General features: G+C 56.6%; 67 protein-coding genes and 3 pseudogenes (1 of these 70 cut by a window edge). 54 read left to right on the top strand and 16 right to left on the bottom strand.

Features of this window, described 5'->3' with window-relative positions; genetic code table 11:
- From J5X93_RS26485 to J5X93_RS26440, 10 genes are all read left to right on the top strand, one after another.
- On the top strand, positions 1-286 hold the 3' portion of the coding sequence (locus J5X93_RS26485) for a hypothetical protein (protein WP_039614366.1). Its footprint begins 245 nt before the window's first position; only the last 286 of its 531 coding nucleotides appear in the window; its start codon lies off the left edge, out of view; its stop codon occupies positions 284-286.
- A gap of 227 nt (positions 287-513) precedes the next feature.
- The gene (locus J5X93_RS26480) at positions 514-768 is read left to right on the top strand and encodes a glutathione S-transferase family protein (RefSeq protein WP_250035043.1); all 255 of its coding nucleotides are present in this window, start codon (positions 514-516) and stop codon (positions 766-768) included.
- A gap of 163 nt (positions 769-931) precedes the next feature.
- Positions 932-2,461 carry a replicative DNA helicase gene (dnaB, locus tag J5X93_RS26475; RefSeq protein WP_039614364.1) on the top strand — a complete coding sequence of 510 codons (1,530 nt, stop codon included), beginning with the start codon at positions 932-934 and terminating at the stop codon, positions 2,459-2,461.
- A gap of 58 nt (positions 2,462-2,519) precedes the next feature.
- Entirely contained in the window at positions 2,520-3,917 is a 1,398-nt protein-coding gene (dnaB, locus tag J5X93_RS26470; RefSeq protein WP_004575970.1) for a replicative DNA helicase, read from the top strand.
- A 115-nt stretch (positions 3,918-4,032) separates the two neighbouring features.
- Positions 4,033-4,287: a hypothetical protein gene (locus tag J5X93_RS26465; protein WP_023662165.1), complete on the top strand. Its 255-nt coding sequence runs from the start codon at positions 4,033-4,035 to the stop codon at positions 4,285-4,287.
- 366 nt (positions 4,288-4,653) lie between these two features.
- The gene (locus J5X93_RS26460; protein WP_023662164.1) at positions 4,654-4,797 is read left to right on the top strand and encodes a hypothetical protein; all 144 of its coding nucleotides are present in this window, start codon (positions 4,654-4,656) and stop codon (positions 4,795-4,797) included.
- A 286-nt stretch (positions 4,798-5,083) separates the two neighbouring features.
- Entirely contained in the window at positions 5,084-5,281 is a 198-nt protein-coding gene (locus J5X93_RS26455; protein WP_152619909.1) for a hypothetical protein, read from the top strand.
- Between the two features lie 310 nt (positions 5,282-5,591).
- A complete protein-coding gene (locus J5X93_RS26450) occupies positions 5,592-5,933 on the top strand; it encodes a hypothetical protein (RefSeq protein WP_054902295.1) in 342 nt (113 codons plus the stop codon).
- A gap of 22 nt (positions 5,934-5,955) precedes the next feature.
- Positions 5,956-6,186 carry a hypothetical protein gene (locus tag J5X93_RS26445; RefSeq protein ID WP_054902294.1) on the top strand — a complete coding sequence of 77 codons (231 nt, stop codon included), beginning with the start codon at positions 5,956-5,958 and terminating at the stop codon, positions 6,184-6,186.
- Between the two features lie 141 nt (positions 6,187-6,327).
- The gene (locus J5X93_RS26440) at positions 6,328-6,546 is read left to right on the top strand and encodes a hypothetical protein (protein ID WP_023662161.1); all 219 of its coding nucleotides are present in this window, start codon (positions 6,328-6,330) and stop codon (positions 6,544-6,546) included.
- A gap of 367 nt (positions 6,547-6,913) precedes the next feature.
- On the opposite strand, the gene J5X93_RS26435 is transcribed toward J5X93_RS26440, so the two are convergent.
- Positions 6,914-8,460 (bottom strand): IS3 family transposase gene (locus tag J5X93_RS26435; RefSeq protein WP_250034213.1). Its coding sequence is split into 2 segments (ribosomal slippage): positions 6,914-7,974 and positions 7,974-8,460, totalling 1,548 coding nucleotides; the frame shifts between segments, so codons are not numbered across the junction.
- A gap of 123 nt (positions 8,461-8,583) precedes the next feature.
- Between J5X93_RS26435 and J5X93_RS26430 the strand changes: the two genes are divergently transcribed.
- From J5X93_RS26430 to J5X93_RS26340, 19 genes are all read left to right on the top strand, one after another.
- The gene (locus J5X93_RS26430; RefSeq protein WP_063977588.1) at positions 8,584-8,781 is read left to right on the top strand and encodes a hypothetical protein; all 198 of its coding nucleotides are present in this window, start codon (positions 8,584-8,586) and stop codon (positions 8,779-8,781) included.
- A gap of 19 nt (positions 8,782-8,800) precedes the next feature.
- Positions 8,801-8,992, top strand: coding sequence for a hypothetical protein (locus tag J5X93_RS26425; RefSeq protein ID WP_128637239.1), 192 nt, complete (start codon positions 8,801-8,803; stop codon positions 8,990-8,992).
- Between the two features lie 19 nt (positions 8,993-9,011).
- Complete coding sequence (locus tag J5X93_RS26420; protein ID WP_023662157.1) at positions 9,012-9,278, top strand: hypothetical protein; 267 nt, start codon at positions 9,012-9,014, stop codon at positions 9,276-9,278.
- A 12-nt stretch (positions 9,279-9,290) separates the two neighbouring features.
- Positions 9,291-9,542 (top strand): hypothetical protein, encoded by a 252-nt coding sequence (locus tag J5X93_RS26415; RefSeq protein ID WP_023662156.1) that lies wholly within the window; start codon positions 9,291-9,293, stop codon positions 9,540-9,542.
- An 88-nt stretch (positions 9,543-9,630) separates the two neighbouring features.
- Positions 9,631-9,894: a hypothetical protein gene (locus J5X93_RS26410; protein ID WP_172688331.1), complete on the top strand. Its 264-nt coding sequence runs from the start codon at positions 9,631-9,633 to the stop codon at positions 9,892-9,894.
- 309 nt (positions 9,895-10,203) lie between these two features.
- Entirely contained in the window at positions 10,204-10,440 is a 237-nt protein-coding gene (locus tag J5X93_RS26405) for a hypothetical protein (protein ID WP_039614361.1), read from the top strand.
- Positions 10,441-10,533: 93 nt separating this feature from the next.
- Positions 10,534-11,043, top strand: a complete 510-nt coding sequence (locus J5X93_RS26400) for a hypothetical protein (RefSeq protein WP_039614360.1) — start codon at positions 10,534-10,536, stop codon at positions 11,041-11,043.
- Between the two features lie 371 nt (positions 11,044-11,414).
- Complete coding sequence (locus J5X93_RS26395; protein WP_023662032.1) at positions 11,415-11,732, top strand: hypothetical protein; 318 nt, start codon at positions 11,415-11,417, stop codon at positions 11,730-11,732.
- Between the two features lie 57 nt (positions 11,733-11,789).
- A complete protein-coding gene (locus J5X93_RS26390; protein WP_023383640.1) occupies positions 11,790-12,011 on the top strand; it encodes a hypothetical protein in 222 nt (73 codons plus the stop codon).
- Between the two features lie 156 nt (positions 12,012-12,167).
- Positions 12,168-12,503, top strand: a complete 336-nt coding sequence (locus tag J5X93_RS26385) for a hypothetical protein (protein ID WP_128637215.1) — start codon at positions 12,168-12,170, stop codon at positions 12,501-12,503.
- Between the two features lie 32 nt (positions 12,504-12,535).
- Positions 12,536-12,964: a phage protein NinX family protein gene (locus J5X93_RS26380; protein WP_232860027.1), complete on the top strand. Its 429-nt coding sequence runs from the start codon at positions 12,536-12,538 to the stop codon at positions 12,962-12,964.
- A gap of 53 nt (positions 12,965-13,017) precedes the next feature.
- A complete protein-coding gene (locus J5X93_RS28675; protein WP_237043896.1) occupies positions 13,018-13,701 on the top strand; it encodes a phiTE_072 family protein in 684 nt (227 codons plus the stop codon).
- Positions 13,698-13,877 (top strand): hypothetical protein, encoded by a 180-nt coding sequence (locus J5X93_RS26370; protein WP_250035047.1) that lies wholly within the window; start codon positions 13,698-13,700, stop codon positions 13,875-13,877. The genes J5X93_RS28675 and J5X93_RS26370 overlap by 4 nt, the downstream gene beginning before the upstream one ends.
- 174 nt (positions 13,878-14,051) lie before the next feature.
- Positions 14,052-14,765, top strand: a complete 714-nt coding sequence (locus J5X93_RS26365; protein ID WP_250035056.1) for a hypothetical protein — start codon at positions 14,052-14,054, stop codon at positions 14,763-14,765.
- A 38-nt stretch (positions 14,766-14,803) separates the two neighbouring features.
- On the top strand, positions 14,804-15,346 hold the full coding sequence (locus J5X93_RS26360; RefSeq protein WP_155738441.1) for a hypothetical protein: 543 nt from the start codon (positions 14,804-14,806) through the stop codon (positions 15,344-15,346).
- Between the two features lie 2 nt (positions 15,347-15,348).
- Positions 15,349-15,576, top strand: a complete 228-nt coding sequence (locus J5X93_RS26355) for a hypothetical protein (protein WP_128637219.1) — start codon at positions 15,349-15,351, stop codon at positions 15,574-15,576.
- On the top strand, positions 15,573-15,770 hold the full coding sequence (locus J5X93_RS26350; protein WP_039614351.1) for a hypothetical protein: 198 nt from the start codon (positions 15,573-15,575) through the stop codon (positions 15,768-15,770). The genes J5X93_RS26355 and J5X93_RS26350 overlap by 4 nt, the downstream gene beginning before the upstream one ends.
- An 8-nt stretch (positions 15,771-15,778) precedes the next feature.
- On the top strand, positions 15,779-16,165 hold the full coding sequence (locus tag J5X93_RS26345; RefSeq protein ID WP_023662039.1) for a hypothetical protein: 387 nt from the start codon (positions 15,779-15,781) through the stop codon (positions 16,163-16,165).
- 407 nt (positions 16,166-16,572) lie between these two features.
- Positions 16,573-17,091: a hypothetical protein gene (locus J5X93_RS26340; RefSeq protein ID WP_039614350.1), complete on the top strand. Its 519-nt coding sequence runs from the start codon at positions 16,573-16,575 to the stop codon at positions 17,089-17,091.
- Between the two features lie 74 nt (positions 17,092-17,165).
- On the opposite strand, the gene J5X93_RS26335 is transcribed toward J5X93_RS26340, so the two are convergent.
- On the bottom strand, positions 17,166-17,738 hold the full coding sequence (locus tag J5X93_RS26335; RefSeq protein WP_023662041.1) for a hypothetical protein: 573 nt from the start codon (positions 17,736-17,738) through the stop codon (positions 17,166-17,168).
- Positions 17,739-18,004: 266 nt separating this feature from the next.
- Here J5X93_RS26335 and J5X93_RS26330 point away from each other — a divergent pair, with 266 nt between their 5' ends.
- Positions 18,005-18,748 (top strand): hypothetical protein, encoded by a 744-nt coding sequence (locus J5X93_RS26330; protein WP_023662042.1) that lies wholly within the window; start codon positions 18,005-18,007, stop codon positions 18,746-18,748.
- Positions 18,749-19,069: 321 nt separating this feature from the next.
- A complete protein-coding gene (locus J5X93_RS26325) occupies positions 19,070-19,444 on the top strand; it encodes a hypothetical protein (protein WP_250035059.1) in 375 nt (124 codons plus the stop codon).
- Between the two features lie 1,206 nt (positions 19,445-20,650).
- Here the strand turns inward: J5X93_RS26325 and istB (J5X93_RS26320) are convergent.
- From istB (J5X93_RS26320) to J5X93_RS26305, 4 genes are all read right to left on the bottom strand, one after another.
- Complete coding sequence (gene istB, locus J5X93_RS26320; RefSeq protein ID WP_250034212.1) at positions 20,651-21,406, bottom strand: IS21-like element helper ATPase IstB; 756 nt, start codon at positions 21,404-21,406, stop codon at positions 20,651-20,653.
- A gap of 17 nt (positions 21,407-21,423) precedes the next feature.
- A complete protein-coding gene (gene istA, locus J5X93_RS26315; protein WP_218816148.1) occupies positions 21,424-22,938 on the bottom strand; it encodes an IS21 family transposase in 1,515 nt (504 codons plus the stop codon).
- Positions 22,939-23,546: 608 nt separating this feature from the next.
- On the bottom strand, positions 23,547-23,972 hold the full coding sequence (locus J5X93_RS26310; protein ID WP_039614349.1) for a hypothetical protein: 426 nt from the start codon (positions 23,970-23,972) through the stop codon (positions 23,547-23,549).
- Between the two features lie 227 nt (positions 23,973-24,199).
- On the bottom strand, positions 24,200-24,529 hold the full coding sequence (locus tag J5X93_RS26305) for a DUF6388 family protein (RefSeq protein WP_023662045.1): 330 nt from the start codon (positions 24,527-24,529) through the stop codon (positions 24,200-24,202).
- Positions 24,530-24,807: 278 nt separating this feature from the next.
- Between J5X93_RS26305 and J5X93_RS26300 the strand changes: the two genes are divergently transcribed.
- The 3 genes from J5X93_RS26300 to J5X93_RS26290 all read left to right on the top strand — a co-directional run bounded on the left by J5X93_RS26300 (position 24,808) and on the right by J5X93_RS26290 (position 26,029).
- Positions 24,808-25,038 (top strand): hypothetical protein, encoded by a 231-nt coding sequence (locus J5X93_RS26300; protein ID WP_023662046.1) that lies wholly within the window; start codon positions 24,808-24,810, stop codon positions 25,036-25,038.
- Positions 25,039-25,128: 90 nt separating this feature from the next.
- Complete coding sequence (locus tag J5X93_RS26295) at positions 25,129-25,599, top strand: hypothetical protein (RefSeq protein ID WP_023662047.1); 471 nt, start codon at positions 25,129-25,131, stop codon at positions 25,597-25,599.
- 178 nt (positions 25,600-25,777) lie between these two features.
- Positions 25,778-26,029, top strand: coding sequence for a hypothetical protein (locus J5X93_RS26290; protein ID WP_023662048.1), 252 nt, complete (start codon positions 25,778-25,780; stop codon positions 26,027-26,029).
- Between the two features lie 135 nt (positions 26,030-26,164).
- Here J5X93_RS26290 and J5X93_RS26285 read toward each other — a convergent pair whose 3' ends face one another.
- A complete protein-coding gene (locus J5X93_RS26285; RefSeq protein ID WP_023662049.1) occupies positions 26,165-26,446 on the bottom strand; it encodes a hypothetical protein in 282 nt (93 codons plus the stop codon).
- Between the two features lie 374 nt (positions 26,447-26,820).
- Here J5X93_RS26285 and J5X93_RS26280 point away from each other — a divergent pair, with 374 nt between their 5' ends.
- Positions 26,821-27,105, top strand: coding sequence for a hypothetical protein (locus tag J5X93_RS26280; RefSeq protein ID WP_004577594.1), 285 nt, complete (start codon positions 26,821-26,823; stop codon positions 27,103-27,105).
- 194 nt (positions 27,106-27,299) lie between these two features.
- On the opposite strand, the gene J5X93_RS26275 is transcribed toward J5X93_RS26280, so the two are convergent.
- From J5X93_RS26275 to J5X93_RS26265, 3 genes are all read right to left on the bottom strand, one after another.
- The gene (locus J5X93_RS26275) at positions 27,300-27,482 is read right to left on the bottom strand and encodes a hypothetical protein (protein WP_004577593.1); all 183 of its coding nucleotides are present in this window, start codon (positions 27,480-27,482) and stop codon (positions 27,300-27,302) included.
- Positions 27,483-27,520: 38 nt separating this feature from the next.
- Complete coding sequence (locus J5X93_RS26270; RefSeq protein WP_023662050.1) at positions 27,521-27,706, bottom strand: hypothetical protein; 186 nt, start codon at positions 27,704-27,706, stop codon at positions 27,521-27,523.
- 128 nt (positions 27,707-27,834) lie between these two features.
- Positions 27,835-28,479 carry a hypothetical protein gene (locus J5X93_RS26265; RefSeq protein ID WP_039614347.1) on the bottom strand — a complete coding sequence of 215 codons (645 nt, stop codon included), beginning with the start codon at positions 28,477-28,479 and terminating at the stop codon, positions 27,835-27,837.
- A gap of 139 nt (positions 28,480-28,618) precedes the next feature.
- Between J5X93_RS26265 and J5X93_RS26260 the strand changes: the two genes are divergently transcribed.
- Positions 28,619-28,891, top strand: coding sequence for a hypothetical protein (locus J5X93_RS26260; protein ID WP_023662056.1), 273 nt, complete (start codon positions 28,619-28,621; stop codon positions 28,889-28,891).
- Positions 28,892-29,099: 208 nt separating this feature from the next.
- Here the strand turns inward: J5X93_RS26260 and J5X93_RS26255 are convergent.
- Positions 29,100-30,646, bottom strand: a protein-coding gene (locus J5X93_RS26255; RefSeq protein ID WP_250034213.1) for an IS3 family transposase whose coding sequence is annotated in 2 segments (ribosomal slippage) — positions 29,100-30,160 and positions 30,160-30,646 — 1,548 coding nt in all. Because the reading frame shifts where the segments join, the coding sequence is not laid out codon by codon here.
- Positions 30,647-30,811: 165 nt separating this feature from the next.
- On the opposite strand from J5X93_RS26255, the gene J5X93_RS26250 reads away from it, so the two are divergent.
- The 10 genes from J5X93_RS26250 to J5X93_RS26205 all read left to right on the top strand — a co-directional run bounded on the left by J5X93_RS26250 (position 30,812) and on the right by J5X93_RS26205 (position 38,625).
- Entirely contained in the window at positions 30,812-31,111 is a 300-nt protein-coding gene (locus tag J5X93_RS26250) for a hypothetical protein (RefSeq protein ID WP_023662057.1), read from the top strand.
- A 341-nt stretch (positions 31,112-31,452) separates the two neighbouring features.
- The gene (locus tag J5X93_RS26245) at positions 31,453-31,857 is read left to right on the top strand and encodes a hypothetical protein (protein ID WP_004577588.1); all 405 of its coding nucleotides are present in this window, start codon (positions 31,453-31,455) and stop codon (positions 31,855-31,857) included.
- A gap of 611 nt (positions 31,858-32,468) precedes the next feature.
- Complete coding sequence (locus J5X93_RS28395; protein ID WP_023662058.1) at positions 32,469-33,344, top strand: SprT family zinc-dependent metalloprotease; 876 nt, start codon at positions 32,469-32,471, stop codon at positions 33,342-33,344.
- Positions 33,345-33,403: 59 nt separating this feature from the next.
- Complete coding sequence (locus tag J5X93_RS26235; RefSeq protein ID WP_023662059.1) at positions 33,404-33,904, top strand: hypothetical protein; 501 nt, start codon at positions 33,404-33,406, stop codon at positions 33,902-33,904.
- 111 nt (positions 33,905-34,015) lie between these two features.
- Entirely contained in the window at positions 34,016-34,522 is a 507-nt protein-coding gene (locus J5X93_RS26230) for a hypothetical protein (protein WP_023662060.1), read from the top strand.
- Positions 34,523-34,772: 250 nt separating this feature from the next.
- On the top strand, positions 34,773-35,177 hold the full coding sequence (locus tag J5X93_RS26225; protein WP_004577583.1) for a TraR/DksA family transcriptional regulator: 405 nt from the start codon (positions 34,773-34,775) through the stop codon (positions 35,175-35,177).
- A 50-nt stretch (positions 35,178-35,227) separates the two neighbouring features.
- Complete coding sequence (locus J5X93_RS26220) at positions 35,228-35,548, top strand: Arc family DNA-binding protein (RefSeq protein WP_023662061.1); 321 nt, start codon at positions 35,228-35,230, stop codon at positions 35,546-35,548.
- Between the two features lie 12 nt (positions 35,549-35,560).
- Positions 35,561-36,349 (top strand): hypothetical protein, encoded by a 789-nt coding sequence (locus J5X93_RS26215; RefSeq protein WP_023662062.1) that lies wholly within the window; start codon positions 35,561-35,563, stop codon positions 36,347-36,349.
- A gap of 113 nt (positions 36,350-36,462) precedes the next feature.
- Positions 36,463-37,383, top strand: coding sequence for a recombination-associated protein RdgC (gene rdgC, locus J5X93_RS26210; protein WP_031324887.1), 921 nt, complete (start codon positions 36,463-36,465; stop codon positions 37,381-37,383).
- Positions 37,384-37,551: 168 nt separating this feature from the next.
- A complete protein-coding gene (locus J5X93_RS26205; RefSeq protein ID WP_250035193.1) occupies positions 37,552-38,625 on the top strand; it encodes a DNA cytosine methyltransferase in 1,074 nt (357 codons plus the stop codon).
- On the opposite strand, the gene J5X93_RS26200 is transcribed toward J5X93_RS26205, so the two are convergent.
- The gene (locus J5X93_RS26200; protein ID WP_011920678.1) at positions 38,603-39,904 is read right to left on the bottom strand and encodes an ISL3-like element IS1411 family transposase; all 1,302 of its coding nucleotides are present in this window, start codon (positions 39,902-39,904) and stop codon (positions 38,603-38,605) included. The genes J5X93_RS26205 and J5X93_RS26200 overlap by 23 nt on opposite strands.
- Before the next feature lie 106 nt (positions 39,905-40,010).
- Between J5X93_RS26200 and J5X93_RS26195 the strand changes: the two are divergent.
- Positions 40,011-40,097, top strand: a pseudogene (locus tag J5X93_RS26195) (hypothetical protein); the annotation flags it as partial.
- 13 nt (positions 40,098-40,110) lie between these two features.
- On the opposite strand, the gene J5X93_RS26190 reads toward J5X93_RS26195, so the two are convergent.
- Entirely contained in the window at positions 40,111-41,412 is a 1,302-nt protein-coding gene (locus tag J5X93_RS26190; RefSeq protein ID WP_011920678.1) for an ISL3-like element IS1411 family transposase, read from the bottom strand.
- 309 nt (positions 41,413-41,721) lie between these two features.
- Here J5X93_RS26190 and J5X93_RS26185 point away from each other — a divergent pair, with 309 nt between their 5' ends.
- Both J5X93_RS26185 and J5X93_RS26180 read left to right on the top strand, forming a co-directional pair.
- Positions 41,722-41,898 carry a hypothetical protein gene (locus tag J5X93_RS26185; protein WP_220383107.1) on the top strand — a complete coding sequence of 59 codons (177 nt, stop codon included), beginning with the start codon at positions 41,722-41,724 and terminating at the stop codon, positions 41,896-41,898.
- A 324-nt stretch (positions 41,899-42,222) separates the two neighbouring features.
- On the top strand, positions 42,223-43,041 hold the full coding sequence (locus J5X93_RS26180) for a hypothetical protein (protein WP_100413066.1): 819 nt from the start codon (positions 42,223-42,225) through the stop codon (positions 43,039-43,041).
- A 30-nt stretch (positions 43,042-43,071) separates the two neighbouring features.
- On the opposite strand, the gene J5X93_RS26175 is transcribed toward J5X93_RS26180, so the two are convergent.
- Positions 43,072-43,815 carry an abortive infection family protein gene (locus J5X93_RS26175; protein WP_100413065.1) on the bottom strand — a complete coding sequence of 248 codons (744 nt, stop codon included), beginning with the start codon at positions 43,813-43,815 and terminating at the stop codon, positions 43,072-43,074.
- 207 nt (positions 43,816-44,022) lie between these two features.
- On the opposite strand from J5X93_RS26175, the gene J5X93_RS26170 reads away from it, so the two are divergent.
- The 4 genes and pseudogenes from J5X93_RS26170 to J5X93_RS26155 all read left to right on the top strand — a co-directional run bounded on the left by J5X93_RS26170 (position 44,023) and on the right by J5X93_RS26155 (position 49,387).
- Positions 44,023-45,609, top strand: coding sequence for a site-specific DNA-methyltransferase (locus J5X93_RS26170; RefSeq protein ID WP_100413064.1), 1,587 nt, complete (start codon positions 44,023-44,025; stop codon positions 45,607-45,609).
- 11 nt (positions 45,610-45,620) lie between these two features.
- Positions 45,621-48,254: a DEAD/DEAH box helicase gene (locus J5X93_RS26165; protein WP_100413063.1), complete on the top strand. Its 2,634-nt coding sequence runs from the start codon at positions 45,621-45,623 to the stop codon at positions 48,252-48,254.
- 17 nt (positions 48,255-48,271) lie between these two features.
- A pseudogene (locus J5X93_RS26160) lies at positions 48,272-48,484 on the top strand (TIR domain-containing protein); the annotation flags it as partial.
- Between the two features lie 543 nt (positions 48,485-49,027).
- Positions 49,028-49,387, top strand: coding sequence for a histone-like nucleoid-structuring protein, MvaT/MvaU family (locus tag J5X93_RS26155; RefSeq protein WP_100413061.1), 360 nt, complete (start codon positions 49,028-49,030; stop codon positions 49,385-49,387).
- A gap of 132 nt (positions 49,388-49,519) precedes the next feature.
- On the opposite strand, the gene istB (J5X93_RS26150) is transcribed toward J5X93_RS26155, so the two are convergent.
- Together istB (J5X93_RS26150) and istA (J5X93_RS26145) are read right to left on the bottom strand one after the other, a co-directional pair.
- Positions 49,520-50,275, bottom strand: a complete 756-nt coding sequence (gene istB / locus J5X93_RS26150; protein ID WP_250034212.1) for an IS21-like element helper ATPase IstB — start codon at positions 50,273-50,275, stop codon at positions 49,520-49,522.
- Positions 50,276-50,292: 17 nt separating this feature from the next.
- On the bottom strand, positions 50,293-51,807 hold the full coding sequence (gene istA / locus J5X93_RS26145) for an IS21 family transposase (RefSeq protein WP_218816148.1): 1,515 nt from the start codon (positions 51,805-51,807) through the stop codon (positions 50,293-50,295).
- Between the two features lie 869 nt (positions 51,808-52,676).
- Here istA (J5X93_RS26145) and J5X93_RS26140 point away from each other — a divergent pair.
- Positions 52,677-52,919 (top strand): annotated as a pseudogene (locus J5X93_RS26140) (hypothetical protein); the annotation flags it as partial.
- Positions 52,920-53,149 lie beyond the last annotated feature (230 nt).

The raw sequence follows: 53,149 nt of genomic DNA, 5'->3' as shown, positions 1-53,149 counted from the left end.
CGCCAGCGACAAAGAGGGTCTAGTCAAAGCGTATTCGAGTAACTACGAACTGTCCTTCTGCGCAATTCCATTAGGTCGCAAGGAAGTTGAGGAGTACCTGATCTTGCGCTGGCGCTCTAGTCTATGGAATAAGGTGACATCACGGCTGCTCGATGGGCACCAATACAATTGGGTTGTTCCTGCAGCATCCACCTCCGAGAATGAAGCCGGCGGTACAACTGCCATCCAGGCGCTGCAAAGCAATCAGACGAAAGAGCTCGATACTGAGCTGGCGGAAGAGCTTTAGGGCTTACCCCGTGCTCTGTATTCCGGGGTGTCCGGCCGACCTGATGGTTTCGCAGGAATAATAGAAAATCAGTAAATTATGAGTTGTTTTCTGGCTTTAGGCATTGAATTGACATTCGATACGGCTTTCATGATTATAGGTACGTGTTACGATTTTTCGGTTGTATCACGCCGCTAAGGATGTGAGTTCAGCCGCAGTAGCCCCGAGTCCCTCTCTGGAGATTTTCAATGTTGAACCCAACAACGAATGCCGAACCCGTAGACCAGAACTTCGATGGTGCTGGTCTGAAGGCCGCGTTGCAGGAGTTCGGCGACAAGATCCAGGCCGCTACTGGCCGTTCACTGCTGCCGCTTGAGCTCAAAGCATTCCGCGCCCAGGTCGCTACTTGCATCGCTCATCGGCAGCCACGGGTGGTTCAGTTGGGCCTTTGCGACTTTCAGACCCGCAGTGGGCGGGCTGAGTTGATTGAGGTCAAGTTCTAACCAGAATGGCCACCCAGCGCAAGGTAGTTGCGTTCATGGCACCCAAACAACGAACATCGTGCCCGAAACCCAGCTGTCAGCTCGCACCAGAGCCTCTATGAGGTACTGCTCGCAGCTGTCGGCCCGGTCCACCCCCAGCATTTCCATTAGTAAGGCCTGAGGCTTGAAAGACCATTTCCATCTAGCGGCTGAATACGAACAGACCCCGAGCCGGGAGCTGCCGCATTCTGTTGAAGCCGAGCAGGCCATTCTAGGGGGATTGCTGAATGACCCGCGTGCTTGGGTTCGAGTCTCTGACCTGGTCGTCGAATCTGACTTCTTCCGCTCTGACCACAGGCTCATTTTCAAGGCTATTGCCAGGCTGCTTGAAGAGGGCCGGGCGCTTGATGTCGTCACGGTACAGGAGGCCTTGGAACGTGCAGGTGAGCTCTCGAATGCAGGTGGCTTGGCCTATCTAAAAGAGCTTTCCGATAACACCCCGTCCGTCGCCAACATCGCCTCCTTTGCCCGCGTAGTCAGCGAGCGTTCGCAGTTCCGGAAGATCATCGGTGTGTGCGAGGAGATCGAGCAGAGCGCCAACTCCCCAGCCGGTCGCTCCGTGGAAGATCTGGTGCATGATGCCGAAGCGAAAATGCTGTCTGTGGCCGGTCAACGGCCGAAGGAGGGCGGTCCGGTTGGCATCGAAACCCTGCTCAGAAAGGCCGTCGAGAAGATCGAAACCGCCCATGAGTCAGGGCTTGAGTCCTTGGGCCTATCGACAGGTTTCGTCGACCTCGATAGCAAACTGAGCCTGTTGCGTCCTGCTGACCTGGTCATCGTGGCCGGCCGGCCATCCATGGGCAAAACCACTTTTGCCATGAACATTGTGGAAGAGGCCGTTCTGCGGTCGGATAAAGTGGTCGTGGTCTACTCCATGGAGATGCCAGGCGATGCACTGCTAACGCGCATGCTCTCCTCGATGGGTAGCATTGACCAGTCGCGAGTCCGATCCGGGAAGCTGTTGAACGAGGACTGGACCAAGCTGACCAAGGCTGCCAACGCGCTCAACAAAAACGATCGCTTCTTCATTGACGACACGCCGGCGCTGAGCCCATCGGAGATGCGTAGCCGCACGCGGAGACTTCGACGTGTGCACGGCGAGATAGGACTGATCATGGTGGACTACCTGCAGCTGATGCAGATCCCCGGATACGGCGGTCTCAATCGGACCAACGAGATTTCGGCCATCTCCAGGTCACTCAAGGCTTTGGCCAAGGAATTTGATTGCCCCGTGATTGCACTCTCGCAGCTCAATCGCTCGGTGGAACAGCGCAAGGACAAGCGACCTGTGAATTCCGACCTGCGCGAGTCCGGCGCTATCGAGCAAGACGCAGACGTGATCATGTTTGTGTATCGAGATGAGGTGTACAACCCCGACTCCCGTTTTGCTGGTACCGCAGAGATCATCATCGGCAAGCAGCGAGAAGGCCCGACCGGTTTCGTCCGGCTTGGTTTCGAGGGTCGATACACACGCTTCGTTAATTTGGAGCCGGGTACGCACGACTTCACTGAACAAGAGATGGGGGTAGAGAGGATTGACCCTAACCCACGCCTTGGCCGCATGCCCGTCCAGAAGCTCGCAGAAGGGGCGGCGAACAAAGTCGAGAGCAAGGGTAGGGGGCGGCGCCGAAAAGGCGCGAGAAAGCCGCCATAAAGCCCGCTGACGCCTCTCCACTCGCAAGCGCCCTCAACTTACTGAACAAGATGCCCACATGAACGAAGACTACGCTTCAGAGCAGCTCGACCTACAGACTTCCTCGCTGAAGGTGCCACCGCACTCTATCGAGGCAGAGCAATCCGTGCTCGGTGGTCTCATGCTCGATAACAATGCCTGGGAGCGCGTGCTCGATCAGGTCTCCGACGGCGATTTCTACCGGCACGATCACCGGCTTATTTTCCGCGCCATTCACAAGCTGGCGGACCTGAACGAGCCATTCGATATCGTCACGCTGCATGAGCGCCTGGACAAGGAAGGGCTGAGCAGCCAGGTTGGCGGGCTGGCCTATCTGGCAGAGCTGGCCAAGAACACCCCTTCGGTGGCCAACATCAAAGCCTATGCTGCGATCATCAGGGAGCGGGCGACCCTGCGCCAGCTGATCAGCATCAGCACGGACATCGCAGACAGTGCCTTCAACCCTGAAGGCAGGAACGCTTCGGAGATCCTCGACGAGGCCGAACGGCAGATTTTCCAGATTGCTGAAGCCCGGCCAAAAACCGGCGGGCCGGTTGGTGTCAAAGACCTCCTGACGATGGCCATCGATCGCATCGACACGCTATTCAACTCTGACAGCGACATCACCGGCGTGTCGACCGGCTTCACCGATCTGGACGAGAAGACCAGCGGCCTGCAGGCGGCCGACCTCATCATCGTGGCCGGCCGGCCGTCGATGGGTAAGACTACCTTCGCCATGAACCTGGTGGAAAACGCTGTGCTGCGGTCCGAGAAAGCGGTGCTCGTGTTCTCCCTCGAAATGCCAGGTGAATCGCTGATCATGCGTATGCTGTCATCGCTCGGCCGCATCGACCAAACCAAGGTGCGTTCCGGCCAGCTGGATGACGATGACTGGCCGCGATTGACCTCGGCGGTGAATCTGCTCAACAACCGCAAACTGTTCATCGACGACACCGCCGGTATCAGTCCCTCGGAGATGCGTGCACGGACCCGGCGCCTGGCCCGCGAGCACGGTGAGATTGGCATGATCATGGTCGACTACCTGCAGTTGATGCAGATCCCGGGCTCCGCCGGCGACAACCGGACCAATGAGATTTCCGAGATCTCCCGTTCCCTCAAGGCCCTGGCCAAGGAATTCAACTGCCCAGTGATCGCCTTGTCGCAGCTGAACCGCTCCCTGGAGCAGCGGCCGAACAAGCGCCCAGTGAACTCCGACTTGCGTGAGTCCGGTGCGATCGAGCAGGACGCCGACGTGATCATGTTCGTGTACCGGGATGAGGTGTATCACCCCGAGACCGAGCACAAGGGTGTGGCGGAAATCATCATCGGCAAGCAGCGTAACGGCCCCATCGGCTTCGTGCGCTTGGCGTTCATTGGCAAGTACACCCGCTTCGAGAATCTCGCGCCGGGCATGTACAACTTCGACGATGATGAGTAGTGAGTGGCGATAGCCTGCGCCGGTAGGATTGGGATGTCGTTATGCAGAGCAGATTTCATGCTCGGTGTTGAGCATCTCCAGGATACGAAGCCTACATCCTCCTGGAGATGCCAACATGAATCAGCTGCCCGTATCCGAACTCACCTGGCCACAACAGGTCGCCCTAAACGACTACACCCTGTTCGCCCAACGCCTGCCCATTGAGGGCGCCGACAAGGCCGAGCATTGGCTTGAGCGCAAGCGCAAAGATTTCCTCGCTTGCATCATGCACATCAACGAACAGGCCAGTTACACCGCCTTCCTTGCCCGCCTAATCAAGGAAACTCCATCGCCCGCCGCCCGGGCTGCTAAACTGGCCTCTCGCCAGTGAGGCCGCGGTTGCTGGTCCTGGTCTTGATCAAAGGAAAACCCCGGCTGACTGATGTTCAGGGGCTTTTCCGGTTAGCCATCACCGCACGCAGCTCTGACGAGTGCGCATGTTGCGTGGTCAGCTTTCAGTAAATGCTCCACACACCCCGGCCAAGGCTGGGGTTTTTCCGTTTGGCGGCCCACACTAACTGCTTCCTTCTAACCAAACAGTCCGGTCACCAGCCCGCCTCATGCCAGCTGCGCTTGCAGTAAAGCCATTTGTACTTTGCAGTATTATGCGTACGCGTTATGATTTTGCAGGTCAGCCCTGGGCGGCGCATTACCGGCCGGGCGATCCGAGATCGAAGCCAATGAACAGGAAATTGTGATGTTCAAGAAGAAACCAACGAAAGAGCTTAGTGCAGAGGACGAACGCTTTTATCGTTCTGCAAGCCACGTCATGGCGATGGTTTGGATGGTAGGTGCATTGACTGCGGTCTTCACTGGGATGGCCGAGTCTGCAAATGTCTAGAAATCCCAAGAATTTACGAGTGATAACGGGCGGTAAGCCGTCGGGGCAGTCCCTCGACACAGCTGAACGCCGCAAGCAGTTAGGCCGGATACGGACTTGCTCGCGTTTTTTCTTTGAGCCTCCTTTTCTCGGGCCGCGCATGGCTCTTGCGGTAGCTGCTGCTATGGCGGTCGGAGCCCTCTCCGTGGCGGCCGTAGGCACGGGCTGGACTTCGATGCTGGCGTCGTGCGCAACATTTGCGGCAGTGCTTCGCTTCGGAAAAGCAGCAAAGACATGGGGAGCTAGGATGGATGCCTTCCTGGCTGAGTATGACCCGCTGGACAAAGAAGCATACAGACGGTTGCAGGCTATTACTGAGAAGGAAGGGTTATCGCCGTGCTTGCTGGATGAGTGGTTAAGCAGCGAATACGCTGCCATTGATTCTGCTGATGGAGTTCAACCCGCATCGGCACGCAGGGGTCGCTTTCTGCGAAAAAAGATTTAGGAACATTGCTGTACCGATCGATCTGTAGGACTGCCTGAATGAAAGCGAGACCATGACCACAAGCCTAAAGCCTCGCCGCCCTCGGAAACCGACCTAGTTGCAGCAGGGCATTCTGTACGCAGCTGCTGACCTGGCCCGGCCCGGTTCATTGTCCAGGTTGAGGATGTTGCCGCACTGTTGCGCCGTCAGGGCCTGGCCGATGCCGACTGCTCCGACTTGGAAGAAATGGACAAAGAGCAATTGCGCGTGCTGCGCGATGATTTTGGCCTGCCCCTGCGCGGCCTCGACTGACCTACCGGAAAACGCGACCATGGCAGGCTACAAGGTCAGAAAGCTGTGCAAGATGCTTCAAGCGGCGTTCCCTGAACGTCATGGCCTTGCACTCACTTGGTCGCCAGAGAACGTCTACCCGGTGAAAGGCGCTTGGCGCTCCCGCCGTGCGATGTTCGATGTTCGTGCTTGGGAGGCGCATGCCACCTACGTGAATGAATGCGGTCAGGTGGTTCACGGTATGTCGGTTGGCAGCTACGCGACGATTACCGACCTGATCAAGTTCCAAAAGCTGTACGTTCTGCCTCGTGATGATGAGGTGGACGGCTACAACGGTGATGCACCGCCGCCACTGCGCGAGTACACCGAGTTTGAAGAATGAGCCAGACCAAGGAAACCACCGCATGTCACTGAAATTGAGCGCCAAAGAGTTTGTGAAGTCCCGGTTCCCCGAAGCCAGTATTGTGAAGCAGGCCGAGGCGCTGTTTGTGCTTCGCGGGGTGCCTGGCCTGTGCGTGTCTGGGATTACTGAGCAGTACGTCTGGGAGGGTGCGGCTCAGGAGCTGAGCGACCCCGTTCTTGAGCGTGTCAGGGTCGAAGCAGCAGAGCTGTCTTTAACTGCTCCCAGTAAATAGGAAATCCCGGCAGCCCACAGGGGCTGCATTGGAGAGTCGCCCGGAGTACCGATCACCCGCGATAGCCAGGCTGTCAGAAGGTAATCAAACGTCAGACCGGGCGGCTCTACCAATGTAGCAACGAGCCAAAGGAATCGCGCCATGCGTAGCAAGGATCAAGAGTTTACAGTCGGTAAAGGCCAGCAGATGTGGGGCGGCAAGTCCCATTACCCGGATCTTGTTCGTTTGGTTATTCCGAAGGACCAAGCTCTGGCTCTGGCTCAGAAGATTCTGCGTGAGCTGGAGCACGCGAAGCCAGACCAAACCCACTTGGGCGAAATCGCACTGTTCGGCCAGCTTGAAGACTTTGACGACGAGTAACGGGAAAACGCCATGCAAAAAGCTGACTGGCAAATCGTACAAATCTGGCCGGATTTCGTCGTTGAGGTGAACTGCAACGGCGGTGGCCATCGCCGGGTGTACCACGATGGTCGCATTGAGCTGATCGACTAAGGAAAACTCCATGAAATCGGGTATCCAAACATTCCAGTGCCTCCTAATCTATCTGTTTTTCTTGGGCGTAATGACCGCATGCCTTGTGACGGCTGTTCCAGCCCTGATCTACCAAGGGGTAGGGTTGTGGTACGTGCTCTTTACTTCTATCACCTGGATCATCCTATGTCTGCTCTCAATCAACTGTTACAAAGCAGTCTCCGGCGATTTTCAAGGTAGTTGTCGCGTGAGCGTGTCACGCTGCCTTTGATGTTTGCTGCAGTACCGCTTCCCGCTCCGGGTTCAGGCACACGATTGGTGCCAGCACCCAGTTCCTGATGTTGCCGCTCCAGCGCTCCGGGTGCCGTGCACGCGCCGCCTCGTACAGCTCGATACGCTTGCGCAGCAACTCTTCCGCCTGGCCAGTATGTCGCTGCGCCGGGGTCACGAACTTCAGGGCGCTGTGGCGATGTTCATGGTTGTACCAGGCCACGAAGCTGTTCACCCAGTTCCTGGCCTGCTCCAGCGTGTCGAAGGGCCGCTCCGGCCACAGCGGGCAGTACTTCGCCGTGCGGAACAAGGCCTCGGCATAGGCGTTGTCATTGCTCACCCGCGGGCGGCTGAACGAGGGCATCACACCCAGGTTCTGCATGGCCGCCAGCATGGTCGAGCCCTTCATCGCGCTGCCGTTGTCCGAGTGCAGTACCAGTGGCTGGCCTGCCCGCTGTTCACGTAGGCAGGCCTGGCGTAGCAGCTGGGCGGCCTGCTCGGCGCTTTCACTTTCATGCACCTCGTTGGCCACCAACTTCCGGCTGTAGACGTCCTTGATCATGTACCAGTAGAAGTAACGGCCCTTGACCGTGGTCGGCAGCCAGGTGATGTCCCAGCACCACAGCTGGTTCGGGCCGTCGGCAACATGGGTCGTCAGCGCTCGTTTCACCGGTGGGCGGCTACGGCCGCGCGGATGCTGCTGTTCGGCGTCCTTCAGCAACCGGTAAAAGGTCGACTCCGAGGCCAGCCAGGTGCCCTGATCGGCCAGCCGCGCCACGATCTGCTGCGGCGGCAGGCTGGCAAACTCGGGCTGGTTGGCGACCTCCAGCACGCGGCGGCGCTCTTGCGGGGTCAGCTTGTTGGCCGGCTCAGCTCGTTGTGCCGAAGGACGCCGATCCTCCGGGCAGTGCTGCCAGCGCTGTAGGCTGCGCAGCGACAGGCCCAGTTCGGCGCAGGCCTGCGCCCGCCGCGCTCCCGCCGCCACGGCGTCCTCGATCAACTGCAGCGTTTCACGGCGATCCGGGGCGCTGATCATTCGTCCTCGTCCTTCCCCCAGAGCGCCTCGGCTTTTTTTCGCAACACCAGCAGAGCCGCGGTTTCTGCCAGCGCTGCATCCTTGCGCCGCAGTTCACGCTCCAGCTGCTTGATGCGCTTCTTCGCGGCCTTTTCCTCTTCGCGTTCGCGCCGGGTCTTGCTCGGCTGAGCCAGGCTGTTGGCCTGCTCGCAGACTTCGCGCCAGGCGTTGATCTGCTCGACATACAGGCCTTTGCGCCGGCAGTACTCCGCCAGCTCAGCCGCATTGAGGCTGGCGCTTTCCAGCACCACCCGAAACTTGTCCTGGCTCGACCACTGGTCGGCCTGCTGTCCATCTCCCGGCACCACTGCTCCCGCTGCTCTGGCCTGTTTGCGCCAAGCATACAGGGTGGCATCAGTAATGCCTGTCGCTTCCACCAGCTCCGGCACCGTCCGGTTCAAGGGCGGCATCATCTGCCGCACCACCCACTCCCGATGCTCTATCGAATAACGCGCCACACGGCTCTCACTTCCGCCCACCGACCAAGACTCATCGAATCAACTCACACGACAACTATCCTGACGCGGCGGGTCTCAGCGTGTGCCAAGAAACGATTCGACTAACTGTTAACGGAATTCGCCATGAAGTATTGGATTGCTCAATGCGAGTCCTGTGGGACCGTTAAGCGTGCTCAAAAATCAAAGCCGACCAGCTGCACGGAAGAGATCCGCACGGGCGAGCGTTCGATTCGTCGTTGCGGGAATGAACTCACCAACCATCAGGACATCACCGCAAAGGTCGAGGCTGCGAAAGCAGCTCAGGCCCATGCAGCCGGGTAACAAGGAAAACGACGCTCAGATGATCGACGATCCAAACGTTACGAAAATAGTCAACCGGGCGATTCTTGAGCATATGGCACAGGTGTTTGGGCCAGACTCGACAGCCGCAGCTGTGCTTGCGGAAGCTGCAGAGCTTGAACGCGATGGACACGAGGTCGTGTTTTATCGTCGCGGTCGTGAGCTGTGGGTTGACCCCAAGACTAACCACTGATTTGTTCGAGGAAAAGAGCATGCAGATCAAAGTTAGAGAGGGGGACGTATTCCCCCTGAATCGGCCTCAACAGGTCTGGTGGGGGGATAGCCCCGACGTGATGCAAGTCGCCCGTTTCGCGGGTCAGGAAATGATGGCCATCACCGACGATGCCGGCGCTTTCGAGTTGGATTATTTGGGCCACATTGGTAGCGGGTTTGCCAGCATCGAGGACGCCAAAGCGGCAGCGCCTGAGTTCGCTCGGGCCGTGCTGGAGCGGCTACGCAATCTCATTCAGGACGTGTAGGAAAACGTGACCATGGCACAACTGATCGAGGCGCTGCGCTCGACCGCCGCGAAGTGGCGAGCAGGCAACCAGGAACACCGTGAAGGCGTCGTGCTGGTGTGGGACGGCGACGTGTACGGCTGGAAGGATCAACTGCGCGACCCGGCCAGCGAGCGCCCAGGTGCGTACGCCGTGGACAAGGCCGGGGTGGTCTTCAAGGCCGAGGGCGGCGACGACTACAACGGTGCAAAAGCGTGGGTCGCGGTTGACCCTGATGCGCAATAGGAAACCGCCGCCGATCATCAGCCCGCCGAGTGCGGGCTTTGGCAGTACCAGGAGGCGCGTTTTGCGGCTCAATTCATGGAGATAGGGAATGGGTATTTTGGGTGGCAAGGTAGCGTCCGTACACGTTTGGACTGAAGGGGACCGTTCAGTCGGCCTCGATGGCGAGGGCGCAGAAATCCATGCGGCGGGTGATTTCTTGATCGACCTCGATGCCCTGGCTCCTGAGGATCGCCAAGCAACACTTGAGGCGTTCCGGCAGAAGATCATCGAAGCCTTCTCGCTGGCTTGGGATAAACCAGCCAAGGCAATTTTTGACATTGAGTTGGCCGACGATACGCAGGCCGCCAGTTAAGGGAAAACGTCGCCCAGGTACGCCCAAGCCCAGCCATCGATCTGGGCAGCGGCAGTAGAGGGGCACGGTAAGCGTGCCAAGGATCGAGTAGGAGAAGATAAATGACCAGCCCAGCACAGAAAGTCCCAGTTCTCGGTGCCAACTACTTGCCCAGGAACCCCGCTTCGGATGACCTCAAAGAGCGCCCCGAGGGTGAACCAGTAAGCTTTTTCGATCCGAAGGGTGACTCTTGCGGGTTTGAGAGGCTTCAGGCTCTAACCGATGCTATGGCCATGAAGCTCAACCATTCGAAGTAGCAGGGAAAACGCCATGTTGAGTCTCGTTACAGATCAGCGCCCAGGAGAGCCGGAATTGCTTGCCACGGTGAAGCACCAGGCTTTCGAAATCCGCTCGCTCGCCGGCAACGTGCTGGCAACGGTGACAGCGCCGGTATCCGGTTGGACGCATGAGCAGCTGCTGGAAGTTGCCACGCAGCATGAAGCGATTACCCGTGACGGCGCCGATGGCTACCTTGGCGCCCACTGGGTTGGTAGCACCGAAATCTGACCAAGGAAAATCCCGCTGCACAGCACGGCCCTTGATTGGGCCTTTTGCAGTACCAGGGTGCGAGTTTCGCGCCCGCGAAATCAAGGAATGCCGATGGACCGCGAAAAACCAGACTATCAAGAAGTCTTCCCCCAGGTGCTGCAATCCGCATCGTGGGAGAAGCGTGCCACGACCATGTTTGCCGGTGCCCAGGATCAACTGCCGGTGTTCGGTCAGTATGTGCGGACTGGGCCAGGCCCGGTGCCGCTGGTGAACCAGATCGGCTACGTGGTCCAGATCCGCCGTCGTCAGGGCATTTTCGGGTCCGATATCTACCTGCTGCGTCACTGCAACGGCGAGCTGGTCCAGCATTCCAACAACATGTACCTGCCACTGACCCCGGAAGAAATTGAAGCAGTGCTGCCTTGCTTTGGCAGTGTGAAACCGAGCGCTGAAGGCGAAAACCCGGTCTACGGCATTGGCGACCCAACCACACGCACAGCCGGGTTCCTGATCGAGCCACCCGAGGGCTTCGAGCTGCGCGGCGGCGAGGGGGCACGTATGCGCATGACCACCATCGGCGCCGATGGCGGCAAGACCGTCACTGACACCGTTTTCTTGTAGGAAATCACGGTACCGCCCAAGCCCAGCCCCTGCTGGGCAGCGGCAGTAGAGGGGCACGGCAAGCGTGCCCAGGATCGAGCAGGGAATGAAATGAGTCTAGGCGGGGCAATATTTTTTACGGCAGTTCTCGCGGTATTACTCGGATGGTGTGCTTCTGCATGTCGGGAAACTGAGGGGGCCTGGAAATTATGGCTGTTGTTCTTTGTGGTGACTGTTGGGCTGACGTGGTTCATCTACTTTTGCTCTGTCATGGCTGATCAACAGTAACTGTTCGAGGAAATCGCCGCGACACCCCCAGCCCCGCCAGTCGGGGCTAAGCCAGTGAAAGGGTGCCGAAGCTTTGGCATCCACCACCACATGAGGTAGTACCGATGATAGCGATTCTTCAGTTGTTGATTTTTTTGCTCCTGCTCCCGTACATCCTATTTGGCGTAGTGCTCGCCAAGATAGCGGAAGCGGTCTGCACGGTCTTCCAGCCTGTGCTTCTGCTACTTGCGGTGTGGATTGCTTCGCTCGGTGTCTTTCTCGTTCCGAGCATGATGCCAAACGACCGGCCTTGGCTGTCGCTGGTTGATTCCATCGCACAAAGCCATGTGTTGGGCGTACCAACACCGTTTGGCATTCTCGGGGTGGCAGTGTGTGTTTTGATTGTGTCCGTTATCGCAAGACAACGGCGCCCTGCGAACTGATCACAGTAATCTAGGAATTCAGGATGGCCATTAACGATAACGCTGGCGGAGGCTGCGATGAACGTTGACTACTTCGCTTGGGTGTTCAGACGTTCTCTGGTAGTGACTTTGCTGTACGTCATTGCCTGCCTGGTCGGCTGGCTGCTGTTCGGGGTCGGAAACGGCTGGAGCGCGATTGTTGTTTCGAGCCTGACCTGGGTGATGTTTTTCTGGTTGTACGCCAAAGACCCTCGCACTGAGCGGACGCACTACAACGAAACCCGAGAACGAGACGAATAGGAAATATCGAGTACAACCAACGCCTCGGCCAGTGGCGGGGCTCGGTTAGTAGAAGCGCCAGATCGGCCAGCGCAGAAAATCCAGACATGCGTTGGACTGATACCGTAACAGAGGCGCGCTTTTGGCGCGTCCATAGAGCATGAGGAAGCATTGTTTATGGGACAGGCAAAAAACCGTGGTTCTCGGGAGCAACGAATAGCAGAGGCTCAAGACAGTCGAAAGATGACTAGCAGACTGCATGCGATCATCAATGAAACGCGCATGGAAAGCGTGATTTTGCCTAAATTTCCCTGCGCAGAATGTGGTACCTGGATTACGCCAGACCCCTCGAAAAATGAAGAGCTTGTTGTTCCTGTGCGTCATGGCGTCCAGTTCGGTGAGTGCCAGCATTGTAATGCTCGGCATTTGGTTGTTTCAGCCTCAAATAAACAGGATTGCATAGCTCTTGAACCAATTCTTGCAAGCATGAAGCGCTCAATGAGTTGGGTTTGATCCAAGCACTGAACGTCTAGGAAAACGAGGCCATGACCACTACTGTGGAAGCAAAAGCTGCCGAATTGGCTGGGGCAGCCTTGGATTGGGCTGTGGCTAAGGCCAATGGTGAGAAACTGGTTGAGGTTGAAGGCAAGCACTCCGTAATCACCGGTTTCCGCCTGAATCCTATCCGTGTTCCAGGGGGTTACACGCCGTCCACCGATTGGAATCAGGGCGGCTCGCTCATCTTTGAGTACCGCGTGAATTTGATCGAGGTAAGCGAGGACTGCTGGGAGGCTTGGGTTTCTGGCCAAGAAGATCAACGCTACCAGGGTGGCGATAGCCCTCTGGTTGCCATCTGCCGCGCAGTCGTGGCTTCGCAACTGGGCGATACCGTTATGCTTCCAGAAGCACTTTTAGACGCAGAGCTGTGTTGCCCTGAGTGTCAGCATGAGTTTTATGCAGACTTGGCGTACTGACCGAAGCAAGGGGAAGTACCTTTGTTGCCAGTTCAATCGCCCGCATGTAACGTATGCATACGTGTTATGAATCCATTGAGCATGAGGATGATATGGGTATGGACTGCAGTGCTGAAGCAGCATCAGCCACGAGCCTGACTGTAGAGCGTTCTGTGGTAACAAAGCTAGTCATCACGGGAGCCGTGAACCTTGACCCGATCACAGTTTTCTTGGAAGACCTTGGCGTTAGGGCCTCGCCACAAGATCACAACCCAGACTACATTTCCGGTCAGGGGAATCTGACTATCGCTTGTGCGGGAGAGAGCTGGACAGCCTACTGGGGAGGAATGGGTCAGAGGACAGTGACCCAATTCGTCGCCAAATGCGCTGACGAGTACGTCCTGAATTGCCTGAGCCGCGGCCTGAGCAGCACACGCTTCAGCGCAAAGGCTCTCAGACAGCTTTCAGTGAAGTGCATCATCGATCGCCGGCGGGAGCGCAGTGGTACCGATTGGGAGCTGGGGTATCTCAGCGCAGAGGAAGCCCGTTCGCTGTATAGGCGCCTTGATGAGCTCCGCGATGTTGATTCATTGCGGGAGTGCTGGAACCATTCCGAACTCTTGTCCCTTCTGTTCGGTGATGAGTGGCATTACCCCGTTGACCGCGCAACAGAAGACAATCCGGACTACCTGTACCTGCTCCGGATCGTCCAAGCCGTCCAGCAAGCGCTCACACAACCGGTCGAGGTAGCAGCATGAGTCGTCACGGACAACTGGCTAGCCTGCCGCCCTTCGCTAATCTGGTCATTCGGAAGCTGCAGCGCTTCGACGAGTGCGCCAGCGACGGCCAGGGAGCCGACATCGGTAACCACTGGTTTGATGTGCTCACTAAGCTGGGGTTGCTCAAGCGAGTTCAGCGAAGCCCTGGCCTGTGAGAGTTAACAGACCAAGGGGAGCAGCTGCTGGAGCCGCAATCACAGGCCCTGGGCAGCGAGGATCCAATCCGTGTTGAAGCGGTTGCGGTAACACAAGCGGATGAGGAGGAGGGCCTTCGACTGGAGTGGTTACTGGAAGGGGGCATCGCGGCTCTGGAGCATGCTGGCCAGGTCTTGCTGATTGCCCATGACACGATTACGGACGAGGAGGGTGGAGGTGAGGTCTATCTGAAGGCTCCATCTGTTTCGTCCGCTGAACAACGCGACATGGCCCGGGTGTACGACGTAATCGGCGTGCACCATGGGCAGTCTCTGAGTGTGCTTCTGACAAACTTGGAAAACATCAAGCGCTTCTCGGACTACCTGGGGGCCGTGGAGCGCGAGTTTTTCATGGTTCCAGGTGAACCGTCAGAAGAGGCCGAAGATACAGACGCTGCTGTCGACGACGAGTGCTTGCTGAGCAAGTTCCCGGCGACCAGCGTTGGGCATTACGTTGATCAGTTTCGTGAAGCGCTGGTCACGATCGGGGCCTTGCAGAGGAGCAAGCTCAGTTCGGATGACATTGACGCGCTCAAAGCTGAGTGCGGCTCGTTAAGGGCCCAACTGGCTGAGTTGCCTGCGTATATGGCTGCGCTCGAAAAATACCAGGCTGACGACGGCGAATTCGTCCGCCTGGCTGATGTGCATGCGGCACTGTCCGCCTGCGCTGGTCGGACCGAGGCAACTGGGTATCGCCTGCTGGCGCCAGGCGAGACGATGCAAGCAGATGACCAGTTCTTGGGGGATGACGCTACAACATGGCGCCAGCTGGCCGACTGCCCCGTTTTTATTGGCATGCATTATAAACGCGGGTTGCTACCCGTGCGCCGGGTAGTCCCTCCGGTGTAAGTCGTCGCCTACCTTCACCCGGCTCCGCCGGTTTTTTTTTGTCGATTCTGATCCGCGCCAATGGCCTGGTACTGCTCACCATCCTCCTGCAGCAGGGCGGCGGATCTTCATGCTGGGTGTGGCTCATCCCTCAAGCGTTAGGACAACATCGAGGTAATGCCATGCCCAGTTTTATCGCCATCAAAGCTAACTGTACCGTTCCTGAGGAAACGCATGTCCAAGCCGTGCTGAAGGAGCACGGTCGTACAGGCTTGCTATACCCGCGGATTATCGAAGATGTGCCCCGCTCTGTTCGGCAGTACTTTGAACCTATCCCGTTGGGTTCTGATGCTGTGAGTGTGTTTTCAAACGAAGTAGAGCCGCTATCGGCCCGGAGAGGCGCTGCAGCGTCACTCGGCAAGGCTCTTGAGGGACTTCAAGAATCAGCAGTACGAGGCCCCGTAAGAACGGCTCGCATCAAATGTGAGTTGGCAGCGCAATTTGGCAAGTCACACGGGGAGTTGAGCGACCGTTACTGCGAAGTAAGCGAGCTGCTCCATAAGGGTGGTGTGAATGTTTACTCCGGCAATAAATGGATCTGACAATGAAAAACTGGATGCGCCCACTCTGCATCATGGTATCGCAAGAGCTGCGTGATCTGCCTGTAGGGCTTCCACTGAATGCTACTGCAGACGGCTGGGAAGCACTGGGCCGTGCGATTACTGAAGAGAGCCTCCGTCTGGAGATTAGTGGACTTGTCTACTACCCGCGTTCTGCGACGGCTGCTTTCACGGCGATTAGCTGCGGGAAATCGGACGGAAATACACCATGACCAACTACGACACAGTTAAAACTCACATCGACATGATTCGTGCTGGCGATACAGTTCAACATAACGGCGAATTACGCACCGTTTGCAAATCGGATCTCAAATACGGTGGTTTTATGGGTACTTCACTGTTCGGTGACAGCTATCGATTGGGTACTGTGCCCGTTCAGCTGGTCCGATTCCGTCACGCTGTCTAACGAGAAAAATGAGCGCTCTGCGCTTGATTGGAACCAAGACTAAATTGAGGGGTGAATTTCATATGCAATACAAAGTGTCCTACTTGCTTGGTGACAAAATGCGTGATGCCATTATGGCGCAGAAAGAACTGGATGAATGCCGAACTCGTTGTGAGGTTGTCGAGGCTGTCGCGGTCAGCGATCAGGAGGCAGCTCCCGCGGACTCTAATTCTCAGGACCAAGCGAACGATGATTGGACTGAGTTCACCCACGGCGGCAAGCGTTGGGCGTTCGACTCGGATCAGTTGGCCTTGTGGGAAGAAGAGGAGCAGGATTTTCATTTCCATGCGTACCATGGGCTTGTTGATCCCACCATTGAGTCGGTCACCGGCTTCATTAAACGTCAAGGTTATTGACACTAGCCCCTGTGCACGCCAGCAGCGCTCGGCGTGTCGGGATTCGACATCAAAGCGATACCTACCCGGCTTCGGCCGGGTTTTTTGTGCCCAGTATTTTGGCTACCCAGTTAACGCTCTTGTTGGAGTCGACCCCGTGGTACCAGCCCTATCAAGAGCCGTGTAAACGTGCTTCACTCCCACTCTCGCTGGTCTGCTCACCGAGCACTGGGGTATCGTCGTGATCGGCGAGCCGCAGAGCCTGAGAGTGATGACATCCAAGAGCGCTACCAGGATGCCCGCCTGTACGAACTCCACCCAACCATGATCAGCAACGGAGGCTTGGTTGCGTTCAGCGTTAAGGTGCGTGCTATGTCCGAATTGCGAAAGCTACCCTGGGTGGCTAAGCCGATCTCTAAGGAAAAAATGTGGAACTGACGACCGCTGCGGTAGCAGTCACTGAAACCTCCTACTCAGTCATATGCGAAATGCTCAGGCCCGGGTTTGACAGCCTGACTGGTACCAAAATCGAACTGACGCATGAGCCGAGTGACGGGGAATCTCTGATTGAGGCTCGTTGCAAACAGGATGTGGAGAGTGAACGGAAAACGCTCGTTCTCAGGCTCCATTTCTTACACGGCGCCAGACAGATGCTTATTCCGAATATCTTCATGCCAGAGACGATGAGACATCAGCGTCTTGGCAAGAGGTTAATCGGGGCGTTGTACCAAGTTGCAGTCGCACACGATTACACGCTGTTTGTCGTCGATATGGTTCCATCCTTTTATGATCGGTTGACATTGCGAGGCGCTGTGCCGATCGATCCTGAAACGGTCCAGATCACTGCGACCACGGATCTAATAGGCGATGTCGGAAGCCCAAAGCTCAGTGCCGGTGAAGATGACCAGCACTTCGATATCTTTGCGCTTATGAGAGGTTCGTCTTGAACCTTTTTCTGCTGCATTGGGCACTGCTCTCCAGCGACTCGAACTGAACGGCGGTCAGTTGGCGCAGAGGGTAGTCAGCCCTGACGGTATGGACTGGGCCCTGCGTCATTGCTGGCTTTTATTGCCGGCCACTCTGGGGTGCTCATCACTTCCTGGGTCAGTCGCATGTGCTCCGGTTCCGGTACCAGGTGCTGCCATCTCTGCTGTTCGGCGGACAGGTCATAGCGGCGAAGATCGCGCAGCAGGTGGACACCAGCAGCAGCGAGGCGGGCTTCTGCTTTAGTCCAGAAGCCCTTAGAACTTTTGACCTCATGCACGGTGGCCAATGGCATGCTGTGGACTCGGCTGAGGCACCACAGCGCCGCCATACCGAGGCCTTGGTTGCGGTGACTGCCAAGGACCTGATAGTTGCTGATGTACAGTCGGTCGTTCAGCGGGCTAATACCATAAGCGACGTGGCCGATGCGGAGGCCACGATGCTCGATAGCCGCAGTGATGTTGAGCCCAGGAAACACAAAATGGTCGCGTGCGGACTCGCTGTGCAGGTGCACCAACTGCAAGCCGATCGCCCGCGCATCGAGTCGTGCCGCCTGGCGGCGTTGAAGGAACTCGCGAAATCTCGCAATCAAAGGCATGGTCAGCTCCAAGGGGGCGATACATGTGGGGCAGGGCAGTGCCCATCCTGGACCACGGGTAGATATTGGTGTGCCATTTGACCGCCCTCTGTCAGCGTTCGCATGAAGTGCCAGGGCAGGCATAAATGTCCGCAATCTGCAGTGAGGAATCAACGCCAACTTGTGAGAGATAAGCTGGGCGCCATGGCTCTAAGGTAAAAGTAGAGCGTTGCATGTCGTTGAAAATAGTTGCCCTATAGTTTAATCTTTTCAGCATCCAAACCCCTTAGGAGCCGATCATGGATGTTGCGAATTCGCGTGCTGCTTACATCGAGCAACGCCGGCAGAATGAAGACGAGCGCAAAGCCCGTGCTGCTGAAAAGCTCAAGAATCATCGTTATACGTGTTTGGTGAACCAGGACGACGCAGAGATCTGGCGATGCAAAGCCGAGGGCACTACGGCTTATGCCTTCGACATCATGATGACTCGCTTCGGTATCGCGGTAGTCGGCGATATTGGTCACCTAACGTTCGGTGTCGGTTTGAGCTATGGCATGAAATTCCTGGCCGGCGATGACGTCACCTACTACCTGCACACCAAGCTGAACGAGTCCCACAAGAAGAAGGTGTTCAGCCAGGACCTGTTCCGGCAGGTGTTAGTGTCGTGCATCTGCCGTGAGCTGCACAATGACTGTTCTGAGGCGATTTGGGATACCCTGCCGGCATGGGCGCAGGACTCGGACTTGGTTCGAGGCGCGCACTGGGCTGAATTCCGCGCTCTGACCGCCACGCATCGCCGAGACATGTCGAATGGAGATGATCGCTGGATGCACTGGGACGATCTCTTCGACCAAGCCGAGGATATTGGCTTCACCGAAGAAGCCCATAGCTTCATGAAGGACAACTCCGCGGTGCTGTGCCTGGGAGACGAGTGGTACGAGCATCGCATAACTGAGACGTGCGACAGCCTCTATGCGCAACTGTACATGATCAACCATGCGGCCAAGGCAATCATGTCCCAGACGGATCAGCCTGCGGCTTGAGGGCACCAAGCATGACAACTGTTACCAAAGCACAGCTTGACCTGATCTATCGCAGTACGCACAGCGACTACAAGGGTGTGTCTGCAGATGGTGTTCGTATGATTCTGGTTTGTCGTGGCGCGACTTGTCTTGTCCCTCTGGAGGACCTAACCCCAGAGGAAGTTGCGCAACGCCTTCCGAAACACAAAAAGTAATTAAAGCTTGCTGAAACCAGATCTCTTGTGATCCTGATTCCAGCAGGGCCGAGCATTCCTTTGTAAAAACGCCCGCACAAACGTGTGAGAATGATCCATAGAAAACAGCCAAGGGCGGAAATCGAACATGGTAACCCACTACGAAATTGGCCCGGACCAAGTTGCCTGTGGTCGAAACAATTACAATCTGGTTTCGATCACGAAGCCCAATGGGGTCACCTGCAAAACCTGCCGGTCGACCGAAGCGCATCGTGCAGCACTAGCTGCAGCGCCGGCAGAAATGGCAGAGCCAAAAGCGGCTGTTGGGCTGCAGATCATCAAAAGTATTCGCGCTGCAGTGCGCCACGACGCTGGGCTGCGTCAAAGCAGATTGTCGTGGAAAGAAGCATGGCGGCTGCGACTCACAATGTTGGGGCCGGGTAACCGGCTGCCTCGGGGCTTCGAACAGCAGCCGTTCACCAAGCTGTTCAGACCGCTGCAGGATGAGTTGCCCCAGTACTAGCTTGGCTCGTAGTAAATCACCACCCTGTGCACGCCCCAAGCCCCGGTCTCCCGGGGCTTGTCCATTAAAAGGACCGAGCAGGCCGGTGAGCTATGAGCCAGACTGGACTGCGTCCATGCACTTGAGCAGCCATGATCAGTTGTGAGCTCGAAGGGAGAGTTCCGGTGTCCAAGTCATCACCCCGACAGTTTCGAGGCACTGACAGTCTCGCCGCGGAACAGCGCTCACGCGATGCAGTCAGTCCATTCCTGGAGGCCTGCGGCTTCAGTGTAATTGCAGACCAGCGAATCCCCACTGGCTCAGCATCCCAGCAGCTTGTCACGTTCCTCAACAATGATGGTGAGGAGGTCAAAGCCCGGGTTCGCCTATGCTGGCGCCGAGATGGTCGCAACTCGAATGAGCAGAGATATTCAGCTGCTCAGCTGACGGCCCACCTTCGGCCTGGTGGCTGGGATGCCACATTGGAGCATGTGGTGGGGAGAGACCTAGCCCTTGGCGTCAGTCACAACCTCCTGTTTCAGCGTGAAGGTGAGGTCGTGGTCTATGCCGCCCTGATCCCTACAGATGCGTTGCACCAGATCTGGAATCGGCAGCGGGAGGTGAGCGATGAGCTCTTGCGCATGGGGCTGAAAGGTCGCATCAGGAAGAACCATGCCCAAAACGGAACAAGCCCAACGCTGTGGCTTCAAGATGATCGGTTGCCAGATACCCACCAGGTAGCCGATGTATTGTGGGAATGGCCAGGGGTTGTTGATCTCGCGAAGCTGGCTGTGGCGGGTCAGATACCGCCAGCCCTTGACGACACATTAGACGATTGCCCAGTGCCGGATTATTCGGCTCTAGGGCGTGACCTCGGGGAGAGGGTGAGCACTATCCGGTCACACGTGAAGCGAGATCCTAAGGTGCGACTTGCGGTGCTGGAGCGGGCTCAGTACCGATGTGAAAGATGCGCCGAGAGTCGGACATTCCCCGGCTTCCTGGACGTGCACCACGTGCTGGGTGCGGACGTGTCGGATCGCTTCTACAACTGCGTGGCGCTATGCCCGAACTGCCATCGAGAAGCTCACTATGGTGAGAATGCGGATTCCACGCCATCCGGCCACCCAGTCCACTCTCATCTGGCCAGGCATTCCACGGCCATCTGGCCACCTGTTCCACGGCCATCCGGCCGGGCAGTCGGAGCGCAGCGACGCAGGGGTTGCATTGTTAGTCTGAGGCGCTCGGTGTCGTCAATTTCTTCGTCTGTTTGCGCATCGATTCCCCCTTCAGATTGATCCGATAAGCGTTGTGCACCAGGCGGTCGAGGATGGCATCGGCCAGGGTCGGATCGCCGATCAGTTCGTGCCAGTTGTCCACCGGCATCTGGCTGGTGACCAGGGTCGAGCGCTGGCCGTAGCGATCATCCAGTAGCTCCAGCATGTCGCGACGCTGTTCGGCGGTGAACGGGGCCAGACCCCAGTCATCGAGGATCAGCAGGTCGGTCTTGGCGTAGCTGCTCATCAGCTTGGCGAAGCGCCCGTCGCCGTGAGCCAGGCCCAACTCCTCCAGTAGGCGCGGCAAGCGCAGGTAACGCACGCTGTAGCCCTCTCGGCAGGCCTGGTGGGCCAGGGCGCAGGCCAGCCAGGTTTTGCCCACGCCGGTGGGGCCGCCGATAATCAGGTTGAGGCCGTCGCGTAGCCACTGGCCGCCGCTCAGTTGCAGGATCAGCGCCTTATCCAGCCCGCGCGGGCTGCGGTAGTCGATGTCTTCGAGGCAGGCGTTGTGCTTGAGCCGGGCCTGGCGCAGGCGGCTGCTCAGGCGCTTGTCGTCGCGTTCAGTCAGCTCGCGGTCGACCAGCAGGCCGAGGCGTTCCTCGAAGCTCAGGCTGTCGATGTCCGGGGTTTTCAGTTGTTCGTTCAGCGCCTTGAGCATGCCGTGCAGGCGCAGGGTTTGCAGCTTGTCCAGGGTCGGATGGGGCAGCATGGTGAGTTTCCTTGGGTTCAGTGGTAGTAGCCGGGGCCGCGCAGGTTGGCGTGGTCGTCCGGCAGCAGGGGCAGGTTGGCTTGAGCCAACGGCAGGCTTTCCAAACCCTGGCGCAGGATCGATTCGAGGCTCTTGTAGCTGCACGCACCGAGGCTGAGGGCGCGACGGCAGGCCAGCTCCAGACGCACTTCGCCATGGGTCTTGCCCAGGCGCAGGATGCCCAGGCAGGCCCGGTAGCCGTGAGTCGGGTGGATGCGCCGTTCGAGGATGTGGCCGATCACGCCGGCGGTGTTCGGTCCGGTCTGCTCGGCCCAGCGGATCAGCCGTTGCGGCGTCCACTCGGCGTGCTCGCGATGGCTCTTGGGCATGTGCTCGGCCTGTGTGCTGTGCCGGCCCTTGTGCGCTGAGCGCAGGTGGCTGGCCACCCGCTGATTGGCGTGGAAGCACTCCACCGTGCGCGCTGTCAGGCGTACTTCCAGTTGTTTCTTCACCAGTTGGTACGGCACCGAGTAGTAGTGCCCATCGACCTCGACGTGGTAGTCGATGTGCACCCGCGCCTTCTTCCACTCGGCATGGACGTAGGGCTGCTCCGGCAGTGGGCGCAGCGCTGGACGATCCAGGGCTTCGAAGGCCGAGTGCCGGGAGCCCGGCAGCTTGCGAAACGGTCGTCGGTTGAGCCGCTCCAGCAACCCGGCGATAGCGCTGTTGAGTTCATCCAGGGAGAAGAACTGGCGGTTCCTCAGCGCGGCGAGGATCCAGCGCTCGACCACCTGCACGCCGACTTCGGCCTTGGCCTTGTCGCGCGGTTTGCGTGCCCGCGCCGGCACCACCGCCACGCCATAGTGCTCGGCCAGATCGCGGTAGCTGGGGTTGATGTCCGGCTCGTAGCGATGGCTCTTACTCACCGCGCTTCGCAGGTTGTCCGGCACCACGATCTCCGGCACGCCGCCGAGGAAGGCGAAGCAGCGGGCATGGGAGCCCAGCCAGTCAGGTAACTGCTGCGACCAGGTGGCTTCGGCGAAGGTGTAGCTGGATGCGCCGAGCACCGCGACGAACACCTGCGCCTGGCGGATCTCGCCGCTGTGGCGGTCGATCACCGGCACCGTCTGCCCGGCGTAGTCGACGAACAACTTCTCGCCGACGCGATGCTCCTGACGCATCACCACGTCCAGCCTGCCCTGCCAGGCCCGGTAGTGCTCGCAGAACCAGCTGTACTGAAAGCCTTTCGGCTGGCTGAGGCGATACTCCTGCCAGAGCAGCGCCAAGGTCACGCCGGGGCGACGCAGCTCGGCGTGCACCCAAGACCAATCAGGCAGTGGCCGCTGCTCACTGGGCACCGCCGGCGATGGCGGGAACAGCTGCTGCTCCAACTCCGCATCGGACAACGAACAGGGCCAACTGAGGCCGCTGGCGGCAAAGCGACAGAGGTAATCGCCGACGGTGACACGACCGACCTGCACACTGACTGCAATCTGGCGAGCCGATAGCCCGACCTCGAACTTGAGACGAAGTACTTCGCGAATCTTACGCATGGATAAACGCTCCACGACGACCTCTCTGCTTCGAAAAAGAGGTCGATGGTAGTGAAGAAATCCTGCGTTACTGCCTGCCCGGTTGAGTGGCCGGATGGCCGTGGAATCAGTGGTCGGATACGCGTGGAATGGGTGGCCGGATCACCATGGAATCGGTGGTCAGATGCTCATGGAATGGGTGGCCAGATGACCGTGGAATCCGCAGTGAGAACCGAGATGAACTGAACGCGCAGCTTTTGGCGTACGCCCTTCAGTTCCGAGCGTGAGCTCACTCTGCCGATGGTCGTGACGCCATTCTAGGACCTCCAATATCAAGCAGGTCCAATCATGAGAGCAGCACCAGAAGCAATTTTTCGGCAGGTGGATGAGGAGCAAGTCGTGTTCTGGGTCTCAGTCGACGGGCGTTCCTATCGAGCGTGGGGCATGTTCAGGGGGCGGCATATCGACGCCCGGGAACGTTCCCGGTCTGCGGCGGTAGAGGGGTGGCTTCGAAAGGCTAATTTCGCTGCAGATAGGTGAGGGCTGGGCAGAGGGGCGCCGGGTGGACGTTATCCGGCGGCCTCATCCCTGACTACGCACTCAGGGGGCGCGACGTGGGGCTGCGCAGCTTAATCGAAGGTGGGTAGCCCGGCATGTTCGATGAACCTTTCCAACACCGCTCGTTCGTCATTCGATGTGCAGGTTCCGCCGTGTGAAGCCTTGCCACGCAGATCGACTTCCCAGCCGGCGTACCAGGCGTCCTCTGGCCCCACATACACCGCCGAACGTCCGTCAGGGAACTGGTCTGCAGTTAGGTCAACGATCAGCGAATTCACCACGAACCACATGTGAGGCTTGCCGTCTCGCATAGCGCTAACGGTTTCCGCTTCCAGGCCCCCAGGTATGCTGTTGAGGTAGTCGCCGAGCAGTTCGGACGTCACCGCGCAGCAGGCATGTGGAAAACCTGCCATGTGCCGCGGGAGAATGCCCAAGGCTTTCTGTTCCTCGATCGATGCGCGAAAGTCATGCGCGATCTTGTGTACGTCAATCACCATGTTGTGAACCATCGTCATGATAGGAGAGAGGTCGCCGCTTCTGAGGCGCCCACAAAAAAGCCCCGGAAAAATCCGAGGCTCTTCACTTTCCTAGCCGTAACGCCATGAAAGGAGCAGCTGAGGTGAAACCACGAAGCGGCTGTTACGAACCGCAACCTGGAATCCCCCGCGCATCGAGCGCCAACTTACCTCACCAGAGAATCCGGTTCAACGAAATATCGTTTGGACTACTCAGTAATTCGGTTGAGGTCCTTGTACTCTTCCCAGGATGACCCAAGCGCTTCAGCCATTTGGCGATGGCGCTCGATCCGCCATTCTTGAGCTTGCTGAGGAGATTGGGCGACCAGATGAATGACAAATTCATCCAGCTCAACGCCCCGCTTCTTAGCCGCCTCGGCGAATACCTGCAACCGTTGCTGGCTACGATATTCCTCTACCGTCATCCCACTGCCCTTGATCACCTCTGCGCTGACCGCCTCAATCTCTCTCATAGCCTGCGGGTTCTCAGCAAAGAACTTGTCGCGAGCTGCGGTGTACCGGTCTTCGAAGGTCAGCATGCCACTCTCCCTGTTTTGTGAGTTATACGCTGCGAGCCATCGGATGGCGCAGGTGCGTAATTGGAGCGCAAGTTTACCGTGAAATGGAGTCATAGGTGACGGCCACCCGGTGTCACCGGGGGCAAAAACAGAACGGGTACCTGGCCCCATTCCGCCAACATGGAATGCCCGCTATTGGCTGTGGGAAATCCGTTGTCGCCAGTTACACTTCATACTGAACCACAACCTAACCAGGTCGAAGATAGGCGTACGGTACGCGCCAACAACGGGAGAACGAGATGAGCGGAGACGAGCAGTACAGCCAGCTTGATCAGGATCTGGATGCTTTCGGCGATAAATGGTCAGTCGAGAACTCGATCATTTGGTGCCAAGAGTGTCAGTCCAGTCAGGCTGTAGATCAAGCAGCTGATGCATTCGTCCATAGGGCGGGATGTTCGAACGAGACGGAAAATGCTCAGCATCCTTGGCATGAGCTCAAAGCCCTGCTGCGAGATCTGCCCCATCTTTGAAAACAAGACAGGTAGGCAACTTCGACCTCTGTGCCGGCCAGATGCTGGGGTCGAAGGCATCTAATGTGATTTTGGTGTGTGAAGGATTTCATGAAAGCAATTGTCCTCGCAGCTATGGCTGCACTAGCGGTTAATGCCTCGGCGGCAGAGTCAATCGTCATTAGTACTGAGCTTACTCGCAATGGCGATATTGTAGATGCTTATAGCGTGACAACTCAAAGTGGTGTCCGAAAGGCTTACAGAAATATTGAGTACAAGAAGTACAGGAAGCTAATCAATCCGAATAAGGCGCGACTTGCTAATCTGGAGCTCGGCTCCACCGCTTATTTCACGCCTTATGTTGCTAGTGATGGAACTGTCCGCTTAACAATGGACGTTAACTACGTGCACTTGGCGGATATGGGGACCGACAAAGCTGGTGGTCTTGTTGTTGACTATCCTCGGACTGATGGTTACAGGCTTTCTATAACTGATGTGATTCCTAGTGGTGGAAAGCGCGAATATAAAGACAACGATAATGGTGACGAATACGTATACACCGTTTCAGTTGATAAACAATGAGTTTGTGCACTACCCGCACCCATGCTAAGTAAGCTTCATCGTCTGGCTGCTGACTTCCCTGCTACGGGAAGCTCACTGACGAGAATGGGAGGCCGCCGTGTGGGGTGGCGCTGAGCCAGGGATTGGCTGGAGCTCCAAGTCATCGCATACTGTTTTTATATCCAGTACAGGAGGCAGCATGTTGTGGGATGATGAACCTTTGCCGGAGGTTCCTGCCGATATTCTAGCCCGGGTTGGTCAAGGCACCGACTCGGGTGATATCGGCGACCGCGAGCGTTCTGCGTTGCAGTGGGTAATCGCTATCAACCAGCGGCTTTACCGCCGAGCCTGGGAGCTTGAGCGAAAGGTAGAGGAGCTGGAGGCGCATGGGCAGGCCATGAGGGAGCAAATTGTGGGGGCTGGTACAACTTACGCGACGGCTGGGATATGAGCCTTCGACCAAGCAGCCGCGTTTAGTAGCCTATCCCTGTTGTGAGCGTGGTCGCTCAACGCGCCATGCCTGGCGCACTCAAAAAAATACCCTGGCCTGAGGCCAGGGTATGGTGGAGCGTTTTCCTCAAAATGCTCAGCTCAGCATGTCACTCTGGATGATGTAGATCTCAGGAAGATCATCCGCGTTTGGGGCGTCGTTCTGCAACACTTCACAGTCTCGAAGCTCCCGTTTGAAGGTCTCCTGAGCTATGGCCTCATCATCTGCCAGCACCAGATAGGCAGTGTCGTCGTCATCACCACAAACTCGACCTGTTATGAGCCAGGCATTCCGGCCAGTTCCGATGAAGTGTTTTCGCTCAACCGCAACATGGGTTGTGCTGGTCAGATGTGGCGCTAGTGCTTGCTCAGTTGTCATGATGGATTCCTCATGGGTATGCATGGTCCTGAGTAATGCGTCACAGTAATTGCTACGCCTTGCAGCCTGATCAAGTCATCATCAGCACTCGTACCGGAGGCGGTTTTAGGTATTGGCGCTAGCCGGCTATGGTCCGAATCTGGCCCGGGCTACTGGGTATCACTGAAAATGAACTTGAAGTGGTTTCGAGGGCCGTGGCTGAAGTTCCGCTCGCTCGAAGTTGAAGTGATGGGGGGCGGCTTTTGAGCCAGGCTGCATCGGGGCACCGTACGGGCTTGAGTTCGCGCACGCTCTGGGGGTTTCCTTGATAGGCACAAGTGCCTAGAATGCAGCTATTAGGCACATGTGCCTATTCTCAACCGTTTGGAGGTAAGATGGACGACGAAGGGCGTGAAGCCAACCGGCAAGCGTTTCTGGCGCTGCTGAAAAAGTATGACGTCAAACAACGCGAGAGCGCGATGCTCATCAACGCCGTCACCAAGCGGCCTTGCTCCGATCGCGCTGTTCGATCCTGGCTCAACGATCCGACCAAGAAATCTTCCCGGCCTTGCCCAACCTGGGCGGTGAATGCGCTTCGAGACGGGATCGTGTACATGCAACAGTTGATGGAGCGTCGAAAGCAGGCTGCAAAGCTCGACACTGAAGAGGCACAGGCCTAGATAGGCACGTGTGCCTATTTTCATGCCAGTAGGCACACGTGCCTACCTTTGCTTGGCGGCCGTATAACGCCGCACAGTAAGCTTCCCTAAGCCCGAAGATATGGGCGACCCGGCTCAGTCTGTAGGAAGCATAACGAAAAAAGCCCCCAGCAAGCCGGGGGCGGTGGTGCATGCTCAAACCTCATAGCTGAGGCTCAGTCATACGGGGTTTTCGCCGTGGGAGGCAGGCCACGCTCTGAGCGGAATTCCTTGGCCATTTCAGCACGACGCATGTCGGAGAGGATGTCGAACTCGCGCTCGTATTCTGGATTGACGCTGCCTGTAACTGCGTAGGCAGCTTCGACCTTCTGTGCTTGTGCTTCGATTGCGTTGGTCATGGTGTTCTTCCCATAGGTTAGATAGATGAGGTGAGGGATCAGTCTGCTTCAGGCAATCGTTCATTCAGTTCCTTGAGCGTCTGGTCATACTGCTCAACCAGGTCGCTGTATTCCTTCGACTCCCAGGGTTCAAGGCCGCCGGCGGATAGGACTTGCAAGCAATAGTCTTTCTGTCCTTGGACGGACCGGATCTGGTCCGCGATCAGGTGTTGATAGTGGTTCATGGTGACTCCACGGAGCTTGGTTGGCGGTGTACCTGGTGATGGCGCACATGAACTACGAAGCTGGGTAATAAAAACCCCGGGCGAGCCCGGGGTGTGGTGGTGCGTTTGCCTAAGTGAGCCTGAGAGTGTTATGCGCCATCAGCGGCTTGGTCTCGATGGCGAAGCAGGCGTACCGCATAGGTGTCGCTGATTACGTCGTCAACTTCGGCCGCGAATCGGCTGGCGCCCGATTCAACAACTTCGGGCGACCAGTCAGGAGTGAATCGCGCAGTTGTTGTGCTCAGTACGTTATTGCCCTCGCTGTAGTACTGAGCGATCAGGCGTCTGGCACCTTCATCTCCGGCTTCGAGAAAGGCGATCGCCTCCTTGATGCCAACCGCAGTTCGGTACTCTTTTTTGGCCACTGCTGATGTGCAGTTAAAGCTCAGCCCATCAACGATCAGCCAGCCCATAGCACCCAACCGATCAGCGATGAGTGTTTTCAGTGCGTCGTTTTCGACACCTGTAGCCTCAGTCGGGGCCTGCTCACTTGGTAGGTGTTTTGCGTCGATCCGCTTCGCTAGGTCCTCGGTCACGACGAAATGCGTGTCGCCAAGGGTACGCACAATTCCTCGCCCCCGAATTGGTGATGCCAGGCGATCGAGGAGGGGCCTGGTGTCGCGGATTTCTACGCCCTCTCCAGTTTCTGCGATGCGTACGACGCATGCCATTTCGACGACGGTTCGTGCTAGCTCTGGGGTCAAGCAGGTCGATACTTTCACGAGTGTTGCCATGGGTTTTCTCCTGAGGAATTAAACATCGTCCTCAGGGATGAATTACATGGTGGAACAAGGTCGCTGGCACCCATTACACGCGTGCGTGAACCATCCCCATGGGCAAGTTCAACCAGATTTCCCTTCTGAGGAGTGCCCCATGAGCAGCACCAAAACAGTCCCTGTCGCCGATTACCGTCGCGCTTTCGATCGTCTTTTTCGTAAGGTGAATGACTACCATGCCTGCTGCAGCGCCGATGAGGTAACCAATTGGAAAGAGGTTGCCCAGCGAGTGCTGGCCGAGGTGTCGAACATCTCGTGCTCACGTGCAAAGCCCGATGATCTTGAAAACATGGCCAAAGCGATTGGGAAGATTCAGGGCTACCTGGCGGCCGCGGACGCGCGTATTAAGGCTTACAGCCGCGAGGCGTGATTCTTTCCAGCGGCCATCGCATGGCCTGGCACCGGGTCTGGCACCTAACGCTACACCACCCCGTACTGCTCAAGCAGTCCGGGGTTTTTTACGCCTACGCTCACGCTCAATTAGGCTGCCAGAACTGATTGAGGGCCTTATTGCAGCGGCGGTTCATTGTGCTGGCGCCGAGCCCGGCGATTTTCAAGGTAGTTGTCGCGTGAGCGTGTCACGCTGCCTTTGATGTTTGCTGCAGTACCGCTTCCCGCTCCGGGTTCAGGCACACGATTGGTGCCAGCACCCAGTTCCTGATGTTGCCGCTCCAGCGCTCCGGGTGCCGTGCACGCGCCGCCTCGTACAGCTCGATACGCTTGCGCAGCAACTCTTCCGCCTGGCCAGTATGTCGCTGCGCCGGGGTCACGAACTTCAGGGCGCTGTGGCGATGTTCATGGTTGTACCAGGCCACGAAGCTGTTCACCCAGTTCCTGGCCTGCTCCAGCGTGTCGAAGGGCCGCTCCGGCCACAGCGGGCAGTACTTCGCCGTGCGGAACAAGGCCTCGGCATAGGCGTTGTCATTGCTCACCCGCGGGCGGCTGAACGAGGGCATCACACCCAGGTTCTGCATGGCCGCCAGCATGGTCGAGCCCTTCATCGCGCTGCCGTTGTCCGAGTGCAGTACCAGTGGCTGGCCTGCCCGCTGTTCACGTAGGCAGGCCTGGCGTAGCAGCTGGGCGGCCTGCTCGGCGCTTTCACTTTCATGCACCTCGTTGGCCACCAACTTCCGGCTGTAGACGTCCTTGATCATGTACCAGTAGAAGTAACGGCCCTTGACCGTGGTCGGCAGCCAGGTGATGTCCCAGCACCACAGCTGGTTCGGGCCGTCGGCAACATGGGTCGTCAGCGCTCGTTTCACCGGTGGGCGGCTACGGCCGCGCGGATGCTGCTGTTCGGCGTCCTTCAGCAACCGGTAAAAGGTCGACTCCGAGGCCAGCCAGGTGCCCTGATCGGCCAGCCGCGCCACGATCTGCTGCGGCGGCAGGCTGGCAAACTCGGGCTGGTTGGCGACCTCCAGCACGCGGCGGCGCTCTTGCGGGGTCAGCTTGTTGGCCGGCTCAGCTCGTTGTGCCGAAGGACGCCGATCCTCCGGGCAGTGCTGCCAGCGCTGTAGGCTGCGCAGCGACAGGCCCAGTTCGGCGCAGGCCTGCGCCCGCCGCGCTCCCGCCGCCACGGCGTCCTCGATCAACTGCAGCGTTTCACGGCGATCCGGGGCGCTGATCATTCGTCCTCGTCCTTCCCCCAGAGCGCCTCGGCTTTTTTTCGCAACACCAGCAGAGCCGCGGTTTCTGCCAGCGCTGCATCCTTGCGCCGCAGTTCACGCTCCAGCTGCTTGATGCGCTTCTTCGCGGCCTTTTCCTCTTCGCGTTCGCGCCGGGTCTTGCTCGGCTGAGCCAGGCTGTTGGCCTGCTCGCAGACTTCGCGCCAGGCGTTGATCTGCTCGACATACAGGCCTTTGCGCCGGCAGTACTCCGCCAGCTCAGCCGCATTGAGGCTGGCGCTTTCCAGCACCACCCGAAACTTGTCCTGGCTCGACCACTGGTCGGCCTGCTGTCCATCTCCCGGCACCACTGCTCCCGCTGCTCTGGCCTGTTTGCGCCAAGCATACAGGGTGGCATCAGTAATGCCTGTCGCTTCCACCAGCTCCGGCACCGTCCGGTTCAAGGGCGGCATCATCTGCCGCACCACCCACTCCCGATGCTCTATCGAATAACGCGCCACACGGCTCTCACTTCCGCCCACCGACCAAGACTCATCGAATCAACTCACACGACAACTATCCTGACGCGGCGGGAGCCCGGGGCCGCTTGCCGCTTAGAACCGCTTATCAGGTGTTGTTGGCCATCTCCCAGGACACGGTCAACCTGATACTTGAGGAGCAATCCAATGCAAACCATGCCCGAGACTATCGCTTTGCTACGCAACAGAGCGCCAATTTCTGTAGGTGCCAGCCAGTTCAACGGAAAGCCAGTTTTCAAAGCCTACTCGAAGAGCGAGGACCGCTACTATGAGCTGAGGGGAGACGCTTCAACTGGCGATCACTACGCCGCATTGGTTGCTGAGTATGGCGACGTGATCAGCAAGCTCGCCGAAGATCATGATGTCGAGCAATGCACCCGCTGCTTCGCCGATCTTGAGGTTTTCCAGGTAGGTCTTTGCGACGATTGCCAGGCCTTAGCCCTTTGAACCGACAACGCTAGACCCACCCGGCCATAGGCCGGGTTTTTTTGTCTTGAGAATGGTGACGGGGAGCCTCAGGTTGATAAGTGTTGTCCTATAGTTTAAAAATGGAGCCTTCCATTGTGCTTGCGTGGATGAGGGTGGGGCCAAAGAGTTGACCCGCGGTCGCAGCGATGTGCGCTGGTGCAGCCGCCTAGCTGATGAAGAACAATTCACCCTCGGTCGCTATGCGATTTGCCTTTGCGACTAGTGCAGCAGCACCTGCAGATTGGGATTTGTCCAAGGCCATCATAATTGACTGACTCTGCCAGCATGCCGTCTACCCATACATTTTCGGGTGCAAGAATTTGGACAACGAAGTTCAACTGCAACAACCGCTTTTGAGCCCGAACGATTTCAAGGCCGCGTACAAGGCAGGCGGCTGGAATGGTCGTATGCTCGCCATTCGCTGGAAAAAAACCGCTTTCTCGATCAGCAGGTTGGTCAACGACCTAGACCGTAGTCCGCACTGGGATGACGCGGTCCGCGGCTTGCCCGAAGTTCAGCTGCAACAACCGCTGTTGACCCCTGATGAATTCAAGGGTGCGTACAAGGCCCGCGGCTGGAATGGCCGCAAGCTTGCAATTCGCTGGAAAAAAACCGCTGTGTGGATCAGCAAAATTGCCAGCGATCCAGATCGTGACCTGCACTGGGATGATGCGGTCCGCGGCTTGCCAGTAATTGTGATTCCGAAGAAATCCAAGGCTAAGTAGGCGGGACCTTGCCAGGGGTCCCGCAGCGTTCTGGGGTGTTTGCGTTGTTCTCCTGGGAGCTACGTGGACTGAGACGTATGTAGCGTTGTTCCACATCTCCCTAGGTCATGCAACGCAAGCCTCAGGAGATTGCAAATGGGAACACTCAACTCGACCCCTACTGGTCCGGAAATGCCTCTCAATCTGTGGGCGGGAATTCAAGGGCAGAGGCTGCGTCGTGCTCAAGCACGGCATGAGCGAATGGTGGCGAAAGCGATCAAGGACAACGTTTCTAGCCGCCGTCTCAAACAATTGGTCATGCGCTATGACCGGATCCTTCTCGCTGCCGTAAAGCTCGTGCCTAGGTAGTCCTGAAGTATCACTCTCACCAGAAGCCTCAGCCATGCTGAGGTTTTTTTTTACCCGCAGCCCGCGCCGGCAGCCTGAGCAAAAGCCTTTCGCTAATGCATGGAGATGGCGGAGCGGGCTATCATTCTGGTTTATTGGTTTACGATACATAACGCGTACGTGTAATATTTTCTGTCTCTACCCAGGATCCCGGCCATGCCTACACTTTTCTCTGCTAACGACACCCAGCTGAGCTTTCAGGTGCTGCGAGTGGCTGAAATCTGATGCGCGCTGTCGACGAGTTGAAGGCGGTTAGGATTCGAGTCACCGAGTGCCTGGAGATGGCCGCATCCTACTTTTCCCGTGACATTCCCGAGATACCGGTCCTGTTTGACCTTACTGGTAAAACAGGTGGCATGTTCAGGTACCGCCAAAACAAGGAAACTGGCCGGTGCTACGACCTGCAGTTCCGATTCAACCGTATCCTGGCCCGAGAGAACCTTTCGGAGTACCTCAATAATATCTGCCCGCATGAGGTAGCCCACTACATCACTTATTTGATTTGGGGGGCGAAGGTTGAGCCGCACGGTGCTGAGTGGACCCAGGTCATGGTCGAGGTATTCCAGATCCGGGCCGATAGGTGTCACCAGCTCGACACGTCGCGATCGGTCAAGAGAGAGTTTCTGTATCGGTGCGGGTGTGAAGGAAAGCGCTTTCGGTTGTCGACGAAAAGGCACAACCGCATGGTCCAGAGGAAAGCGTTCTACAGCTGCAGAACATGCGATCAGGTCGTTGTGTTTCTCCGAGAGGCTGATAAAGCCGAAGCCCAGGTCATACCAAAGCTTTTCATCAGCACCGCAGGCCCCACGATCGATAAGGCTCAAGTCGACCGAATCGCCAAGTTCATCCTCGATCACCAGGTAAAACAGATCGTCCTTGACTGCTTGATCACGGGTGAGCGGCATCGTGAGCTATTGAGCAAGAAGCTGAAGGTCCCGTCGAGCTCGGTGCTCAGGCATTTGAGCCCAGAAACTCTGCCAGGTGGAGTGACCCACGCCATTGTCTTCAGCGATGGCAAAGATGAGCGTCAAGTACGCGTAGCCAGGGCTTTCGAGCAACGAGGGGTGAAAGTGCGAATGGTGCGAGCGGGTGTTGGCTGACGTCATCCGCCTTCGAGACCCTCCAATTACCACCCAGTGAATTTGCGTAGAACCCCAACATGCAACAAGTCGAGCAAACCAATCAACGCCCCGCAGTCGCGGAGACTTTCCGCTTGAAAGCATTCCGAGTGGTCACCGGCGAACTGTTCGCTGCGGCCACCGCGCAGCATGCGCTCGACATGGCCAAGTCAGAGCTCTCTCGACCCCAGCTCAGCCTGAAGGATGTCGTCGCGGTGAGTCACAGCGATCTGGTGGTAGCGGAAGTGAATGGAGCCGAGCACGCAACTGGCGCTTCAGTGCTCCTCGCACGAGCAACCGCTCCGGGCTTGCTGGGACGTTGCCGAACTGACCATACCTACCAGACGGTGTTTGTCGAGGCGCTGAGCGGACCAAGCTTGGAGTGGGCCGTGCGCGAGGCGAGCTTCAAGGCTTTTGGATTCATGATGAGCGCTGAGCCAGGGTGCCCTGAAGATACCCTGCGGAATGCCGTGCGGCGATGGCTTGGGGATGTCGTAAGTGTCCCTGCAGATCTTCATATCCTGGACACACAAGCGGCCTGAGTTGTTTGCCCGCCGGCGCCGGGCATCCCATTGGGAGAGGGCCGCGAGGTCGTACATAACCGTGTGCGCCATAACCACCCACAAACCTAACGCACATGAGGTGCCGCGATCATGACCAATCCAACCCACGCTGTAGCAGTCTCCACTGAAGGCCGTGTGCCTGCTGATTGGACGGCTCCTGATTTCTATCAGCCGCTGGACCTTCTGCGCGCCAAGCTGGCGTTCCAGTTCGGCAATTTCGCTCATCTCATGCTCAGTGGGTATGAGAAAGCGAAGAAAGCCTACCTTGACCGCGACTTCTCGCAAGTACAGTTCCCACGAGCTGGCGAAGAGGCGATGGTCGAGCTTGAGGTTCGAGCTGAGACCATGCAATGGGTCGTTGAGATGGCTGGCCTGACAGGCAAGGCTGCAGACTATGCAGCCAATCGTTATCACGAGGACACCGCATTTTTGCTGGTCTACTCGGTGCCAAACGAAGATTCGCTTCAGACGTTCCGTTGTGGTGGTGGTAGCCCGGGCGCCGCCCTTGCTCAATTCGCGCAGCAGAATCCAGACCGGGTTCATCTCGTACAACAGATCTACGTAGATAAACGGAGCCTTCAGCCGGCAGCAGCATAACGATTCACCCAAACCCCACCGCTCAGCGCTGGGGTTTTTTCTTGCCCAACGGAAAGCCAGGGCGGTCGAGATGAAAATTTTTTCTGTCGCATGAATAACACGTATGTGTAATTTTGTGTTGTGCGTTTCAGATACTGGTCGTAATATCGATGCGTGTGAAAATGACAGCATGGTGCCATCAACCTGTCGTATCGATACCCGAGACGCTGGCGCGAGGCACATTGCCCCAACTAATCACGAGGCCCAACTGATGACCCCTGAGGAACTGTTGCAACAGCCCGAAGACCAGTACATGAACCCTGACCAGGTAGCGTTCTTCAAAAGCCTGTTGGTGGGTGAAAGTGCTACCGCAATGGGGCGCATCGATCAGCTGCGAGTCGACCTGACGGGTTTGGAAAAAGCCCCAGACGAAGTTGACGCAGCGCTGATCGAGCAAGAGCGTCAATCAATTCTGGGCAGCATCGAGCGCGAGAACCAAAGTCTGCGCGACATCAAACTGGCGATGTCGGCAATTGCCGACGGCAGTTACGGCTATTGCATTGATACCGGTGAGCCAATCGGCTTGCGGCGCCTGCTCTCCAATCCCCGGTCTTTGCTCACGGTCGAAGCCAAGGAGAGCCGCGAGAACAAGTCCCGGCACCTTCGCGCCGCATAATCACATTTCACCTGAAGCACCGACAGCCGGTCATTCCTGAGGTTATCCCCATGCCAAAGTCCCAGCCTCGCAATAACTCCCGCACAGCTGACAAGTTTGTTGTCCGCCTGCCGGATGGCATGCGAGAGAAGATCGCAGAAATTTCGAAAGAAAATCACCGCAGCATGAACTCTGAAATCATCGACCGCCTGGCTTTGAGCATTGAGCGGGATGAGCAGGGCGATCTGACGGTTCGTGCACTGGCTCAGGTTACCCGGCGCTGTGAGGAGCTGGAGCAAGAGCTGGCGGAACTCAAGGCAGCTCTGGCCAACGAAACCTCGAAGCCTGCTCTGCAGCAGGCACCAAGACTGTCGATCGCAAGCGCCCAGTGAGAGACGGACACCATGGGGAATTTGCTTGATGTAGGCCCCGGCGCTACCAGCGCCGGCACTGCTGACATTGCAGCTGTGCTCTTGAAGGCCGCCCAGCGGTATTTCTACTTGCGTGGTCCAGCCCTGCGGACTGGGAAAGCCAATGCCCCAATGGTGCGTATCGGCATCGACGCTCTTCTGGGCGGTGAGACTCTCGATATGGCGCTCGACCAAGCAATGATCGAGGCGCATGTAACGGGGCTCAGTGTTCCGTCGGGCGCCATTGGCCATGTCGGCAGTCACCAGTTCTCCGCCGCTGAAGCGGTGTTTCTGCGAAAGCTGCTCACAGCGCCACAACCATCACAGGCTGCTCAGCTCTTGAAGTACGCGACGGCCGTGGGGGTGCGTGACACGGCCAATCTCTTCGCCAACTACATCGCGTACATGAACTCGCCAATGCCCTGGCTCCAACAGGTGGGTACTGAAGGGCTACTCACGCCCTGCAGTGGGTCGCCTACGTGCCCGGTGGAGATCGTGCATGAAGACCGGCCGCAGGATTCTGAAGGCCGTGCACGCCGGATTTGGTCTCAAGTGGCCCCCGAAAGTGCAGGCCGTTACTGGAACTGGAGCGGTAAGGACGGAATTGAGGCCTCCCTGCTGGCGGTCACCTGGTCGTCGGACGTAGGCAAGTTCTGCGTAGAGGGGGCGCCCGGCACATCGCGACCAGTCAGCTGTGAGGAGTGGGGAGGATGGTGGGCAGAGCTCGATCGGCCAAACCCCCGCGAAGAGATCGCTTGCCTTCGCTACACGGCAGCCAGCTGATCGGCATAGCACCTAGCAGCATCCCGAAGCACGTAGAAGCTTCAACCTCAAGCATCCAAGACAGTGCTCATGAGGGCACTGTCATCACCCAAATCACCTAACAAGGCATGACCATGTGGTTTAAGAACCTGACTGTTTATCGTCTGACTCAAGATATTGAATTTGCGGCGGAGGCGCTGCAGTCCGCCCTAGCGTCGAAGCCCGCCCGTGCGTGCGGTTCGCAAGAGCTGGTCACTTTCGGCTTTGTCGCGCCGCTGGGCAAGGGAGAGGAGGCTCCGCTCGTTCACCAGAGCGGTAATTTCTTCCTGATCAGTGCTCGGAAGGAAGAGCGCATCCTGCCAGCAAGCGTGGTGAATGATGCTGTGAAGGAAAAGGTCGAGGAGATCGAGAAAGAGCAGCAGCGCAAGGTGTACAAGAAAGAGCGCGACCAGATCAAGGACGAGACAATCCAGGCCATGTTGCCGAAGGCGTTTATCCGCCGCGGCGTGATCACGGCAGCCATCGCGCCAAAGCTCGGGCTGATCATCGTCAATAACGCGAGTGCCAAACGAGCCGAGGATCTGCTCTCCACGCTTCGTGAAGTGCTCGGTTCGCTGCCGGTGCGGCCGGTGACGGTCAAGATTGCTCCGACTGCAACCCTCACTGACTGGCTCAAGAACGAGCAAGCGGGCGAGGGCTTCCACGTCCTGGACGAATGTGAACTGCAGGACACCAGTGACGAGGGTGGGTCGGTGCGCTGCAAGCGACAGGATCTCACCAGTGGCGAGATCAAGAATCATCTTGCAACCGGCAAGCTTGTGACCAAGCTGGCGCTGGCCTGGCAGGACAAATTGTCGTTCATGTTGGACGACAAGCTGGTTATCCGGCGCCTCAAATTCGAGGACCTGCTCCAGACCCAGGCTGAGCAGGATGGGGGCGATGACGCCTTAGCGCAGGCAGATGCGACGTTCGCGCTGATGATGATGACCTTGGCCGAGTTTCTCCCGGCGCTTTACCTGGTGCTGGGTGGCGAGGATGTGCCAGCGTCGATCTGAGCCATGCTGGGTACCCAAGCCTCCGCGTTGACGGGGGCTTTTTGTTGCCCGAGAAAAATATCGGTCTCTGTTACGCATTCCAGGAAGTACAGACAACCAGTTTGTCATTTCCCCCAATCGGGCTCAGTCCCCGCCAGGGGAGCTGTGTCGACTACTTGGAGCAGCACAATGACCACCATCATCAACGCAAAAATCGGCGAATCGAAGGGCGTTTCACGTGTCTTTATGGAAGGCCGTCACCTCCTGACAGCCGGTATTCAGATTGGCAAGAAGTACTCGATTAAGTCAGACAAGATTGCACGGCGTCTCGAACTAATTGAGGTTCCAACTGGCTTTGCCGGGAAGTGCATCAGCGTATCTAAGCGTGAGCGTAATGGGGTTGTACATCCAGTAATCGACTTGCGCTCTGAGAAAATCCGTGAAGTCTTTGAAGATGACCATAAGGTCCGAGTCGCGATTCGTCGTGGCCGGATTGTGATTACTGCTTTGCAGATTCAGACAAAGATCCGCGAGCGCCTCAAGCGCATGAAGGAAAAGTTGGAGCGTGGTCAAAAACTCGCCGTAGCATCGCTCTTCCACGGTGGCGGGGTGCTTGACCGAGCTTTGCACTCAGGCATGGTTAAGTCCGGTGTCGGCTCATTTGTGCAGGTTGGCGTTGAGATGGAAAGTGATTATCTCGACTGCTCAATTCGAAACAATGGCGATATTTGGACAGAGGACTCGATCGCTATTCATTCTGATGTTCGGGACGTATATTTGAGTGAAAATACACCTTTGTGCGAGATACTTGTCGGAGGTATCCCTTGCGTAGGAGCGAGCAAGAGCGGCAGGAGTAAAAACAAACTTGCATTTGCAGAGAGTCATAATGACGCCGGCGCACTGTTCGTCGAGTATCTGAACTGGCTGCGTCATGTAAATCCATGTATTGCCATCATTGAAAATGTCGGGGAGTATGCTAACACTGCATCGATGTCGGTTATTCGAAGCGTTTTCACGCATCTGGGCTATGTGGTGCATGAGGCTGTTCTGGACGGCTGGGATTTCGGGACACTCGAACATCGTAAGCGGCTTGTGGTGGTAGCAATTACGCCCGGGATTGGAGATAGTTTCTCATTCGATAATCTCAAGGTTAACAAGGTGCGTGAGTCATGCATCAACGCCATCATTGATCAGGTTCCTCTCAATGACGGATCTTGGAAGGAATACTGGCTCTTCGCATTTAAGGGTGTAGCTGATTTCTAAACCCTCCTGACTTCAGCAAGCACCTGGCTATGTAATTGGTTAAATTTCTAAAGCCCAAGGCGGTACCTCGTAAGTGCTCAAGTCGCCCGTTGATAGCTTCTGTTGGACCGTTGCTGGTTCCTGGCCGGTCGAAGTAGGCAAGGATGCTCTCAGCGTATTTTTTCAGCGTTTCCCCCAAGCCTTTCACCTCGATGAGCGCTTTGGGCAAGTCGCTGGCTGTAATGATATTTATGACCTCTTCCATGAGTTTTTTACCACGTTTTCGATCCGGCTCGTTGTAGGCGCTGACCACCCGTTGGTACATGCTCCAGGTGCAATCCACTTCGAGGTGGTGCTCATCTGCAAACAGCTGGAACAGTTGCTTTTTGTTGGCGTCAGACAGGTAGCTGATCCGAGTCAGTAGCGTTCGACGGCTTTTGTAGAGCGGGTCATTTTTACGCCCTCTGCGGCCCAGGATGTCGTGTTGCACACGCCGGCGGCATTCATCCAGCATGTTGCTTGCCCAGCGCACGACATGGAAAGGATCCAGCACGGTTTGGGCTTGAGGCAGGGCTTCTTGCGCTGCAGATTTAAACCCCGTAAAACCGTCCATGGCAATGCTTTCGATCTGGTCACGCCACGATTTGGGGCGACTCTGTAGCCATTGCTTAAAGGCTTGTTTGGAGCGGCCTTCCAGCACATCGAGCAAGCGGGCCGGCCCGTTTTTGTTACGCACGGGCGTAAGGTCAACCACGATGGTGACGTACTTGTCACCACAGCGTGTATGTCGCCAAACATGCTCATCCACGCCCAGCACGGTCACACCGTCAAAACGTGTCGAGTCATTAAAAAGCAGGCGCCGTCCTTCGTTGATAATGGCATTATTAGCGGTGTGCCATGCAACATCAAGCTGGCTCGCAACACGAGATACCGACAGATGATCCAGCACGATGGCAGCTAATGCCCAGCGTATCGCCCCATATGAAAGCTTTGAACGTGGAGGTGCTGCACTGTTTGTATCTTCATGCCAGAAACAGCCGCAAGCACAACGCCAGCGACGGATACGCAGCAGCAATCTGGTTGGTCGTTGTCCGTAAGGTGTGTGAGCAAGATGCCTATCGACAGTACCGCGTGAAACACCAGCAGCCCCGCACTTGGGGCATGGCTCGGGTGCTTTGGTTAAACGACATTCGATGACGGCGCGCTCTGCACAAAGATGTTGTCCAGTGGCAGTCAGGCCGAGGTTATTCAGTTGGCAAAAGCTGGAAAGATCAGGGCTAGAAAAGGTAAGATTGTTCACGTCGGGGGCTTAGTTTTTGTTGGTGTGAGAGCTTACATTTTCTAAGATCCTCGACTCCTTTTCCAGCCGGTCAGATTTTTTCTACACCCTTAAATGCGAAGAGCCTCTTTTCATCGCTGCCGGTGGTTGCCACGCGGCAACTGCCGTTGTAGCCCTGACTCATGACCCTAGAATTGACGACCTGGCATTAATGGGGCTCTTCGCATTTAAGGGTGTAGCTGATTTCTAAACCCTCCTGACTTCAGCAAGCACCTGGCTATGTAATTGGTTAAATTTCTAAAGCCCAAGGCGGTACCTCGTAAGTGCTCAAGTCGCCCGTTGATAGCTTCTGTTGGACCGTTGCTGGTTCCTGGCCGGTCGAAGTAGGCAAGGATGCTCTCAGCGTATTTTTTCAGCGTTTCCCCCAAGCCTTTCACCTCGATGAGCGCTTTGGGCAAGTCGCTGGCTGTAATGATATTTATGACCTCTTCCATGAGTTTTTTACCACGTTTTCGATCCGGCTCGTTGTAGGCGCTGACCACCCGTTGGTACATGCTCCAGGTGCAATCCACTTCGAGGTGGTGCTCATCTGCAAACAGCTGGAACAGTTGCTTTTTGTTGGCGTCAGACAGGTAGCTGATCCGAGTCAGTAGCGTTCGACGGCTTTTGTAGAGCGGGTCATTTTTACGCCCTCTGCGGCCCAGGATGTCGTGTTGCACACGCCGGCGGCATTCATCCAGCATGTTGCTTGCCCAGCGCACGACATGGAAAGGATCCAGCACGGTTTGGGCTTGAGGCAGGGCTTCTTGCGCTGCAGATTTAAACCCCGTAAAACCGTCCATGGCAATGCTTTCGATCTGGTCACGCCACGATTTGGGGCGACTCTGTAGCCATTGCTTAAAGGCTTGTTTGGAGCGGCCTTCCAGCACATCGAGCAAGCGGGCCGGCCCGTTTTTGTTACGCACGGGCGTAAGGTCAACCACGATGGTGACGTACTTGTCACCACAGCGTGTATGTCGCCAAACATGCTCATCCACGCCCAGCACGGTCACACCGTCAAAACGTGTCGAGTCATTAAAAAGCAGGCGCCGTCCTTCGTTGATAATGGCATTATTAGCGGTGTGCCATGCAACATCAAGCTGGCTCGCAACACGAGATACCGACAGATGATCCAGCACGATGGCAGCTAATGCCCAGCGTATCGCCCCATATGAAAGCTTTGAACGTGGAGGTGCTGCACTGTTTGTATCTTCATGCCAGAAACAGCCGCAAGCACAACGCCAGCGACGGATACGCAGCAGCAATCTGGTTGGTCGTTGTCCGTAAGGTGTGTGAGCAAGATGCCTATCGACAGTACCGCGTGAAACACCAGCAGCCCCGCACTTGGGGCATGGCTCGGGTGCTTTGGTTAAACGACATTCGATGACGGCGCGCTCTGCACAAAGATGTTGTCCAGTGGCAGTCAGGCCGAGGTTATTCAGTTGGCAAAAGCTGGAAAGATCAGGGCTAGAAAAGGTAAGATTGTTCACGTCGGGGGCTTAGTTTTTGTTGGTGTGAGAGCTTACATTTTCTAAGATCCTCGACTCCTTTTCCAGCCGGTCAGATTTTTTCTACACCCTTAAATGCGAAGAGCCGGAATACTCATACCTTGCGGAGAAAGAAGTTAGAGACCTGGCTGCAGGGAAAGGGTTCGCCCGCCAGCTTTTAACTGGTGAAGAAGATGGTTGCGGGACATTGGGGTGCCATTATGGTGTCAAACGACTTGTTGCAATTGGCTGCGACACGCGTTTTAGGCGTCTTGGCGGCGGTTCTCTGGAGAGATGGATGTTAAATTTTCGATGTTGCAGATCCATCCCGCTGCCTTCAGGCGCGTCATCACTCTGCTGCTACTGAAGCTGAGCGACCATCAATTCGAGGCCCTGAACGAAACAGGTCAAAGGTGGCTTTGGTATCTCACCGAAGTAGATCTGCTGGACGAGATCATCACAAAAACGAATGAACAGTCGATCCGCTGAGTCGTGTTGACGATGTCAGGCTCATCTGTATATGGACGGTCTGTGACCCCTCACGGGCTAAATGGGGTCGATAGGTCCGAAAGGCTCAAGCTGATCAGAGCGTTGTAAACCTCTTTTTTCACTGTAAACCACTGTGGTTTACAGTGAAAAAAAGAGGTTTACATGAGCGGGACACGATCCATTCCGGGCGAAGAAAATGCTGGGCTGGCCGCATGTAGTTAGTGAGACGTTCCAGCGTGTGCTGCTCAGCTCGCCCATTACCAAATGCCACGCTCCAGCGCTCAGATTCTACGCCTGAAGACTCCTAGTAGGTAGAATGCCATCATGTATATCGGCTACGAGCGAAAGGACTTCAAGGTGCAGAAGAAAGGATCGAATTGGAAATTTTTTGTGGGTGCTGCTGCTGGAGCATTCGTGGCGTATAGGTCTTTGACGAATTCAAAATCGTCGGTGGGGCTTGTGAAGCCAGCAGTTGAAACCCCAGTCCTGCCTGAGATTTTGGGTAATCCAAAGCAAGCAAAGGAAACCGCTGTAGGCTTAACCCCTAACGCGTCAAAAATCCCTGAAAATAAAGTTGAGTATTATTTTGGGCATTTGCCAGTCCAGAATTTCGTTACTGCCCTAATAGTTGCTGTGATTTTTGAATGGCTTGGCTTGGGTATGACGCTGAGTTTTCTCAACGATAACGCTTCTATCGACAACGTTTTTGTTGGTGGTGCCGTAATTTCATGGTCCTTAATAATCTATGCGTTCAGTCTTCTTTTTAGTAGGTCTTTGTCCTGCGTGCGCCTGTTTCAAAGCATGTTGACAACGAATATCAAATTCTTCTTTGATGTTGCACTGTTTGCTTCGGCTTTTTTGGTTGTTAAGCTGCTGGCAGAGAAAAACTTTTCCTGTAACTCCACGATGTCTTTCGCATTTCTTTTGTTGTCAATTGTCGGCATGAATCATGTTTTTTTGATGCTTCAAGGAAAGGCTCTTTCAACGGTAGCTGCTGCCAATTGGCTCGACAAAGAAAATCCATTCTTCAAAAAAATCAATGTCAAATTCACTGCTCTATTAATCCTAGCTTTGATTGGTATCCTCGCAGTCATTTTTTATGCCGTTTTTTCTTTTGTACGTGCGCCGTTTACCTTCTGCTAAAAAAGTCAGAACGGTTCATCAGTTCTGGGATCAGACAGGTTTGGTCGATTTCGCTTCCCAAGTGCCGAGCAGGTAAAGAGCAAGCGAGCCAGCCAGATTCACAGCCAGTTCTGCATGCCGTGGAGCAGGTTTTACACCTGCCCTCCCTGTGCCGTGGGAATCGCTTAGACGGTTCCTCAATGCCCCCAGTCCTTCAACCACTGACGTGCAGCCGCCAAGGATCTGCTTGAAAACCTTCTCTGTGTGTTGAGAGGGTGCAAGGTTGAGCAATTCAGCCGTCTGGCGGTAAAGCTTGTTGAGGTCTGGGCTATCGTCGTACTCAACCCCAGCTTCTTCTAGGATGTGCTTGCAGACGGATTCCAGAAGGGTACGCGCCATAGTGATTGCGCCTTCTGGGTCCGTGGTGCGTCGCTCCAAGGATTTCGTCCAAGCAATTCTCACATGCTCGGAATCAAACCGCTCGATTGCACCAGTCACTACCTGATCCGCTGGTGATGAACCACCTTTCTCTACATAGTCCAGCAGTGGACGGAATTCGTCCCATAGGTAAGTCCGGCGTTCGGCATAGGTGGCGTACTTGTTCTTGATGAACTGCCAGAACTGACTGAGGCTGCGGCATGTGTTCACGCACCGTGGGACCATCGTGGCAAGCGTGGGATCGTCGAGGATGGTGCGTCTTAGCATCAGGTACGCCGTGTCGTCTTCACTACCGCCCGTAGCCTGCGAGACCAGCATGTGCTGTAGAGCTTCTGCTTCTTCTGCCAGTGGATGCATAAAAATGCCCTAAATCGTTGGGTATGTCATATGGCCATCTTAAGGCGTGAACCCTACGGTTCCAAGCGCGTCGCGTACCATGTGAGGCTTGTTGGCGATGCCTATGAAGCCAGTCCCCGCTTGCCTTGGCGGGGATCATGGTGTCAAATCACCGGCTGCCTTGGGAGGCAGGTTTTTGCTTCATTTTTCGAGGACAAGGCTAGCACCATGCCTACATTGCACTGGGTGGGGAAGGATCAAGTCCGAAACCATCATCGGGATGTAACCTATCGCGTTCTGCGCGAGCAATTCACTTTTTCTGCTCAACAGAGCCTGCCGAAGAACAGTTTCGATAACAAGATTATCCACGGCGATAATCTGGAAGCTCTCAAAAGCCTGCTGCCTGAATATGAGGGGAAAGTGAAATGTGTTTACATCGATCCGCCCTATAACACCGGCAATGAAAACTGGGTCTACAACGACAACGTTAATGACCCACGAATTATGAAATGGCTTGGAAAAGTAGTCGGTAAAGAAAACGAGGATATGAGCCGGCAAGACAAATGGCTCTGCATGATGTATCCACGTCTAAAGCTTCTGCATCGACTGCTTTCCGACGACGGGTCTATTTGGGTTTCGATTGATGACAACGCGGTTGGTATTCTTCGTCCGGTTCTGGATGAGATATTCGGCGTTGGAAATTTCGTGACCTGCGTGATTTGGGAAAAAGCGGATTCGCCTCGGAATTCTGCAAGCCAATTCTCTACAGACCATGACTACATTCTGGTCTACTCGAAACGTCCCAATTGGGTTCCTGCTCGGCTGGCTCGTACTGCTGAATCGGATTCCATTTATGACAATCCAGATGACGACCCCAACGGTCCTTGGATTGCGGGTGATCCTTTTGCCAACAAGCCCTATTCCAAGGGACTGTTCACCATCACAGGTCCAACTGGACGTGATTTCTCTCCGCCTCCGGGGCGCTTCTGGCGTGTCTCTGAGGAAAAGCTGCGTGCTCTCGACGCAGAGGGTCGTGTCTGGTGGGGTCCAACCGGCGATGCCCGTCCCAGCATCAAGCGGTATCTCAACGAGGTGGGTGACTTGGTGCCCCGCACGTTGTGGAAAAAGGACGTGGGCAGCAATCGTAGCTCCAAGAACGAAATGCGGGCTATTTTCTCCGGCTCTTCGTCTTTCGATACGCCAAAGCCTAGTAGCCTAATTGGTCGAATTTTGGACATCGCTGCTGATAGAGATTCCATCATCCTCGATTCCTATGCCGGGTCTGGTACGACCGGACACGCCGTTTTGAAGGCGAACGCCCAGGATGAAGGCACTCGACGTTTCATCCTGATTGAGATGATGGATTACGCCGAATCGCTCACCGCCGAACGCATCAAGCGGGTTGCCAATGGCTACGGCGAAGAGAGCAAGGCAGTGGCGGGGCTGGGTGGTGGTTTCACCTATTACGCATTGGGCGAGCCACTGTTTGTGGAATACGGCAACCTGAACCCTGCTGCCGGAATCGACGCGATCCGTAATTATGTCGCATGGCAGGAAGGGATCGTTGAAGGCACTGGTTCGTCATCTGCTGAAAGCCAGCACCGTTACTGGCTTGGCGAAGCAAATGGTCTGCGAGTCTTCTTCGCCTATGAAGAACATTCCGTAACCACGCTCGACCTTGAGCTTCTGGCTGAACTGGTGAAGGTCGCTGGACCTGTACTGGTTTACGCTGACCAGTTGGCTCTTGGTGAGGACTTCATGCGTCGGCACGGCATTGGCTTCAAGAAAATCCCACGCGACATTGCTCGACTCTGAGGATCTAGAAAATGCAATTGAACACCTATCAGAGTCAGGTCATTGAGGATCTTGAGCTGTTCCTTCGTCGCTGGACCGCTTGTGATGACCCTCAGTTAGCTTATCGCGCTCACTGGGATGCACTGGGCGCGACAAAGATGCCCGGTTATCAGCCAGCTCCGCATGGCGCTCCACAAGTGTGTGCGAAGGTGCCGACTGCCGGTGGTAAAACCTTCATCGGACTCCATGCCGTTTCGAGCATTTTCAGTGCGCTGCAGAAGCGTCAAGGCGATGCTCGTTTGTGCTTGTGGCTTGTTCCGTCGCTGTCCATTCTAGATCAGGTTCTGAGGGCGCTGCGTAATCCAACACATCCTTACCGGCAGGCTTTGAACCGTTTGTTCGAAGGTCGTGTGAGCATCATGGATAAGCGCGATTTGCTGTCCGGTTTCCTTTCTCGGGATGAGGTGGAAGACGGTCTTGTCGTTGCTGTGCTGACCTATGACAGCTTGAAAGCGCGCAACAAGGATGATCGCAAGCTTTACCAAGAGAATAGTGCGCTGGATGACTTGGCGTCCACGGCTGTGGCGGTAGGTGAGGGCGTTGACCCTTACTCTCTGGTCGCCTCGATGGCTGGTTTGAAACCAGTCATCATCGTTGATGAAAGCCACAACGTGACCAGTAGCCTGTCCCAAGACATGCTTCGCAACCTCAGTCCAAGCTTTGTGTTTGAGTTGACCGCCACACCGCGAACTGGGGCGAATATCATCAGCTTTGTAGATGCTCTGGTGATGCGTGACCAACACATGGTCAAACTTCCAGTCATCGTGAGAAACCTCCCAAGCCGAACTTCTGTCATTGCTCATGCCATTGATTTGAGGGCGCGTCTCGAGTCTGAGGCGAAAGCAGAAGAGCAGACTGGTGGTGCATACATCCGACCTATCGTATTGCTGCAGGCTGAAAGCAAAACCAAGGCAGATGCAAAAACCTTCGAGCTGGTGAAGGCTGAGCTGCTAGAGCATGGGATTGCCGAAGATTGGATCAAGATCAAGACTGCGGACAAAGATGAGCTGAGCGGTTTGGACCTCATGTCTACGTCCTGCCCGGTTCGATTCATCATTACCGTGAACGCCTTGAAGGAAGGGTGGGACTGCCCGTTTGCCTACATTCTCGCGACCTTGGCTGATAGGTCATCTGCGGTGGATGTGGAGCAGATTCTTGGTCGAATTTTGCGACAGCCATACGTTCGCGCTCATGGTCATGAACCACTGAACATGAGCTATGTGCTGACGGCTTCCAGCGTCTTCAGTCAGACGTTGGAAAGGATCGTTGTCGGTCTGAACAGAGCTGGTTTCAGCCGTGCAGATTTCAGGACTCCTGATCTCGTTTCGAGCGATTCCAAGTCTGATAGCCAGACCACAAAAGCAGTCACGCCTGAGCCAACAAAACCTCAACCGGGGCTGTTCGTCACGAATACTTCTGCGGGTGATCCAGAACCTTTCGAGTTGGCATCGAGCGGCGGCAGTGAACTGGGTAGTGGTAGTGAGACGACCAGCGACGACTTCCTTGAATCGACATTGGAGGCTGCGCGCCAAGCCAATGCAGAGCTGGTAGCTGCTGCGGCTACCAACGGCGGAAAGCACATCCCCAATGACGTGAGAGGTGCAATGGAACTGTTCTCCCTCCGACCTGAATTCGTTGACGAGATCAAGGAACTCAAGCTACCCCAGTTCTACCGGAAAGCGCCCGCTGGGTTGATTTTTGCTGACGAAGACGGCGGCGTGCTTCTCGACAAATCTCAGTTGCTCGACCAAGAGTTTCGTCTAGCAGATTGCGACGTGAACGACTTTACCGTTGCTCCTGTGAGCGGCGATTTGGTGAAGCTCGATCTGCTTCGTGTGGGTAGCGCGCAGGGTGACTACGAGCCTACGAAAATTCAGTTGAAGGACAACGAGATTCGCAAGCTGAAGGACTACCTGTCCAGCTTGGATTCCGAGGGTAAGCGGCGTCAGCTTACAGGATTGGTGGGTAACTGGCTGGGCAAGATGCCGCCTTTGGCTGAGGCTGATTTGCAGGCATACATCCGCAAGATTCTGGCAAGGTTGAGTGCTGGTCAGTTGGATGAGGTGCTTGAACAGCAACATGCCTATGTTGAGAGCATCAAGCAGCGCGTTCGAAGCGAAATGCTGGGCTTCTCGCGCAGGCGCTTCAAGCAGTGGATCGACCTGAACAAGGTGGACACACGACCCTCCTACCAACTACCAATGGAGATTGCTCCAAGGCAGAAAGCCCCTCTCGCGGCAGAGAATTCTTTGTACGTTCGTGAAGAGAAGGGCAATGGTCTCGAAGAGCGCATGTCCGAATTCCTGTCGGACTGTGAAAACGTCCGGTGGTGGCATAGGAACTCAAGCAGTCGTGGGTTCGCCCTGAACGGTCCGATCAACCACTACCCTGATTTCGTCCTGAAATTGCGCTCAGGTCTCATCATACTGTTGGAGACAAAGGGCAGTGACCGGGATAACTCGGACTCCAGTGCGAAAATCGAGCTTGGGAAGTATTGGGAAAGGTGTGCAGGTCGGGATTACCGCTACCTGATGGTCTTCGAGCATAGCCCCTTGGAAGGTGCGTATTCCTGGGCAGATGCCTGTGAATTGCTGAAAAACCTATAGCCATCAAAGCACTTGAGAAGAAAAACGTCCTGTTGAAATTTGGCTATTTCCTCGGCTACCTGGGGCGCGAACGAGTGTGTGCACTGAAGCGTGGCCAGGTTGAGATTCCCAGCGACTTTGCTGGCGTAGTGTGGACGTCGATGAACGACGACGGTTGGAACCAAGCCTTGAGCCGTGAGCTTCAAGACGGCGGCTACGAAATTGACTGGAACAAGGTGATGCGCGGCTAGCAGGGTTTTGCCTATGTCATTGCCAATAGTCGATGGCACAGGCCGTTGCTCTGAGACTTTGTTGGCCATGGCCTCCGCTCGGAGACACTTGATAGCCCGCCTCACATGGTGGGCTTTTCTATTTTTACTGAAATGCTAAGTGAACAGTACCCAGCTTACCGTTCACGGGGGCGCCATTGTGAATGGTGGGTACCGCCTCATGAAAACGTACACGATGCGTGATCATCACATGTCAGGATAATTGGCTTCCTCTCAACTGTGAACACGCCCGGCGTGTAATCCAGTTTCTCGCTGACGTCTTCGCCCCGTTGAACCATCCATACCAAATGCTGCATGCCGGTAGTACGTATGGGTGAGAAGCAAAAAACTGATTGAATACCTAATGGGTGAGGCTATGCAGAGCGACGACTCAGGCGCCATCACCTTTTTATCCACGGCGATCGCTCAGCCTCGCGATAGCCGATTGAGGCAAGTGGGATCAAGATAGTTAGCAAGCTCTCTTTCGTGATTGCTAAAATAGCCGAACCCATTTTGGACAATCCTATGTCCCGTCTCGCTGAATTTCGCCTGCTCGAACAACAACTCACTGCCCAACTTGCCGCGTTGGAAGCCCTGAAAAATGACTCATCCCTGAAGCAGGAAATGGAATTCGAAACGAAGCTTCGCTCCCTACTAAACGAGTATGGCTACGGCTTGCGCCAAGTGGTGCTGATCCTTGATCCGCAAGCGGTGGCTTCCGCTTCGATTACCCCGAAGGCTCTTCGGAAAGCACGTGCGGTGAAGGTCTACAAGAATCCACACAGCGGTGAGATCGTTGAAACCAAAGGTGGTAATCAGCGCACACTCAAGGCCTGGAAGAACGAGTATGGTGCCGACGTGGTCGAGTCCTGGCTCGCTAGCTAATAGGTGCGGATTCCACGCCATCCGGCCACCCAGTCCACTCTCATCTGGCCAGGCATTCCACGGCCATCTGGCCACCTGTTCCACGGCCATCCGGCCGGGCAGTCGGAGCGCAGCGACGCAGGGGTTGCATTGTTAGTCTGAGGCGCTCGGTGTCGTCAATTTCTTCGTCTGTTTGCGCATCGATTCCCCCTTCAGATTGATCCGATAAGCGTTGTGCACCAGGCGGTCGAGGATGGCATCGGCCAGGGTCGGATCGCCGATCAGTTCGTGCCAGTTGTCCACCGGCATCTGGCTGGTGACCAGGGTCGAGCGCTGGCCGTAGCGATCATCCAGTAGCTCCAGCATGTCGCGACGCTGTTCGGCGGTGAACGGGGCCAGACCCCAGTCATCGAGGATCAGCAGGTCGGTCTTGGCGTAGCTGCTCATCAGCTTGGCGAAGCGCCCGTCGCCGTGAGCCAGGCCCAACTCCTCCAGTAGGCGCGGCAAGCGCAGGTAACGCACGCTGTAGCCCTCTCGGCAGGCCTGGTGGGCCAGGGCGCAGGCCAGCCAGGTTTTGCCCACGCCGGTGGGGCCGCCGATAATCAGGTTGAGGCCGTCGCGTAGCCACTGGCCGCCGCTCAGTTGCAGGATCAGCGCCTTATCCAGCCCGCGCGGGCTGCGGTAGTCGATGTCTTCGAGGCAGGCGTTGTGCTTGAGCCGGGCCTGGCGCAGGCGGCTGCTCAGGCGCTTGTCGTCGCGTTCAGTCAGCTCGCGGTCGACCAGCAGGCCGAGGCGTTCCTCGAAGCTCAGGCTGTCGATGTCCGGGGTTTTCAGTTGTTCGTTCAGCGCCTTGAGCATGCCGTGCAGGCGCAGGGTTTGCAGCTTGTCCAGGGTCGGATGGGGCAGCATGGTGAGTTTCCTTGGGTTCAGTGGTAGTAGCCGGGGCCGCGCAGGTTGGCGTGGTCGTCCGGCAGCAGGGGCAGGTTGGCTTGAGCCAACGGCAGGCTTTCCAAACCCTGGCGCAGGATCGATTCGAGGCTCTTGTAGCTGCACGCACCGAGGCTGAGGGCGCGACGGCAGGCCAGCTCCAGACGCACTTCGCCATGGGTCTTGCCCAGGCGCAGGATGCCCAGGCAGGCCCGGTAGCCGTGAGTCGGGTGGATGCGCCGTTCGAGGATGTGGCCGATCACGCCGGCGGTGTTCGGTCCGGTCTGCTCGGCCCAGCGGATCAGCCGTTGCGGCGTCCACTCGGCGTGCTCGCGATGGCTCTTGGGCATGTGCTCGGCCTGTGTGCTGTGCCGGCCCTTGTGCGCTGAGCGCAGGTGGCTGGCCACCCGCTGATTGGCGTGGAAGCACTCCACCGTGCGCGCTGTCAGGCGTACTTCCAGTTGTTTCTTCACCAGTTGGTACGGCACCGAGTAGTAGTGCCCATCGACCTCGACGTGGTAGTCGATGTGCACCCGCGCCTTCTTCCACTCGGCATGGACGTAGGGCTGCTCCGGCAGTGGGCGCAGCGCTGGACGATCCAGGGCTTCGAAGGCCGAGTGCCGGGAGCCCGGCAGCTTGCGAAACGGTCGTCGGTTGAGCCGCTCCAGCAACCCGGCGATAGCGCTGTTGAGTTCATCCAGGGAGAAGAACTGGCGGTTCCTCAGCGCGGCGAGGATCCAGCGCTCGACCACCTGCACGCCGACTTCGGCCTTGGCCTTGTCGCGCGGTTTGCGTGCCCGCGCCGGCACCACCGCCACGCCATAGTGCTCGGCCAGATCGCGGTAGCTGGGGTTGATGTCCGGCTCGTAGCGATGGCTCTTACTCACCGCGCTTCGCAGGTTGTCCGGCACCACGATCTCCGGCACGCCGCCGAGGAAGGCGAAGCAGCGGGCATGGGAGCCCAGCCAGTCAGGTAACTGCTGCGACCAGGTGGCTTCGGCGAAGGTGTAGCTGGATGCGCCGAGCACCGCGACGAACACCTGCGCCTGGCGGATCTCGCCGCTGTGGCGGTCGATCACCGGCACCGTCTGCCCGGCGTAGTCGACGAACAACTTCTCGCCGACGCGATGCTCCTGACGCATCACCACGTCCAGCCTGCCCTGCCAGGCCCGGTAGTGCTCGCAGAACCAGCTGTACTGAAAGCCTTTCGGCTGGCTGAGGCGATACTCCTGCCAGAGCAGCGCCAAGGTCACGCCGGGGCGACGCAGCTCGGCGTGCACCCAAGACCAATCAGGCAGTGGCCGCTGCTCACTGGGCACCGCCGGCGATGGCGGGAACAGCTGCTGCTCCAACTCCGCATCGGACAACGAACAGGGCCAACTGAGGCCGCTGGCGGCAAAGCGACAGAGGTAATCGCCGACGGTGACACGACCGACCTGCACACTGACTGCAATCTGGCGAGCCGATAGCCCGACCTCGAACTTGAGACGAAGTACTTCGCGAATCTTACGCATGGATAAACGCTCCACGACGACCTCTCTGCTTCGAAAAAGAGGTCGATGGTAGTGAAGAAATCCTGCGTTACTGCCTGCCCGGTTGAGTGGCCGGATGGCCGTGGAATCAGTGGTCGGATACGCGTGGAATGGGTGGCCGGATCACCATGGAATCGGTGGTCAGATGCTCATGGAATGGGTGGCCAGATGACCGTGGAATCCGCACTAATAGGGGTCGAGTGCTTCTGGCACGAGATAAAAAGTGATGCGCCAGAATGACAATTCCCATTTTGGGGCGTGACGAAATTTTTTTGGGGTGGTGGTGACACACTGTTTATGCGCATTAAATAGAGGTCCACTTCAAAAAATGGACGCTCCAAAATGCGTAACGCTCTCATCGCGATATCTGTGAACACCATCGCAAGCCTCCTGACCGCCCTGGTGCTTCACTGGCTCACTCCTCCCCCTCCCGACGCAACCATCCAGCCAATCGCGGCCTCAAGCGCAGTATTGAGAAGCGCAACGTAGCTTCGAAATCCGGACTGCCGCTGGGAGCCGGCCCAACTGATCAGATCCAGTTTTGATCTCGGTCGAGTGTCATCGGTGGCTCACGGTTGGAAATGTCGGACAAGCTTTACCAACCAATTGATCCTTCCCGAACCAGATGGGAATGTCGCTCCAAAAATAGTCCCCACGCCTCGGGCAGGTCTTAGACCGGTACTGCGCACCAGGGGGCTAGTTGTTTCTGGGGGCACCCAGCTCGATCTGAGTATGTTTTAGCTGGGCCTCGAACGGGCGGATGACCGCCACAAGGATCAGTTAGGCCTTACTGCTGCCTACTCTCACTCGTTACCATCCAGAATCCCTCTATTAAAACGGTTTCAGCAAAAATGGATCTTTATAAGCTTCGCATTGAAGACACAGAAAGCAAAATCATCAACAAGGATCGCTTCGAGCAAGATACCCTCCGCAGAGAGCCGTGGTACCAGCCCGGCAGTGCAGACAAGCTAACTCAGTTTGCTGTGTGCCCAGCATGCGACAACCCCATCCAGCTCGTTGGCCTTTATGAGCTACCGTCCAACGTGAAAAACTCATTCGGAAAGCATGCAACGAAGACCATTCTCGGTATCGCTGCGAAATTGCACTCCACTTGACCACATGATTGCATCGGTCCTGACCACTCGTTTGCATTGCACTTGACCTGGCGTTTGCATTCGATCTGACCACTGATTGCATCGGATTTGACCAGCACGTCTCATAACCATGATCGGCAGAGAGCTGCGCATTGCTACCGGTGGCGACAGGCAAAAACCGGGCAGAAACGGACGCTGGCAGTGCTAATGGATAAACCGGCTCTTCGCAT

The sequence above is a fragment of the Pseudomonas sp. BYT-1 genome (genome assembly GCF_023611805.1).
Taxonomy (GTDB): Bacteria; Pseudomonadota; Gammaproteobacteria; order Pseudomonadales; family Pseudomonadaceae; genus Aquipseudomonas; species Aquipseudomonas guariconensis.
Note: the sequence above shows the minus strand (reverse complement) of the source record. Positions and strands in the feature narration are given on the sequence as shown.

What these genes read in the sequence shown, in the direction of transcription:
- J5X93_RS26480 (WP_250035043.1), top strand. Translation starts at nt 514, where the DNA reads ATGTTGAACCCAACAACGAATGCCGAACCCGTAGACCAGAACTTCGAT.
- dnaB (WP_004575970.1), top strand. Translation starts at nt 2,520, where the DNA reads ATGAACGAAGACTACGCTTCAGAGCAGCTCGACCTACAGACTTCCTCG.
- J5X93_RS26465 (WP_023662165.1), top strand. Translation starts at nt 4,033, where the DNA reads ATGAATCAGCTGCCCGTATCCGAACTCACCTGGCCACAACAGGTCGCC.
- J5X93_RS26460 (WP_023662164.1), top strand. Translation starts at nt 4,654, where the DNA reads ATGTTCAAGAAGAAACCAACGAAAGAGCTTAGTGCAGAGGACGAACGC.
- J5X93_RS26455 (WP_152619909.1), top strand. Translation starts at nt 5,084, where the DNA reads ATGGATGCCTTCCTGGCTGAGTATGACCCGCTGGACAAAGAAGCATAC.
- J5X93_RS26450 (WP_054902295.1), top strand. Translation starts at nt 5,592, where the DNA reads ATGGCAGGCTACAAGGTCAGAAAGCTGTGCAAGATGCTTCAAGCGGCG.
- J5X93_RS26445 (WP_054902294.1), top strand. Translation starts at nt 5,956, where the DNA reads ATGTCACTGAAATTGAGCGCCAAAGAGTTTGTGAAGTCCCGGTTCCCC.
- J5X93_RS26440 (WP_023662161.1), top strand. Translation starts at nt 6,328, where the DNA reads ATGCGTAGCAAGGATCAAGAGTTTACAGTCGGTAAAGGCCAGCAGATG.
- J5X93_RS26430 (WP_063977588.1), top strand. Translation starts at nt 8,584, where the DNA reads ATGAAGTATTGGATTGCTCAATGCGAGTCCTGTGGGACCGTTAAGCGT.
- J5X93_RS26425 (WP_128637239.1), top strand. Translation starts at nt 8,801, where the DNA reads ATGATCGACGATCCAAACGTTACGAAAATAGTCAACCGGGCGATTCTT.
- J5X93_RS26420 (WP_023662157.1), top strand. Translation starts at nt 9,012, where the DNA reads ATGCAGATCAAAGTTAGAGAGGGGGACGTATTCCCCCTGAATCGGCCT.
- J5X93_RS26415 (WP_023662156.1), top strand. Translation starts at nt 9,291, where the DNA reads ATGGCACAACTGATCGAGGCGCTGCGCTCGACCGCCGCGAAGTGGCGA.
- J5X93_RS26410 (WP_172688331.1), top strand. Translation starts at nt 9,631, where the DNA reads ATGGGTATTTTGGGTGGCAAGGTAGCGTCCGTACACGTTTGGACTGAA.
- J5X93_RS26405 (WP_039614361.1), top strand. Translation starts at nt 10,204, where the DNA reads ATGTTGAGTCTCGTTACAGATCAGCGCCCAGGAGAGCCGGAATTGCTT.
- J5X93_RS26400 (WP_039614360.1), top strand. Translation starts at nt 10,534, where the DNA reads ATGGACCGCGAAAAACCAGACTATCAAGAAGTCTTCCCCCAGGTGCTG.
- J5X93_RS26395 (WP_023662032.1), top strand. Translation starts at nt 11,415, where the DNA reads ATGATAGCGATTCTTCAGTTGTTGATTTTTTTGCTCCTGCTCCCGTAC.
- J5X93_RS26390 (WP_023383640.1), top strand. Translation starts at nt 11,790, where the DNA reads ATGAACGTTGACTACTTCGCTTGGGTGTTCAGACGTTCTCTGGTAGTG.
- J5X93_RS26385 (WP_128637215.1), top strand. Translation starts at nt 12,168, where the DNA reads ATGGGACAGGCAAAAAACCGTGGTTCTCGGGAGCAACGAATAGCAGAG.
- J5X93_RS26380 (WP_232860027.1), top strand. Translation starts at nt 12,536, where the DNA reads ATGACCACTACTGTGGAAGCAAAAGCTGCCGAATTGGCTGGGGCAGCC.
- J5X93_RS28675 (WP_237043896.1), top strand. Translation starts at nt 13,018, where the DNA reads ATGCATACGTGTTATGAATCCATTGAGCATGAGGATGATATGGGTATG.
- J5X93_RS26370 (WP_250035047.1), top strand. Translation starts at nt 13,698, where the DNA reads ATGAGTCGTCACGGACAACTGGCTAGCCTGCCGCCCTTCGCTAATCTG.
- J5X93_RS26355 (WP_128637219.1), top strand. Translation starts at nt 15,349, where the DNA reads ATGAAAAACTGGATGCGCCCACTCTGCATCATGGTATCGCAAGAGCTG.
- J5X93_RS26350 (WP_039614351.1), top strand. Translation starts at nt 15,573, where the DNA reads ATGACCAACTACGACACAGTTAAAACTCACATCGACATGATTCGTGCT.
- J5X93_RS26345 (WP_023662039.1), top strand. Translation starts at nt 15,779, where the DNA reads ATGAGCGCTCTGCGCTTGATTGGAACCAAGACTAAATTGAGGGGTGAA.
- J5X93_RS26330 (WP_023662042.1), top strand. Translation starts at nt 18,005, where the DNA reads ATGGATGTTGCGAATTCGCGTGCTGCTTACATCGAGCAACGCCGGCAG.
- J5X93_RS26325 (WP_250035059.1), top strand. Translation starts at nt 19,070, where the DNA reads ATGGTAACCCACTACGAAATTGGCCCGGACCAAGTTGCCTGTGGTCGA.
- istB (WP_250034212.1), bottom strand. Translation starts at nt 21,406, where the DNA reads ATGCTGCCCCATCCGACCCTGGACAAGCTGCAAACCCTGCGCCTGCAC.
- istA (WP_218816148.1), bottom strand. Translation starts at nt 22,938, where the DNA reads ATGCGTAAGATTCGCGAAGTACTTCGTCTCAAGTTCGAGGTCGGGCTA.
- J5X93_RS26310 (WP_039614349.1), bottom strand. Translation starts at nt 23,972, where the DNA reads ATGGTGATTGACGTACACAAGATCGCGCATGACTTTCGCGCATCGATC.
- J5X93_RS26305 (WP_023662045.1), bottom strand. Translation starts at nt 24,529, where the DNA reads ATGCTGACCTTCGAAGACCGGTACACCGCAGCTCGCGACAAGTTCTTT.
- J5X93_RS26300 (WP_023662046.1), top strand. Translation starts at nt 24,808, where the DNA reads ATGAGCGGAGACGAGCAGTACAGCCAGCTTGATCAGGATCTGGATGCT.
- J5X93_RS26295 (WP_023662047.1), top strand. Translation starts at nt 25,129, where the DNA reads ATGAAAGCAATTGTCCTCGCAGCTATGGCTGCACTAGCGGTTAATGCC.
- J5X93_RS26290 (WP_023662048.1), top strand. Translation starts at nt 25,778, where the DNA reads ATGTTGTGGGATGATGAACCTTTGCCGGAGGTTCCTGCCGATATTCTA.
- J5X93_RS26285 (WP_023662049.1), bottom strand. Translation starts at nt 26,446, where the DNA reads ATGACAACTGAGCAAGCACTAGCGCCACATCTGACCAGCACAACCCAT.
- J5X93_RS26280 (WP_004577594.1), top strand. Translation starts at nt 26,821, where the DNA reads ATGGACGACGAAGGGCGTGAAGCCAACCGGCAAGCGTTTCTGGCGCTG.
- J5X93_RS26275 (WP_004577593.1), bottom strand. Translation starts at nt 27,482, where the DNA reads ATGACCAACGCAATCGAAGCACAAGCACAGAAGGTCGAAGCTGCCTAC.
- J5X93_RS26270 (WP_023662050.1), bottom strand. Translation starts at nt 27,706, where the DNA reads ATGAACCACTATCAACACCTGATCGCGGACCAGATCCGGTCCGTCCAA.
- J5X93_RS26265 (WP_039614347.1), bottom strand. Translation starts at nt 28,479, where the DNA reads ATGGCAACACTCGTGAAAGTATCGACCTGCTTGACCCCAGAGCTAGCA.
- J5X93_RS26260 (WP_023662056.1), top strand. Translation starts at nt 28,619, where the DNA reads ATGAGCAGCACCAAAACAGTCCCTGTCGCCGATTACCGTCGCGCTTTC.
- J5X93_RS26250 (WP_023662057.1), top strand. Translation starts at nt 30,812, where the DNA reads ATGCAAACCATGCCCGAGACTATCGCTTTGCTACGCAACAGAGCGCCA.
- J5X93_RS28395 (WP_023662058.1), top strand. Translation starts at nt 32,469, where the DNA reads ATGCGCGCTGTCGACGAGTTGAAGGCGGTTAGGATTCGAGTCACCGAG.
- J5X93_RS26235 (WP_023662059.1), top strand. Translation starts at nt 33,404, where the DNA reads ATGCAACAAGTCGAGCAAACCAATCAACGCCCCGCAGTCGCGGAGACT.
- J5X93_RS26230 (WP_023662060.1), top strand. Translation starts at nt 34,016, where the DNA reads ATGACCAATCCAACCCACGCTGTAGCAGTCTCCACTGAAGGCCGTGTG.
- J5X93_RS26225 (WP_004577583.1), top strand. Translation starts at nt 34,773, where the DNA reads ATGACCCCTGAGGAACTGTTGCAACAGCCCGAAGACCAGTACATGAAC.
- J5X93_RS26220 (WP_023662061.1), top strand. Translation starts at nt 35,228, where the DNA reads ATGCCAAAGTCCCAGCCTCGCAATAACTCCCGCACAGCTGACAAGTTT.
- J5X93_RS26215 (WP_023662062.1), top strand. Translation starts at nt 35,561, where the DNA reads ATGGGGAATTTGCTTGATGTAGGCCCCGGCGCTACCAGCGCCGGCACT.
- rdgC (WP_031324887.1), top strand. Translation starts at nt 36,463, where the DNA reads ATGTGGTTTAAGAACCTGACTGTTTATCGTCTGACTCAAGATATTGAA.
- J5X93_RS26205 (WP_250035193.1), top strand. Translation starts at nt 37,552, where the DNA reads ATGACCACCATCATCAACGCAAAAATCGGCGAATCGAAGGGCGTTTCA.
- J5X93_RS26185 (WP_220383107.1), top strand. Translation starts at nt 41,722, where the DNA reads ATGTTGCAGATCCATCCCGCTGCCTTCAGGCGCGTCATCACTCTGCTG.
- J5X93_RS26180 (WP_100413066.1), top strand. Translation starts at nt 42,223, where the DNA reads ATGTATATCGGCTACGAGCGAAAGGACTTCAAGGTGCAGAAGAAAGGA.
- J5X93_RS26175 (WP_100413065.1), bottom strand. Translation starts at nt 43,815, where the DNA reads ATGCATCCACTGGCAGAAGAAGCAGAAGCTCTACAGCACATGCTGGTC.
- J5X93_RS26170 (WP_100413064.1), top strand. Translation starts at nt 44,023, where the DNA reads ATGCCTACATTGCACTGGGTGGGGAAGGATCAAGTCCGAAACCATCAT.
- J5X93_RS26165 (WP_100413063.1), top strand. Translation starts at nt 45,621, where the DNA reads ATGCAATTGAACACCTATCAGAGTCAGGTCATTGAGGATCTTGAGCTG.
- J5X93_RS26155 (WP_100413061.1), top strand. Translation starts at nt 49,028, where the DNA reads ATGTCCCGTCTCGCTGAATTTCGCCTGCTCGAACAACAACTCACTGCC.
- istB (WP_250034212.1), bottom strand. Translation starts at nt 50,275, where the DNA reads ATGCTGCCCCATCCGACCCTGGACAAGCTGCAAACCCTGCGCCTGCAC.
- istA (WP_218816148.1), bottom strand. Translation starts at nt 51,807, where the DNA reads ATGCGTAAGATTCGCGAAGTACTTCGTCTCAAGTTCGAGGTCGGGCTA.